At 67.7% G+C, this 57,671-nt stretch carries 46 protein-coding genes (2 of these 46 cut by a window edge); 26 read left to right on the top strand and 20 right to left on the bottom strand.

All coding sequences use genetic code 11. The features are described 5' to 3' along the window. From JS531_RS00420 to JS531_RS00400, 5 genes are all read left to right on the top strand, one after another. A protein-coding gene (locus tag JS531_RS00420; RefSeq protein ID WP_214311099.1) for a tRNA (adenine-N1)-methyltransferase crosses the window boundary here: on the top strand, positions 1 to 567 show its 3' portion. 492 nt of this gene lie to the left of the window's left edge; only the last 567 of its 1,059 coding nucleotides appear in the window; the start codon falls outside the window, past its left edge; the stop codon is at positions 565 to 567. Between the two features lie 118 nt (positions 568 to 685). Then, positions 686 to 1,243 carry a histidine phosphatase family protein gene (locus JS531_RS00415; protein WP_214311097.1) on the top strand — a complete coding sequence of 186 codons (558 nt, stop codon included), beginning with the start codon at positions 686 to 688 and terminating at the stop codon, positions 1,241 to 1,243. A gap of 237 nt (positions 1,244 to 1,480) precedes the next feature. Continuing rightward, on the top strand, positions 1,481 to 3,787 hold the full coding sequence (gene metE / locus JS531_RS00410) for a 5-methyltetrahydropteroyltriglutamate--homocysteine S-methyltransferase (RefSeq protein WP_214311095.1): 2,307 nt from the start codon (positions 1,481 to 1,483) through the stop codon (positions 3,785 to 3,787). Between the two features lie 99 nt (positions 3,788 to 3,886). Beyond that, positions 3,887 to 4,738: a methylenetetrahydrofolate reductase [NAD(P)H] gene (gene metF / locus JS531_RS00405; protein ID WP_214311093.1), complete on the top strand. Its 852-nt coding sequence runs from the start codon at positions 3,887 to 3,889 to the stop codon at positions 4,736 to 4,738. A gap of 111 nt (positions 4,739 to 4,849) precedes the next feature. Continuing rightward, entirely contained in the window at positions 4,850 to 7,969 is a 3,120-nt protein-coding gene (locus JS531_RS00400) for a bifunctional [glutamine synthetase] adenylyltransferase/[glutamine synthetase]-adenylyl-L-tyrosine phosphorylase (RefSeq protein WP_214311091.1), read from the top strand. 81 nt (positions 7,970 to 8,050) lie between these two features. Here JS531_RS00400 and JS531_RS00395 read toward each other — a convergent pair whose 3' ends face one another. Continuing rightward, the gene (locus JS531_RS00395; protein WP_214311089.1) at positions 8,051 to 9,427 is read right to left on the bottom strand and encodes a hypothetical protein; all 1,377 of its coding nucleotides are present in this window, start codon (positions 9,425 to 9,427) and stop codon (positions 8,051 to 8,053) included. 209 nt (positions 9,428 to 9,636) lie between these two features. On the opposite strand from JS531_RS00395, the gene JS531_RS00390 reads away from it, so the two are divergent. The 3 genes from JS531_RS00390 to dnaE all read left to right on the top strand — a co-directional run bounded on the left by JS531_RS00390 (position 9,637) and on the right by dnaE (position 14,884). Beyond that, a complete protein-coding gene (locus JS531_RS00390) occupies positions 9,637 to 10,479 on the top strand; it encodes an HAD family hydrolase (protein WP_214311087.1) in 843 nt (280 codons plus the stop codon). Positions 10,480 to 10,548: 69 nt separating this feature from the next. Then, the gene (locus JS531_RS00385; protein ID WP_214311085.1) at positions 10,549 to 11,262 is read left to right on the top strand and encodes a hypothetical protein; all 714 of its coding nucleotides are present in this window, start codon (positions 10,549 to 10,551) and stop codon (positions 11,260 to 11,262) included. Between the two features lie 70 nt (positions 11,263 to 11,332). After that, positions 11,333 to 14,884: a DNA polymerase III subunit alpha gene (dnaE, locus tag JS531_RS00380; RefSeq protein ID WP_214311083.1), complete on the top strand. Its 3,552-nt coding sequence runs from the start codon at positions 11,333 to 11,335 to the stop codon at positions 14,882 to 14,884. Positions 14,885 to 14,959: 75 nt separating this feature from the next. On the opposite strand, the gene JS531_RS00375 is transcribed toward dnaE, so the two are convergent. The 11 genes from JS531_RS00375 to JS531_RS00325 all read right to left on the bottom strand — a co-directional run bounded on the left by JS531_RS00375 (position 14,960) and on the right by JS531_RS00325 (position 25,955). Next, entirely contained in the window at positions 14,960 to 15,604 is a 645-nt protein-coding gene (locus JS531_RS00375; protein ID WP_240541979.1) for an ABC transporter ATP-binding protein, read from the bottom strand. A 147-nt stretch (positions 15,605 to 15,751) separates the two neighbouring features. Continuing rightward, positions 15,752 to 17,548, bottom strand: a complete 1,797-nt coding sequence (locus JS531_RS00370; protein WP_214311079.1) for an ABC transporter permease — start codon at positions 17,546 to 17,548, stop codon at positions 15,752 to 15,754. Between the two features lie 201 nt (positions 17,549 to 17,749). Then, complete coding sequence (locus tag JS531_RS00365) at positions 17,750 to 19,360, bottom strand: alpha/beta fold hydrolase (RefSeq protein WP_214311077.1); 1,611 nt, start codon at positions 19,358 to 19,360, stop codon at positions 17,750 to 17,752. A 22-nt stretch (positions 19,361 to 19,382) separates the two neighbouring features. Then, a complete protein-coding gene (locus JS531_RS00360) occupies positions 19,383 to 19,709 on the bottom strand; it encodes a hypothetical protein (RefSeq protein WP_214311075.1) in 327 nt (108 codons plus the stop codon). 224 nt (positions 19,710 to 19,933) lie between these two features. After that, a complete protein-coding gene (locus tag JS531_RS00355; RefSeq protein WP_221343560.1) occupies positions 19,934 to 20,548 on the bottom strand; it encodes a DUF6466 family protein in 615 nt (204 codons plus the stop codon). Further along, positions 20,545 to 21,573: a VWA domain-containing protein gene (locus JS531_RS00350; RefSeq protein WP_214311073.1), complete on the bottom strand. Its 1,029-nt coding sequence runs from the start codon at positions 21,571 to 21,573 to the stop codon at positions 20,545 to 20,547. The genes JS531_RS00355 and JS531_RS00350 overlap by 4 nt, the downstream gene beginning before the upstream one ends. After that, the gene (locus JS531_RS00345) at positions 21,570 to 22,634 is read right to left on the bottom strand and encodes a VWA domain-containing protein (RefSeq protein ID WP_214311071.1); all 1,065 of its coding nucleotides are present in this window, start codon (positions 22,632 to 22,634) and stop codon (positions 21,570 to 21,572) included. Before JS531_RS00345 ends, JS531_RS00350 begins: the two co-directional genes overlap by 4 nt. Next, complete coding sequence (locus tag JS531_RS00340; protein WP_214311069.1) at positions 22,631 to 23,170, bottom strand: peptidyl-prolyl cis-trans isomerase; 540 nt, start codon at positions 23,168 to 23,170, stop codon at positions 22,631 to 22,633. Before JS531_RS00340 ends, JS531_RS00345 begins: the two co-directional genes overlap by 4 nt. Continuing rightward, positions 23,167 to 24,120 carry a DUF58 domain-containing protein gene (locus JS531_RS00335; protein ID WP_214311067.1) on the bottom strand — a complete coding sequence of 318 codons (954 nt, stop codon included), beginning with the start codon at positions 24,118 to 24,120 and terminating at the stop codon, positions 23,167 to 23,169. Before JS531_RS00335 ends, JS531_RS00340 begins: the two co-directional genes overlap by 4 nt. Then, the gene (locus JS531_RS00330) at positions 24,117 to 25,187 is read right to left on the bottom strand and encodes a MoxR family ATPase (RefSeq protein ID WP_214311065.1); all 1,071 of its coding nucleotides are present in this window, start codon (positions 25,185 to 25,187) and stop codon (positions 24,117 to 24,119) included. Before JS531_RS00330 ends, JS531_RS00335 begins: the two co-directional genes overlap by 4 nt. A 66-nt stretch (positions 25,188 to 25,253) precedes the next feature. Continuing rightward, a complete protein-coding gene (locus tag JS531_RS00325; RefSeq protein WP_214311063.1) occupies positions 25,254 to 25,955 on the bottom strand; it encodes a uracil-DNA glycosylase in 702 nt (233 codons plus the stop codon). 144 nt (positions 25,956 to 26,099) lie between these two features. Between JS531_RS00325 and JS531_RS00320 the strand changes: the two genes are divergently transcribed. The 3 genes from JS531_RS00320 (at position 26,100) to groL (ending at position 29,134) form a co-directional block, all read left to right on the top strand. Next, positions 26,100 to 26,786, top strand: a complete 687-nt coding sequence (locus JS531_RS00320) for a LytR C-terminal domain-containing protein (protein ID WP_214311055.1) — start codon at positions 26,100 to 26,102, stop codon at positions 26,784 to 26,786. 211 nt (positions 26,787 to 26,997) lie between these two features. Then, positions 26,998 to 27,201: a cold-shock protein gene (locus JS531_RS00315; protein ID WP_214311053.1), complete on the top strand. Its 204-nt coding sequence runs from the start codon at positions 26,998 to 27,000 to the stop codon at positions 27,199 to 27,201. A gap of 307 nt (positions 27,202 to 27,508) precedes the next feature. Next, positions 27,509 to 29,134 carry a chaperonin GroEL gene (gene groL / locus JS531_RS00310; protein ID WP_214311051.1) on the top strand — a complete coding sequence of 542 codons (1,626 nt, stop codon included), beginning with the start codon at positions 27,509 to 27,511 and terminating at the stop codon, positions 29,132 to 29,134. A gap of 126 nt (positions 29,135 to 29,260) precedes the next feature. Here the strand turns inward: groL and JS531_RS00305 are convergent, their stop codons facing one another. Then, positions 29,261 to 29,551 (bottom strand): WXG100 family type VII secretion target, encoded by a 291-nt coding sequence (locus tag JS531_RS00305; protein ID WP_214311049.1) that lies wholly within the window; start codon positions 29,549 to 29,551, stop codon positions 29,261 to 29,263. Between the two features lie 87 nt (positions 29,552 to 29,638). On the opposite strand from JS531_RS00305, the gene JS531_RS00300 reads away from it, so the two are divergent. The 5 genes from JS531_RS00300 to JS531_RS00280 all read left to right on the top strand — a co-directional run bounded on the left by JS531_RS00300 (position 29,639) and on the right by JS531_RS00280 (position 35,349). Next, the gene (locus JS531_RS00300; protein WP_214311047.1) at positions 29,639 to 30,553 is read left to right on the top strand and encodes a TPM domain-containing protein; all 915 of its coding nucleotides are present in this window, start codon (positions 29,639 to 29,641) and stop codon (positions 30,551 to 30,553) included. A gap of 94 nt (positions 30,554 to 30,647) precedes the next feature. After that, the gene (locus tag JS531_RS00295; RefSeq protein WP_214311045.1) at positions 30,648 to 31,379 is read left to right on the top strand and encodes a response regulator transcription factor; all 732 of its coding nucleotides are present in this window, start codon (positions 30,648 to 30,650) and stop codon (positions 31,377 to 31,379) included. Beyond that, positions 31,376 to 33,466 carry a HAMP domain-containing sensor histidine kinase gene (locus JS531_RS00290; protein ID WP_214311043.1) on the top strand — a complete coding sequence of 697 codons (2,091 nt, stop codon included), beginning with the start codon at positions 31,376 to 31,378 and terminating at the stop codon, positions 33,464 to 33,466. Before JS531_RS00295 ends, JS531_RS00290 begins: the two co-directional genes overlap by 4 nt. A gap of 119 nt (positions 33,467 to 33,585) precedes the next feature. Beyond that, the gene (locus JS531_RS00285) at positions 33,586 to 33,975 is read left to right on the top strand and encodes a cold shock domain-containing protein (protein ID WP_214311035.1); all 390 of its coding nucleotides are present in this window, start codon (positions 33,586 to 33,588) and stop codon (positions 33,973 to 33,975) included. A 9-nt stretch (positions 33,976 to 33,984) separates the two neighbouring features. Further along, a complete protein-coding gene (locus tag JS531_RS00280; protein WP_214311033.1) occupies positions 33,985 to 35,349 on the top strand; it encodes a DUF3027 domain-containing protein in 1,365 nt (454 codons plus the stop codon). A 95-nt stretch (positions 35,350 to 35,444) separates the two neighbouring features. Here the strand turns inward: JS531_RS00280 and JS531_RS00275 are convergent, their stop codons facing one another. Then, positions 35,445 to 36,422 (bottom strand): universal stress protein, encoded by a 978-nt coding sequence (locus JS531_RS00275; RefSeq protein WP_214311031.1) that lies wholly within the window; start codon positions 36,420 to 36,422, stop codon positions 35,445 to 35,447. A 136-nt stretch (positions 36,423 to 36,558) separates the two neighbouring features. Between JS531_RS00275 and JS531_RS00270 the strand changes: the two genes are divergently transcribed. Then, on the top strand, positions 36,559 to 39,153 hold the full coding sequence (locus JS531_RS00270) for an ATP-dependent Clp protease ATP-binding subunit (protein WP_214311029.1): 2,595 nt from the start codon (positions 36,559 to 36,561) through the stop codon (positions 39,151 to 39,153). 101 nt (positions 39,154 to 39,254) lie between these two features. Here the strand turns inward: JS531_RS00270 and JS531_RS00265 are convergent, their stop codons facing one another. Next, positions 39,255 to 40,904: an acetolactate synthase large subunit gene (locus JS531_RS00265; RefSeq protein WP_346427743.1), complete on the bottom strand. Its 1,650-nt coding sequence runs from the start codon at positions 40,902 to 40,904 to the stop codon at positions 39,255 to 39,257. Between the two features lie 303 nt (positions 40,905 to 41,207). Here JS531_RS00265 and JS531_RS00260 point away from each other — a divergent pair, with 303 nt between their 5' ends. Next, a complete protein-coding gene (locus JS531_RS00260) occupies positions 41,208 to 42,935 on the top strand; it encodes a 5'-nucleotidase C-terminal domain-containing protein (RefSeq protein ID WP_214311025.1) in 1,728 nt (575 codons plus the stop codon). Between the two features lie 139 nt (positions 42,936 to 43,074). Here JS531_RS00260 and JS531_RS00255 read toward each other — a convergent pair whose 3' ends face one another. Next, positions 43,075 to 44,514, bottom strand: a complete 1,440-nt coding sequence (locus tag JS531_RS00255; RefSeq protein WP_214311023.1) for a DUF349 domain-containing protein — start codon at positions 44,512 to 44,514, stop codon at positions 43,075 to 43,077. A gap of 98 nt (positions 44,515 to 44,612) precedes the next feature. Here JS531_RS00255 and hisS point away from each other — a divergent pair, with 98 nt between their 5' ends. Both hisS and aspS read left to right on the top strand, forming a co-directional pair. Further along, positions 44,613 to 45,992, top strand: coding sequence for a histidine--tRNA ligase (gene hisS / locus JS531_RS00250; protein WP_214311625.1), 1,380 nt, complete (start codon positions 44,613 to 44,615; stop codon positions 45,990 to 45,992). 53 nt (positions 45,993 to 46,045) lie between these two features. Beyond that, on the top strand, positions 46,046 to 47,845 hold the full coding sequence (gene aspS, locus JS531_RS00245) for an aspartate--tRNA ligase (protein WP_214311022.1): 1,800 nt from the start codon (positions 46,046 to 46,048) through the stop codon (positions 47,843 to 47,845). A 152-nt stretch (positions 47,846 to 47,997) separates the two neighbouring features. On the opposite strand, the gene JS531_RS00240 is transcribed toward aspS, so the two are convergent. The 3 genes from JS531_RS00240 to JS531_RS00230 all read right to left on the bottom strand — a co-directional run bounded on the left by JS531_RS00240 (position 47,998) and on the right by JS531_RS00230 (position 51,970). Further along, a complete protein-coding gene (locus tag JS531_RS00240; RefSeq protein WP_214311021.1) occupies positions 47,998 to 49,695 on the bottom strand; it encodes an ATP-binding cassette domain-containing protein in 1,698 nt (565 codons plus the stop codon). 461 nt (positions 49,696 to 50,156) lie between these two features. After that, positions 50,157 to 50,915, bottom strand: coding sequence for a hypothetical protein (locus tag JS531_RS00235; protein WP_214311020.1), 759 nt, complete (start codon positions 50,913 to 50,915; stop codon positions 50,157 to 50,159). Between the two features lie 188 nt (positions 50,916 to 51,103). Next, positions 51,104 to 51,970 (bottom strand): hypothetical protein, encoded by an 867-nt coding sequence (locus JS531_RS00230; RefSeq protein ID WP_214311019.1) that lies wholly within the window; start codon positions 51,968 to 51,970, stop codon positions 51,104 to 51,106. A 99-nt stretch (positions 51,971 to 52,069) separates the two neighbouring features. Here JS531_RS00230 and JS531_RS00225 point away from each other — a divergent pair, with 99 nt between their 5' ends. After that, complete coding sequence (locus JS531_RS00225) at positions 52,070 to 52,711, top strand: response regulator transcription factor (protein ID WP_214311018.1); 642 nt, start codon at positions 52,070 to 52,072, stop codon at positions 52,709 to 52,711. Between the two features lie 65 nt (positions 52,712 to 52,776). On the opposite strand, the gene JS531_RS00220 is transcribed toward JS531_RS00225, so the two are convergent. After that, entirely contained in the window at positions 52,777 to 53,490 is a 714-nt protein-coding gene (locus JS531_RS00220; protein WP_214311017.1) for a hypothetical protein, read from the bottom strand. Positions 53,491 to 53,780: 290 nt separating this feature from the next. Between JS531_RS00220 and JS531_RS00215 the strand changes: the two genes are divergently transcribed. The 5 genes from JS531_RS00215 to JS531_RS00195 form a co-directional block, all read left to right on the top strand. After that, complete coding sequence (locus JS531_RS00215) at positions 53,781 to 54,338, top strand: YbaK/EbsC family protein (RefSeq protein WP_214311016.1); 558 nt, start codon at positions 53,781 to 53,783, stop codon at positions 54,336 to 54,338. A 237-nt stretch (positions 54,339 to 54,575) separates the two neighbouring features. Next, on the top strand, positions 54,576 to 55,373 hold the full coding sequence (locus JS531_RS00210) for an amino acid ABC transporter ATP-binding protein (RefSeq protein ID WP_236034404.1): 798 nt from the start codon (positions 54,576 to 54,578) through the stop codon (positions 55,371 to 55,373). Between the two features lie 66 nt (positions 55,374 to 55,439). Further along, positions 55,440 to 56,279, top strand: coding sequence for a glutamate ABC transporter substrate-binding protein (locus JS531_RS00205; RefSeq protein WP_214311014.1), 840 nt, complete (start codon positions 55,440 to 55,442; stop codon positions 56,277 to 56,279). Beyond that, positions 56,279 to 56,956 carry an amino acid ABC transporter permease gene (locus JS531_RS00200; RefSeq protein ID WP_214311013.1) on the top strand — a complete coding sequence of 226 codons (678 nt, stop codon included), beginning with the start codon at positions 56,279 to 56,281 and terminating at the stop codon, positions 56,954 to 56,956. The genes JS531_RS00205 and JS531_RS00200 overlap by 1 nt, the downstream gene beginning before the upstream one ends. Before the next feature lie 5 nt (positions 56,957 to 56,961). Then, a protein-coding gene (locus tag JS531_RS00195) for an amino acid ABC transporter permease (protein WP_240541964.1) crosses the window boundary here: on the top strand, positions 56,962 to 57,671 show its 5' portion. The gene runs 520 nt beyond the window's last position; only the first 710 of its 1,230 coding nucleotides appear in the window; its start codon is at positions 56,962 to 56,964; its stop codon lies off the right edge, out of view.

Raw genomic sequence — 57,671 nt, 5'->3', positions numbered from 1 at the left:
GTGGCCGAGGCGAACGCCACCGTCTACTACGGGAGCCGCCCCTCCTGGTGGGACCTCAGAACCGGCGACTTCGACTCCGTGGCGGCCGGATTGCCCGAGCACGGCTACGACCGCATCGTGCTCGACATGCTCGACCCGTGGAACCGTCTCGAACAGGCGTGGCGGGTCATCGCCCCGGGCGGCGTGCTCATCGCCTACGTCACCACCACCACGCAGATGAGCAGGCTCGTCGAGGCGCTGCGCGCCGCAGGCGTATGGACCGAGCCGGCCGTGCAGGAGACGCTGGAACGCAGCTGGAAGGCGCAGGGATTGGCCGTGCGCCCCGACCATCAGATGATCGGACACACCGGCTTCCTCGTCGTCACGCGCGCCATGGCGCCCGGATTCGAGGCGCTGAGGAAGCGCGAACGCCCCACCAAGGACACCGTCACCGACGTGGACGACCTCACGCCCGAGGAGCGTGAGGCGCAGCTCGAGGATCTCGAACTGCGCGACATCTCCGACCGCAAGCTGCGCAAGGTGCTGCGCGACCTCGACCGGATGGTCGACGCGCTGCCGGAACGGTAGTCGGCGCCGCGCGATGGCGGTACAATTGTTCAACTATCGTCGTGAACGTTCACAAGAGATCATGGGTGGACGTGATCGGCGCCGTTGCACAGACGGAACCGTCATCAGGAGGGACGACATGGGAGCCAATCCGCGCAAGGTGGCCAAACGGGCCGGAAAATACGGCCACATCCTCATCATCATGCGGCATGCGAAGGCCGAACCGTTCAGCGCCGACGGCGACTACGGGCGCGGGCTGACCTCCAAGGGCCTCAAGCAGGCGAAGAAGGTCGCCAAGGGGCTCGCCGACATGGGGCTCGTGCCGGACATGATCGTCTGCTCGGCCGCCAAACGCGCCCGCCAGACCTGCGGCAAGATGCTCAAGACCTTCGGTGACGCACCCAAGGTCGACTATCATCAAAGCCTGTACGAGGGCGGCATGCAGGCGGTGTTCGACGAGCTCACCCACGCGAAGGACAAGACCCGCGTGTTCATGGTGCTCGGACACGAACCCACCGTCTCGATCGCCAGCCAATGGCTCGCCTCGTCCGAATCGGACCCGGAGCGTCTCGACCTGCTCAACCTGGGGCTCCAGACCGCCGGCGTCGTGATGTTCGGCTCGGACACGCCCATCCAGGAATGGCAGGTGCACTCCGGAGACCTCATCGCGGTGATGGGGCCGGACGACTTCGAGTGAGGGGCTTCCAGCCGGTATATGGGCATGCCGGCGTGACGTCGGCACGGGCGGCGTATACTCGCCGCTCGTGTACTCGTCCAGATTCTTGACTCCTGTTCCTCAAGGGCGGGGAAACGGCGGTATAAAGCCGATTTATAGCGACACTTCAACGTTGCTGATGACCCTGTTCGCGGGTTGGTTTGATAGGCTGGGCGGGTTGAAAAGCCGTTTCGTTTACGACAGCAGTATGGAGGATTCATGGCTGCACTGACGTCCGTGTCCGGATTCCCGCGCATCGGTCAGAACCGAGAGCTCAAGAAGATCATCGAGGCCTACTGGAAGGGGAACGCCACCCTCGACGACGTGCACGCCACCGCCAAGGAGCTGCGCGCCAAGCACTGGAGGCTCCAGGCCGAGGCCGGCGTGGACCTCATCCCGAGCAACGACTTCAGCTACTTCGACCAGTTGCTCGACACCGCCATCCTGCTCAACGTGATTCCGGAGCGCTACCAGCGCCTCGCCTTCGCCGAGCCGGAGGAGACGCTGTTCGCGATGTCCCGCGGCTATCAGGGCGACAAGGGCGACGTCACCGCCCTGCCGATGAAGAAGTGGTTCACCACCAACTACCACTACATCGTCCCGGAGATCGAGCCGTCCACCGAGATCAAGCTCAACGGCACCAAGCCGTTCGACGAGTACCTCGAGGCCAAGGAGCTCGGCATCGAGACCAAGCCGGTCCTCATCGGTCCGTACACGTTCCTCAAGCTCGCCCGTGACGACGACGCGCAGGAGCTCACCTTCGACAAGGGCCTCGTGAACGCCGTCGCCGCCGTGTACGCCGAAGTGCTCACCCGGTTCAACGAGCTCGGCGCCAAGTGGGTGCAGATCGACGAGCCGTTCCTCGTGCTCGACAAGCAGCCGGGCGACGTCGAACTCTTCAAGAGCCTGTACGCGAAGATTCTGCCCGCACGCAAGGGCGTGGTCAAGGTGCTGCTCAACACCTACTTCGGCCACATCGCCGACGTGTACGAGACCGTCAACCTGCTCGGCTTCGACGGCATCGGCCTCGACCTCAACGAAGGCAAGGACGAGAACCTCGCCGCCGTCGCCAAGTACGGCGTGGCCGAAGGCACCGTCATCTTCGCGGGCGTCGTCAACGGCCGCAACATCTGGCGCAACGACTATGCCGCGAGCCTCGGCCTCGTCGACGCCCTGAAGCAGGTCACGCCGAACGTCGCCGTCTCCACCGCCAGCTCTCTGCTGCACGTGCCGTTCAGCACCGAAGGCGAGACCGCCCTTGACCCGGCCGTGCTCAAGCACTTCGCGTTCGCCGTCGAGAAGCTCGGCGAACTCAAGGAGATCGCCGGCCTCGCCGACGCCACCGACGAGGAGCGCAAGGCCTCCGCTGCGCTCAAGGCCAACCAGGCGCTGTTCGACGGCACCCGCGTCGCCCCCGACGCCGCCGTCGCGGCGCGCATCGCCGCCCTCACCGACGCCGACTACACGCGCCAGCCCGCCCGCGCCGAGCGCCAGAAGCTCCAGCGCGAGGCCCTCGGCCTGCCGCTGCTGCCCACCACCACCATCGGCTCCTTCCCGCAGACGCGCGAGATCCGCGCCGAGCGTGCGAAGTTCCGCAAGGGCGAGATCACCAAGGAGGCGTACGACCAGTTCATCAAGGACCAGATCGACGCCTGCATCAGGCACCAGGAGGAGATCGGCCTCGACGTGCTCGTCCACGGCGAGTTCGAGCGCAACGACATGGTCGAATACTTCGGCCAGAACCTCAACGGCTTCCTGTTCACCAAGAACGCCTGGGTCCAGTCCTACGGCACCCGCTGCGTCAAGCCCCCGATCGTCTGGGGCGACGTCTCCCGCGCCAAGCCGATCACCGTCGAGTGGTCCGCGTACGCGCAGAGCCGTACCAAGCACGTCATGAAGGGCATGCTCACCGGTCCGGTCACCATCCTCAACTGGTCCTGGCCGCGCGAGGACATCACCCACGAGCAGCAGACCCAGCAGCTCGCCCTCGCCATCCGCGACGAGGTGCTCGACCTCGAGGCCGCCGGCATCAAGGTCATCCAGATCGACGAGGCCGCCCTGCGCGAGAAGCTGCCGCTCAGGAAGACCGACTGGCACTCCAAGTACCTCGACTGGGCCGTGCCCGCGTTCCGTCTCGTGCACTCCGGCGTCAAACCCACCACGCAGATCCACACGCACATGTGCTACTCCGAGTTCAACGACATCATCCGCGACATCGACGCGATGGACGCCGACGTGATCTCCTTCGAGGCGTCCCGCGGCGACCTCGTCGTGCTCGACGCCATCCACGAGGCCAACTTCGAGACCGAGGCCGGCCCGGGCGTCTACGACATCCACTCCCCGCGCATCCCCTCCGAGCAGGAGATCGAGGAGCGCATCGGCGAGATTCTCAAGAAGATGGACGTCGAGAAGGTGTGGATCAACCCAGACTGCGGCCTGAAGACCCGCGGCAACGCGGAGACCTGGCCGAGCCTCGAGCATCTCGTGGCCGCCGCCAAGGCCGTGCGCGCGCAGCTCGGCAAGTGACGGCCCCGCAGACGGACCGGACACGGAGCCGGCCGTCGGCGTGAGGAACGAACAGGAGGCTCCCTCGCCAGAGGGAGCCTCATCCATGAAGGAGACGACATGCACAAGCCGATGTTCTCGCTCGAGGTGTTCCCGCCCAAGAGGGACGCCCCGGTCGGCACCATCTACGACACGCTGGACGGACTGCAGGGACTCGACCCGGACTTCATCTCGGTGACCTACGGGCACGGCACCCACGCCGACCGCACGGCCACCGCGCGCATCGCCAACACGATTCGTAAGGAGTACCGCATCCCCACCGTCGCGCACCTGACGGCCCTGTACTCGGACGAGGCCAAGGTCGACGAGGCGCTCGAGATGTTCGAGCACGCGGGCGTCGGCGGCGTGCTCGCCCTGCGCGGCGACTACATCGAAGGCGAGGAGCCCGTCGGCGTGTTCGAGCACGCCATCGACCTGGTGCGCTACATCCGCGAGCGCAGGCCCGACCTCAAGGTGTTCGGCGCATGCTACCCGGAGGGCCACATCCAGGCCGAATCCCTCGACAAGGACATCGAACACCTCAAGGCCAAGGTGGACGCGGGCGCCAGCCACCTGATCTCCCAGCTGTTCTACGACAACGGGGACTTCTACCGGTTCCTCGACAAGGTGCGGGCCGCCGGCATCGAAGTTCCGATCGAGGCGGGCATCATGCCGATCTCCGGCGCGAAATCCGTCCGATCCATGGCGGATAAGAACAACACGCGCATCCCCGGGCCCGTCGAGGCCCTGCTCGAACGGTGGGGGAACGACGTGCCCAGTCTGCGCGAGGCCGGCATCAACTACGCCTCGGCGCAGATCACCGATCTGGTGGCGCACGGCGTGGACGGCGTGCACCTGTACACGATGAACCGCCCCGCCACCACGCGCCGCATCTGGCGCAACGTGCGCCCCCTGTTCGCCGACGCCGAGTGAGGCCGGGGTCCCGGGATCTCCGGGATCTCCGGGACCCCGGGGACGGAGACCTCCGGGACATGGCGGGACGGTCCGGCGGGACGCGCCGCGCGCAGTGTACATTAGCTAAGTATGAACGCAAACGACGCATTCCGCCCCACCGCCATGGACCTCATCCGCGCGGGGCTCCAGGACCTCGACGAGGCACGGTCCATGCTCGGCCGGCTCAAGGCGGACGGGGTGCCCGACGAACGACTGCGGTTCGTGCTCAAGGCCCTCGGCGAGGCCTGCGATCCGGACGCCGCGCTCGCCAACCTGGTGAGCATCACCAACGCCGTGCAGAGCCAGGGCCGTGACTTCGACCACATGGTGCCCGACGAGGCGGCGTTCGAACGGCTCGTCACCGTGCTCGGCGTGTCCGACGCGCTCGGCAAGCTCATGCGGTTCAGGCCCGAACTCGTCGAGGCCGCCTCCAGGGACGCCTGCAACAGCCACCTGTACAACCACGCGCAACGACGCGCCCACATCCTCAAAGCCGTCGGCGCCGACCCGGACGAGACCGCCGCCCCCGTCGCCACCCTGACGCTCGCCGACGCCGCCACCGCGTTGCGCGGCACCTACCGGCGGCAGCTCGCCGCCATCATGGCGCAGGACGCCACCGCCGACGATCCCTGCGCGATCCAGCCGACCATCAGCCGCGAGCTGTCCGACCTGGCCGACGCGGCCCTCGAAGGCGCGCTCGCCATCGCCCGGCACGAGGTCTCCGGCGCCGAACACGTGCGGTTCGTCATCATCGGCATGGGCAAACTCGGCGCGCAGGAGCTCAACTACGTGTCCGACGTGGACCTCATCTACGCCGTCGAACCCGCCGACCAGGAGATCGGCCGTCAGGAGCTCATCCGTACCGGCACCAAGATGGCCACCACGCTGCAACGCGTATGCCAGTCCGTCATCATGGGCGTGGCCGAACCCACGCTGTGGCAGATCGACGGCGGGCTGCGCCCCGAAGGCAAGGACGGCCCGCTCGTCCGCACCATCGCGTCGCATCAGGGATACTACGAGCAGTGGGCGGAGAACTGGGAATTCCAGGCGCTGCTCAAGGCCAGGCCCGTGGCCGGCGACCCGGAACTGGGCCGACGGTACATGGATATGACCCGCCCGTTCGTCTGGAGCGCCTCCAAACGCGACAACTTCGTCTACGACTGCCAGCGCATGCGCAAACGCGTCGAGGACCTCATCCCGGCCCCGCTCAAGGACCGGGAGATCAAGCTCGGCCGCGGCGGTCTGCGCGACGTGGAATTCACCGTGCAGATGCTCCAGCTCGTCCACGGTCGCTCCGATGAGACGCTGCGCACCCGATCCACGCTCGAATCGCTGGCAAGGCTCGCCGAAGGCGGGTACGTCTCACGCAAGCAGGCCGCCAGGCTCTCCGCCGACTACCGGTTCGAACGCGTGCTCGAACACCGCCAGCAGATGTGGGCGCTCAAACGCACCCACCTGTTCCCCGACCTCGGCGCCGCGGCCAACTTGGGCGGCCTCGAACGCAAACGCGACGTGGACGTCGACAAGCTCAACCAGAACCAGGAGCTGCGCCGCGTGGCCCGCACGTTCCGCATGCACCCCGAGGAGCTCGTCGAACGCTACGATGAGACGCGCCGCGAGGTGCGCCACCTCCACCTCGACATCTACTACCGGCCCATGCTGCCTGTGTCCGCCCAGCTCGAGGACGACCAGATCGACCTGAGCAAGCAGGCGGCGCAGGAGCGCTTCAGCTCCATCGGCTTCGGCGACCCGGACGCCGCCATGCGCCACGTCACGGCCCTGACCGCCGGAATCGGCCGCGCCGCGAAAATCAACCGGATCATCCTGCCCGCCGTGCTCGAATGGCTCGGACAGGGACAGAACCCGGACATGGGACTGCTGAACTGGCGCAGGCTCGAGGAGCATTTCGGCACCGACAGCGAATACCTCGGCTTCCTGCGCGACTCCAACTCCGCGGCGCAGCGGCTCTGCCACGTGCTGTCCAACTCGCGGTTCCTCGGCGACGCGCTCAACAAATCCGTCGAATCGGTGACCTGGCTGGGCGACGACACGCAGCTCAAGGCGCGGACGCGCGAAAGCCTCGACGTGCAATGCCGCTCCTCGCTCGAACGCAACGCGCGCGACCTGCGCGACTTCGCCACGTCGATGCGCGCCATGCGTCGGCATGAGATCGAACGGATCGGCCTGGCTTGGATGAGCGGCGTGATGGACGACGCCGCATCCCTCGAAGGCATGACCGACGTCTACGACGCGATCATCGACGCCGCACTGGCATGGGCCGTCGCCAACCGCACGCGCGAGCTCGCCGGCGACGGTCCGTGCGCTGCCGACGCACCCGCCACCCTCGCCGTCATCGGCATGGGCCGGTACGGCGGCCGCGAGGTGAACTTCAGCTCCGACGCCGACGCGATCCTCGTCTACCGCCCGACCGACGGCGCCGACGACGCCGCGGCCAACCGGTTCGCCCGCAAGGTGACCGAGGACCTGCGCGCCATCCTGCAGGGGCCCTCCACGCTGGAACCGAAGATCGAACTCGACCTGGACCTGCGTCCCGAAGGCAAGAACGGCCCGCTCGTCCGCTCCTACGCCTCCTGCGAGGAGTACTACCGCGCATGGGCGAGCACCTGGGAGCACCAGGCGCTGCTGCGCGCGCGGTATGCGGCCGGTGACAGGGCCCTCGCCGGGGACTTCCTCGCCAACCTCGCCGATCCGCTGCGCTATCCACACGTGGCCCTGACGGACGCCGAGATCGCGGACATCCGCAAGCTCAAGGCGCGCATGGAGGCCGAACGCCTGCCCCGCGGCGTCCGGCGCGAACGCCATCTCAAACTCGGCAAGGGCGGCCTGTCCGACGTGGAATGGACCGTGCAGCTCATGCAGCTCATGCACGCGGGCGACGTCAAGGAGCTGCGCGTGGGCGGCACGCTCGAGGCGCTGGACGTGCTGGAACGGCGCCGGCTCATCGACACCGCCGACGCGCTCACGTTGCGCCGCGCATGGACGATGTGCACCGCGGCCCGCAACGGCAACTACCTGTGGAGCGGGCGCGTGAACCAGGCGGACATCCTGCCGGACGACATGTACTCGCTCGGCGGCATCGCCGTCTACCTCGGCTACGACGCGAACCGCGGCCAGCATTTCGAGAACGACCTGCTCGCCGTGATGCGCAAGGCCCGCGAGGTCACCGAACGGCTGTTCTACGGGCGCTGAGCGCCCCGAACCATCCGGGGGACGGCCGGAACCGGTCCGGTTCCGGCCGTCCCCCGGACGTGTGGATGTCTCGACTCGGTCTCAGCTCGCCTTGCACTGCCCGTTGTGCACCATGTCGGCCGCCTGGTCGGTCTGGGCGGTGATGGCGTACTCCGGGAACGAGGCGATGTCCTTCTGCGTGTTCGCCTTGTCCGCGCCGAGGAACTTCACCGCGTAGCTGTTGGTCAGCCCCTCCGGCTCCACGCCGAACGCGGGGCGCGTGGTGCCGCAGCGCGCGTTGATGAGCGCGTGCGAGAGCTCGTGCTTGATGATGTCCACGTAGGAGTCGTCCTTGACCATGAGGGAGAAGTCGGAACGCGTCTGGTTGATGTACACGACGTTCGGGCTGGCCGTGCAGAACGAGGCCGCGATGGTGCTCGTGTCGCCCGTGGTGCGCGTGCAGTAGGTGAAGATCTCGTCGTAGTTGTAGTTGGGCACCATGCCGGCCGCCGTGATCAGCGACTCCCCGGCCGCGAGATACGTGCCGTCCGAGCCCTTGGAGACGGACACGGCCTTGATCTTCGTCTCGAGGTCGTCCGCCGCGGTGCCCTCCGGCGCGGCGCCGTCCGATTCGTAGACGGACCCGTCCTTGCGCGTGATCTTGATCTTCACGTCGAAGTCCTCGTGCGCCTTGAACTTGCGCTCCACTTCGAGGACTTCGTTGACCTTGGCGGCGTACTGGTCGTTCACCTCGTCCATGCTGGTGGAGTTCGTGATGCATCCGAAGTTGAGCGCCGCCTTGTGGTCGGTGATGATGATCATGAAATCGTGGACGTAGTCGGCGCTGTCCTGGTTGGCGGGCAGGTTGTTGTCCGCGAAGATGGTGCCGTCCACCAGCTGCTTGTTGTACTTGTCGTACAGGCCCTTGACCGTGTCCGAGTACTTGATGTACTCCTCGGCGTCGTTGCAGTTGATGATGGTGTCGTGGCTGCCGCCGTCCGAATAGCCGTAGTCGAGTCCTCCGGCGGAGCCTGAACCGCCTCCCGATCCCGATGATCCCGTGCCGCTTCCGCCGCCCGTCTGGCTCTGCGTGGCGCCGGCGTTCTCCAACGCCGAACGCATGGCGTTGCGCGCGCCGAAGAACACGAACACGCAGAGCAGCACCACGACGAGCAGCGCGGCGCCGCCCACCGTGAGGCCCACGGCCAGACCGGCGCCGCCCCTTTTGCGCGGCGCCGGTCCGTACGGCTGCCCGGGCGCGCCGTAGGGGGAACGGTATCCCGGATGGCCTGGTCCGCCCGGCACCGGTCCGCCCGGCACCGGTCCGCCCGGCATCGCGGACGGCTGGGGCATGCCCGGCCCCGGCGTGCCGGGGGCGCCGTACGGTCCGTATGACCCGTATGGGTTCGGCTGGCCCGGGGTCGGCTGGCCCGGGTTGGGTTGATATGGGTTGGGTTGGTACGGGTTGGCGTTGCTCATCGAATCCCCCTCGCTTCGCGGCCTGTCGCTGTCGTTGCGATTCCGATTCTAGTCGAATGCGGGGAGCGGTGCCATATGTCCGGTGGGCCGGCGGGCTTCCGTCGGATGGAAGCCCGCCCTATCATGGTGCGTGAAGGCGACGCCCGCGGGCCAGCGGAAGCACGGGTTCCGCGGGGCGACGAGGACGGACGAAGACGGGAGGACAGAGCATGACGGCACGCAGACTGGTGTTCCTGGACATCGACGGCACACTGGCGGACGCGCGGCACGTGGTGCCCGCATCGGCGCGCCGGGCCTGCGTGCAGGCACGGGCGAACGGGCATCTGCTGTTCATCGCGACCGGACGGTCCCTGCCGAAGATCGAGAAGGGCATCCTCGACGTGGGCTTCGACGGCGTGGTGTCCGTGGCCGGCGCCCAGGCGAACATGGGCGACCGCGTCCTGTTCCAGCGGTTCGTGAGCCCCGAGGCTATCGACGCGGCCGACGCCTATTTCAAGGCGCACGGCATCGAGGCGTACCAGTGGCAGGGCGCGGACGGCATGGTCATCTCGGAAGGCTACGCGCGTCACCTGAAGTCGAAGGGCAAGGCGTTCGACCGCGGCGAGTTCGCGCGCTTCTGGCACCGCATCGACGACATCGACGTGCCCGAAGGGTCCACGCTGGGGCGGACCATCCACGTGTCCAAAGGCTCCTACTTCACCGGCCCGGACCCGGACGTCACGTTCGAGGAGACGAAACGCGACCTCGCCCCGTGGTTCACGCTCGTGCACGGCTCGTACGACGCGATCTCCCCGAACAACGGCGAACTGCTCATCAACGGCGTCGACAAAGGCACCGCGGTGCGTGAGGTGGCGGCACGGCTGGGCGTGCCGATCGGGGACACCATCGCGATCGGGGACTCCGACAACGACACGGCCATGCTCAAGGCCGCCGGCACGTCCGTCGCCATGGGCAACGCCATCCACGGCATCGAACGGTGGTGCGACATGCAGACCACCGACATCCACGACGACGGCATCGCGAACGCGTTCCGCACGCTCGGCCTCATCTGAGCCGGCCGGAGACGGCGCGCAGGACCTTCGGGAACGGGGACACAGACGGGACGAGAAGGGAGGTCCGCGATGGACACGGTCATCGAGGTCCTGTTCTGGCTGGCGATAGGATGCGTGCTCACAGTGCCCTTCACGGTGCTGTACGCGGCCCACGGCCGGAGGGTCATGCGCAGGGAGGGTGATTACATGTCCGCCTACGGGTGGACGCAGACGCAGTCCGGGTATTGGCCCCAGCTCAATCACAAGTTCTATGAGCAGGCGTTCGGCTGCAGCTACGAGGTCTCCGCCAACGCGCGCACGTTGGGCTGGTACGTCAAAGGGCCATGGGTGCTGTTCGAGATGATGCTGCCGCCCGATCTCGACAGCATGGCCGATGACGCCGTCGACTGGTTCGGGCTGTGGTTCCTGTCCCTGCCGGTGGCGCTGCCGCAGGAGCTCGACGCATGGTGCACGATACACGTCAGAAAAGGCATGCTGACGCATCCCATCATCGGCGGCGTGGGCGGGGACGTGACGAACATGCTGTACGCGAACCCCTGGCGTCCCAACCTGCTCATCGTCTCCGGCAGACCGTTCCTCTGGGTGCCCGGCGTCTTCGAGGACGCCCGGGGGAACCTGCGCGTGGGCGAGCTCGAAACGATGCTGTTCCCGCTGGCGCAGGAGCTGTGCCGGCGGCTTCCGTGGGACTACGCGCAGTGGGGGCCCGCGCAGTGGGAGACGGTCCGGCGCGACCGGGCGCGATGGTACGACCGGCGCTGGTGGACCAGGCGGGTGTGGCTGTGACCCTGCGCGGGGTATGGTCCCGGCGGGGCGGCCGCCGGACAGGGCGTGGGCGTGCGGTAGGGTGAATCCCATGGCAAACTCGGGAAACTTCGTGCACCTGCATAACCACACGCACTATTCGCTGCTCGACGGGGCGTCCAAGATCCCGGACCTGGCCAGGCACGCGGCCGAGCTCGGCATGCCGGCGGTGGCCATCACCGACCACGGCAACATGCACGGCGCGTACGAGATGTTCACGAACTGCGTGGCCAACGGCGTCAAGCCGATCATCGGCATCGAGGCGTACGTCACGCCGGAGACCGCCCGCCAGGACAAGTCCCGCGTGCACTGGGGCACCGAGGACCAGCGGCGCGACGATGTCTCCGGCGGCGGCCTCATCACCCACATGACCATGTGGGCGGAGAACGACGAAGGCCTCGTCAACCTCATCAAGGCGAGCTCCGTGGCGAACCTCGAAGGCCGCGTCATGCGCTACCCGCGTATGGACAAGGAGGTGCTCGCCACGTATTCCAAGGGCGTGATCGCCTCCTCCGGATGCCCGTCCGGCATCATCCAGACCAGGCTCCGCCTCGGCCAGTTCGACGAGGCGCTGCGCGCCGCCGGCGAGTTCCAGGACATCTTCGGCCGCGACAACTTCTTCATCGAGCTCATGGACCACGGCCTGAAGATCGAGAAGGAGGTCACGTCCGGGCTGCTGACGATCGCGAAGAAGCTCAACGCCCCGCTGCTCGCCACGAACGACTCCCACTACGTGGAGGCCAAGGACGCCGAAGCGCAGGACGCCATGCTGTGCATCAACTCCGGCTCGCACCTCGACGACCCGGACCGGTTCAAGTTCGACGGCACCGGCTACTACCTCAAGCCGGCCGAGGAGATGCGCGAGCTGTTCAAGGAGTTCCCGGAGGCGTGCGACAACACGCTCGAGATCGCCGAACGCTGCAACGTGATCTTCGACGACCACGAGGACGGCGCGTTCATGCCGCAGTTCGACTGCCCCGAAGGCTGGGACGAGGCGTCCCTGTTCCTCAAGAAGGTGGAGGAGGGCCTCGAGCGCCGCTACGAGGGGAACGTGCCCGAGGAGGTCTCCAAGCAGGCCGACTACGAATGCGGCGTGATCTGCCAGATGCAGTTCTGCGGCTACTTCCTCGTCGTCGCGGACTACATCCAGTGGGCGAAGGACCACGGCATCATGGTGGGACCCGGCCGAGGATCGGCCGCAGGTTCGATGGTCGCGTACGCGATGGGCATCACCGAGCTCGATCCGCTGAAGCACGGCCTCATCTTCGAACGCTTCCTCAACCCGGAACGCGTATCCCTGCCGGATATCGACGTCGACTTCGACCCGGACGGCCGTCTGCACGTCATCGACTACTGCGGCGAGAAGTACGGCCGCGACAAGGTCGCCCAATGCGTGATCTACGGCGTCATCAAGACCAAGCAGGCCCTCAAGGACTCGGCGCGCATCATGGGCTACGAGTTCGCCATGGGCGACAAGGTCACCAAGGCGCTGCCGCCGTCCAAGAACGGCAAGGACGCGAGCCTCAAGGAGATCTTCGACCCCACGTCCAAACGCTACGCGGAGGCGCGCGAGTTCCGCGAGCTGTACGAGTCCGACCATGACGCGCACCAGATCATCGACAAGGCGAAGACCATCGAGGGGCTGATCCGCCAGACCGGCGTGCACGCCTGCGCCACGATCATGGGAAGCGAGCCGATCACCGACACGTCGCCGCTGCTGGAACGCACCGACGGCACGGTGACCACCACGTTCGAATACCACACGTGCGAAACGCTGGGACTGGTCAAGATGGACTTCCTCGGCCTGTCCAACTTGACGGTCATCCAGGACACGCTCAGGAACATCGAGGCCAACGGCAAGGAGCGCATCGACTACACGAAGATCCCGCTCGACGACAAGGCCACGTACGAGCTGCTCGCCCGGGGCGACACGCTCGGCGTGTTCCAGCTCGATTCCGACGGCATGCGCTCCCTGCTCAAGATGCTCAAGCCCGACAACTTCAACGACATCTCCGCATTGATCGCCCTGTACCGTCCGGGCCCGATGTCGATGGAATCACACATCAACTACGCGAAGCGCAAGAACGGGCTGCAGAAGATCACGCCGATCCATCCCGAACTGGACGAGCCGCTGCGGCAGGTCCTCGACGAGACGTACGGCCTCATCATCTACCAGGAGCAGGTGCAGTCCGCGGCGCGCATCCTCGCCGGCTACTCGCTCGGCAAGGCAGACGTGCTGAGGCGCGCCATGGGCAAGAAGAAGCCCGAGGTGCTGGCCAAGGAGAAGGTGCCGTTCTTCGCCGGCATGAAGGAGCACGGCTACTCGGAGGAGGCCGCGCAGGCCGTGTGGGACGTGCTCGTCCCGTTCTCCGGATACGCGTTCAACAAGGCGCATTCCGCCGCGTACGGCCTGATCTCCTACTGGACCGCGTACCTCAAGACCCACTATCCGGTCGAATTCATGGCCGCGCTGCTGCAGGGTACGAAGGACAACAAGGACAAGACCGCCCTGTATCTCGGCGAGGCGCGACGCATGGGCATCCAGGTGCTCTCGCCGGACGTCAACGAGTCCCGCCTCGAATACTCCGCCGTCGGCGACGTGGTGCGCTTCGGCCTCGGCGCCATCCGCAACGTGGGCGACAAGGCCGTGGCCGACATCATCGCCGAACGTGAGGGGCCGCACGGCAAGTACGTGAACTTCATGGACTTCATCCGCCGCGTGCCCCTGACCGCGCTCAACAAGCGTCTCGTCGAGTCGCTCATCAAGGCCGGCGCGTTCGACTCCATCGAACCGAACCGACGCGCCCTGTACGAGATCCACGAGGCCGCCATCGACTCCGTCGTCGGCATCAAACGCAAGCAGGCCGAAGGCCAGTTCGACCTGTTCTCCGACGACGAGGACGGCGGCGCCGAGGCCATGGGCGACGCGTCCGTCACCGTGCCCGACATCGAGGAGTGGGACAAGAAGACCAAACTCGGTCTGGAACGCGAGATGCTCGGCCTGTACGTGTCCGACCACCCGCTCTCCGGCATGACCGCCGTGCTCGCCGGACTGCGTGAGATGTCCATCGCGCATCTCGTGGACCGGGCCAAGACCATGGGCGAGGGCCAGCAGGTCACGCTCGCCGGCATGATCACCAAGGTGGACCGGCGCGTCTCCAAGAAGGGCAACGCGTGGGCCATCGTCACCATCGAGGATCTGGAGAGCTCCATCCAGTGCCTGTTCTTCGGCAAGGTGTACGAGGCGGCCGCCCCGGAGCTCCAGCAGGACGAGGTGGTGCAGATTCGCGGCCAGGTGGAGCTGCGCGACGAGACCGTCTCCCTGCGCGCCACCGAGCTGCAGGTGCCGTCGCTCGAGGCGGAGGACAACAAGCCGGTCGTCATCACGCTGCCGGCCGCCGCGCTCGCGCGCCGGCGCATGATGCAGCTCGGTCAGGTCCTCGCCAACCATCCGGGGTATTGCGAGGTGAAGCTCGCCGTGCTCGACGACAAGGGCGCGGCGCAGGTGCTCACCTTCGGCGATCGGTTCCGCGTGAAGCGGGACACGTCGCTGTTCGCGGAGATCAAGATCCTGTTCGGCCCGAGCTGCCTGCCCGCCGCATGACGACGATGCCCGCCTCCTTCCTGCATGAAGGAGGCGGGCATCGGTTCGTCGGCGGTTGCGTCCGTCCCGGCCGGTTCAGCGGCGGCGCAGCGGCTTGAGTTCGAACACCTCGTCGGACTGGTCGGCCACCGCGGGGGAGTGCGTCACGATGATCACGCACTTGCCCTCCTCGTGGGCGAGCGTGCGGAAGATCGCCATGATGTCGTCCTGCGTGGCCATGTCCAGGTTGCCGGTGGGCTCGTCGGCCAGCACGATGTCCGGTCCGTAGCTCAGCGCGCGGGCGATGGCCACGCGCTGCTGTTCGCCGCCGGACAGGTGCAGGATCCGTTCGTTCGCGTACTCGCCGGGCAGCCGCACTTTGCGCAGCAGGTCGAGCACGAGGTCGTGCTTCGGCCTGTCGAACCGTCTTCCGGACGCCTCCATGGACAGGGTGATGTTCTCCTCGACCGTCAGGGCCGGCAGCAGGTTGAAGCTCTGGAAGATCACGCCGATGTCGTGGCTGCGGAAGCGGTACCGGTCCGATTTCGCCAGGTCGGCGCCGTTGTACAGGATGCGGCCCTCGGTGGGGCAGGTGAGTCCCGAGAGCAGCGACAGGACGGTGGTCTTGCCCGCGCCGGAGGGGCCCACGATGGAGACGACCGTGCCCGCGTGGAAGTCGCGGCTCAGGTCCTTGACGACCTTCTTGCCTCTCTTCGTGTACGAGTAGGAGACGTGGTCCATGGCGAGGATCGGCGTGGGGGAGGGGGTTCCGGCCTGCGCCGTCGCCGTGGCGCCGGCCGCGGCGGTTCCGATGGTGGTTGTGCTGGTCATGCGATGCCTGCTTTCATGCGTTGGTGCGTTGATGGTGTGCGATGGCGGCGCGGTGGGTCAGGAGCGGTCCGCGAGGATCTGGAGCGGCTCGTAGCGGACGATGGCGATGACGCCCACGAGCGCCGAGATCAGGGTGAGGCCGAGGCCGATGAGCACGAGCTGGCCCACCACCTTGAGGTTCACCGTGGCGTCGATCTCGCTGACGTAGCTGACCGCCCGGGAGAATCCGCCGGGGCCGTTGCCGCCCGGCTGGCCGGCGGGCTGCGCGTCGGAGCCGGAGCCGGTGGAGCTGGAGCCGTTGGAACCGGAATCCGTGGAGCTGGAGCCCGTGCCGGACGAAGAGGAATCGGACGAGGAGGAATCCGAATCGCCGGAGGAGGACGAGGCCGCGCCGCCGGCGCCGGGCATGTCCGCGGCACGGCCGAACTGCGCCTGACGGCTGGACGCCTCGGACTCCTGCGAGGAGACCTGCTGGGCGAGCAGCTGGTTCGAGACCGGCACCGAGGCGGCGCCGCCCGCGGCCACGCCCAGCGCGATGCCGATCATGGTGACGATGAGCAGCTCGATGACGAACTGCGCCACCACCTTCGTCTTGCGGATGCCGATGGCGGTGAGGACCCCCACCTCGTACTTGCGTTCGCGCACGTTGAACAGGTTGAGCACGACGAGCACCACGGCGCCCACGGCGAGCACGATGACGAGCAGCGTCAGGGCGAACTTCGCCAGGTTGTCGAGCGGCACGAGGCTGGATTCGTAGTTCTCCACGTCCGCGGAGGAGACCGTGTACGTGTCGTCGAGGCCGGCCTTCTCGACGTCCTTGGCGAACGTCTCGTAGTCGTCCTTGCTGCCGAGCACGTAGGTGAAGCTCAGCTGGGTGCGGGAGGCGGAGGTCGCCGTGGAGGAGTCGGACGAGTCCGACGAATCCGACGTGTCGTCGGAGGAGCTGGATTCGGTGGACAGGCCGAGCTTCTTCAGGGTGGCCACCGACGTGTAGATGGCGTTGTCCGGGTCGGAGGAGGTGCCGCCCATCGGGCCGTTCGCGCCGGTGTTCTCGGAGGTGGTGTTCTTGTAGATGCCCACGATGGTGAGCTCGTAGGTGTCGTCGTCGCCGGACAGGTCGGCCACGGTGATGGTGTCACCCACCTTGAGGCCGTTGAAGTCGGCCAGCGCCTTGGAGATGATGACGTCGCCCTCGTCGTCGGTCCCGTAGCCGAACACCTGGCCGCTGGACATGGTGAACGTGCCGTTGGACGCCGCGGCCACCGCGGCGTCGGAGGAGAACCCGACGAGCGAGAAGTCGCCGGAGTCCATGCCCATGCCGCCGCCCTGGCCGCCCATGCCGGGTCCGCCGCCGCCCTGTCCCTGCGCGTTCTGCCCGTTCTGGGAGTCGGAGGACGAGGACGACGAATCGGAGGAGTTCGCCTCGTTCGACGTGGTGGACTCCACCGGCTGGAAGTCGTCCGTGGCGTTCACCGACGTGGTCTCGGTGTAGTAGGTGCTGACGTCCACGCTGGACGCCTTGGCGTACTTCTCATAATCGGACAGCGAGAGGGAGTCCTGGTCGAGGGCGTCGCGCATCGATTCGAAATCGGGCTTGCCGTCGGACGAGCCGGACGAGTCCGACGAATCCGACGATGCCTGCGTGGCCTTGCTCATCATCGCCTCGCGGTCCACGCCGATGGTGGCGGTCACCGTGGTGGAGTCGAGGCCGTCCTCCCTGGCCGTCTGCGCCGCCGACCGGATGGCCAGGCCCACCGTGGCGGCGGCCGCGATGATCGCGACGATGATGACGATCAGGATGTTGCGTCCCTTGTTGCGCACGACCGATCGCCATGCGTTCTTCAACACGAACATTCGGGGTTCCTTCCGATTGCCGCACGACGCCCGCTGCGCCGTGCCATGGCCCCCAGCATGTGACTCCCGCTTGGGAGCGTCCTTGCCGCCCGCTGGACGTCATGGCATGCGATGCGGCAAGAAGTCCCGTATGTTTCCTGAGTGTCCGCTGGATATGCGTGTCCTTCGGCTCCGTCGCGGGGCCCGTCGCCTCGGCATGGCTCACGGGGACGACGGCGCGGTCTGTCCGGAGGTGACCGTGGTGATGCGCTCCTTCGGCCCGTAGTCGCCCCACATCCGCATGCGCCCCTCGTAGTACTGGGTCTCCTTGAGCTCGCCGGCGATGACGTCGGCGAAATGCTCCTCGTGCGCGACCACCGCCGGCGATCCGAGGTCGGAGGCGTTGCGGTAGGCGGCCTGATGGTATTTGAGCCAGTGGCTCAGCTCCTGCGTCTCCTTCGGATCGGCCACCGGGGTGCCGGCATAGGGGCTGAGTCCCCGGACGTTCGTGCCGGTCGCCGGTGTGCACGAGCCGTCGTCGTTGAGCGTGGGGTATACGGGCTCGTCCGCGGGCATGACGGTGCCCTGGATGGTCATCCACTGCTCCGTGGCGGGATTGTCCGCGCCGTCGAGCGAGGCGACGAGCTCGTCCTTGATCTCGATGGCGGTCACCCACGTCTTGGAAGGGATGGGATGGTTCGCTATCGGGGAGCCCGCCGTCACCACATGCCGGATGTCGAATCGTTCCGACTGGTCCGAGGCGATCGCGGCGGCCACGATGCCGCCCTGCGAATGGCCTACGATCGCCACCGGCTCGTCCCGTCCGATGCCGGCGCGTTCCATGGCCTCCACGACCATGCGCGCGCTGTCCGCCCTCGTCCTGCGTTCCGCGTCGTCGCTCATGAGCTCGACGTTCTGCTCCCACCCGAACGGCGAATCGAAGGAGCCGTCGGTGCCGGGGATGGTGACCAGCCACGCGTTCGTGCCATCCGCCTTCTCGTATCGCTGCACCGCGATGGTGGCGTAGGTGAGCCCCGAATCGAGGTCGATCTTGCCGAGCCGTTCCTCGCCGAGTCTGCGCAGGTTCTCCAACGATTCGGACACCGATCTCGATTCGCGCACCACGGGGGCGTTCGCCTCCACGCGCGTCAGGTGCAGCTCCACGCCCTGCAGGAGGTTCTTGAGCGGCGCGCTGAACCGGCCGATCTTCTCCGCCGCCTGGTTCACCTCGTCCGTATGCACCACGCCCTTGCCTATCTCGACGCCGGCGATCATCGAGCCGATGCCGCTCAGATACCCTTGCTGGAACGGCGCGGTGGCCCATGACGACGTGGCGAGGTTTGGAGCGCCCTCGTGCACCCAGCTGCCCACGAGCCCGCCCACCGCGAGGGCGCCCATGATGTAGGTGGCCCAGCCCGGACGCAGCTGGGTTCCGGCCTGCGTCAGCTCGGTGATGCCCCGCCGGACGGTGCGTTCCGCCTCCGCGTACAGGCTTTGCGCCCTGGTGACGAGATCGGCCATGCCCTTGAGCTTCCATCCCGAGTCCGACATCTCTTTGGCTCGGCGCTGGCATGCGGCGATGAGCCTCACGTAGGGGAGGGTGGCGTGGTCGGCCGGCGCCGTGTGCGGGATGCCCGTCTGCAGTGTGGTGCACAACGGCACGCTGTACCGTTCGGAGCCGAGGTCGAGGGCCGCCTGCGACCAGGCCTGGGCCTGTGCGATGAGTTTTCCTCCGGCGTCGTCGAGGGCGGCGGCGAGGGTCCGGTATTCCTCCATCGTCGCGGGGGAGGACTGATGTCCTCCGTGGATCTGCGAGGTGACCTGCCAGTTCATCTTGGGCTCCTTCGTATCGGGGTCATGCGATCCGCGCCGCGGCGAGGGCGTCGTCGTCGTGTTCGTCCATCAGGGCGGCGAGCGTGTTGACGGACCCGCGGAAGTATGTGGCGGCGGGACCGTCCCATGTGATGCCGCGGCAGCCGGCGAGCGTCTCGCGCACGGCTCCCGTGACGAGCGCGGTGGATGAGGCGAGCCGGGAGATCCGTTCCCGTCCGTCCGCCACGACCGTGTGGCAGCGGCAGGCCGTCTGTCCGAACATGGGCTCCGGCATGGAGCCGAACTCCTGGGGAGTGGGGGAGAGCGTGAGCCGGCGCATGACGCGCGTGCGGTGTCGTGTGGTGTCCATGCGCCCCATGGAACACCACGTGGGAGGGCGGCGTCCACCCCGGAGGGGCCTTGTGGTCGGAGCCCCGGTTATCCACATATCCGTCAAGACTCTTAACGATGACGTCTCATGGAACGGCATCCTCCGCAGGATATGCGACGGGGCGGGCGCCGGGACATGCCCGGCGCCCGCCCCGGATGCTCATCGACGGGTCCGTGGACGGACAGGCGACGCGGCTCCGCCCGTCACCACGGTTTCGCCGTCTGCGTCGTCGTGGTCGACCCCGTCGTGTCCTTGGACGAATCGCCGTCGCCGGTCGTGGAATCCTGCGACGGCGTGGACTGCTGGTTGGCCTTGAGCAGGTCCTCCACCTGCTTCTTCTGTTCGGCCGTCAGCCCGCCGCCCTTCTTCGCGTTCGTGCCGCCCTGCGATGCCGCGGCGTCCTTCGACGCGGACGTCGCCTTGCCGGAGGCCTTGGCCGCCTCCTTGACGGTGCGCTTCGTCAGCGTCGCCGAGATCCGGGCGTTCGTGTCGACCGCCTCGCGCACCTGCGGCAGCAGCAGGAAGCCCAGCGCCCCGGCGTCGGCGAACTGGGCGTCGGTCTGCCGCTGGCCGGCGCTGAGCGCCTCCCAGTCGGCGTCGTCGCCGTCCGCGGACGTGAGATTGGTGGTGAGGTTCGCCGTCGCCTGGTTGAACCGGCTGACGGCCACCAGGTTCACGGCGGCGACGCCGGTCACGGCCAGCGCGGCCACGGCCAGCACGGCCAGCAGGATGCGCACGCCCAACGGCGCACGGGCCGCCGGCCGCGTCGCGCCCCCTTGCCGGGTCTTCCTCCCGGCGTCATGCGTGTGTCCGCTCATATCAACCTCCTCGACAGTGCGATCCAGGCCCCCGCCTCCCAGGCGAGCAGGGCCAGCATGGCCATGGCGAACGGCCAGACCACCGGGGTCATGCGGGTGCGCTCCTTCGTGGTCTCGGTCACCTTCCAGCGGTCCGACGCCTTGGCGGAGCGGCCGGTGGCGAGCGTCTGCGTGGCCGAGGTCTTCAGGTACGTGCCGGACATTTCGTCGGCGATCTCCTTGAGGTTCGTCTCGTCCATCTTCGACACCCCGGGTTCGCCGGTGTCGGGGTCGGTGACCCACTCCTGGCCGTCGGTCCCGGTCTCCCCGGACACGCCGTCGGCGATCTTCGGGATGTTGCCGCCTTCGACGGACCCCACGCCCACCGTGAACGCGTCGTCCAGATAGCCGCGGAGCGTGGAGAACGAACGCCGGGCCTTCGCCGAGGTCTGCTCGCCGTCGGTGATGACGTACAGCACGACGGCGTCGTCCGGATGCTGGTCGCGGATGTCCTTGAGCGTCGTGACCAGCTGGTCGAGCGGCGCGTCGAGCGAGGATCCGGCGGACACGCTGGTCGCCTCCGGCGCCAGCGTGGAGGCCCAGCTGCGGATGGCCGGCGCGTCGGGCGTCAGCGGCACGTCCAGCGTGCCGGACGCGCCGAACCGCAGTGCGGCGAAGCTGGCGTCCCCATAGAGCTCCGTGAGGTCGTCCACGGCCTTCCTCGCCGCCTCGAGACGGGTGATCCCCTGGTCCGCGCCGTACGTGGCGTCGGCCACGGCCATGGATCCGGTGACGTCCACCGCCACCACCACGTCGGTGGCGTTCACAGCGCGCGACGTGGTGGACGAGACGACGGACGGGCACAGCGCCATCACCGCCGCCAGCAGGCAGACGAGCGTGCGGCGCACGCAGGCCGTCGCGGTCTCGTCGCCGGCCGCGCCGCGCGCATGGCGGACGACGCCGACGACGGCCGCCACGGCCATCACGGCGGCGAGCGCGCCTCCCACGGGCCATCCGAAGATGGGGGACAGTGTCATCGCGTTCATCTCCTCAACCTCCAGGCCAGAGCCAGCCAGATCAGGACGACCGCGAGCAGGGCCGCCGTCCACCATGCCGGGTCGTCCGTCACGGCCGCCTTGGACGCCGTCTCGCTCTGCGCGCGTCTGCGCGATTCGATGTCGCGCACCAGCGCCTCGACCGACGTGCCGTCCGACTGCGTGAGGAACACGCCGTCATGCGATTCGACGAGGTCCTTCATCCGGGTGGTCGTCTCGTCGCCTTCGCTCTGCCGGGGGCCGGAGAACAGGCCGTCCACCGTGATCCTCGCCTTGGCGGTGAGTTCCAGCGCCTGCTCGAGCGTGTATGTGGGCGTGCCGGACACCACGTTGTCCGTGGCGAGCACGATGGACGCGGCGCGGGAGCGTGTCGAGCCGTCGCCCCCGGCCGTCCCGTAGGCGAATCCGGGCAGCATGGCCGCGCAGGAGACCAGACCGTCGCCGATGAGCGAGGTCGTGTCCTTGCGGTTCTGCGTGCCTTCCAGCCAGTCGGACAGCCGCTGGTAGTCGGCGTCGCTCATCTTGTCGATGTCGTCCTGCGATTCGACGCCCTTGAGGGCCTTCGCCGCCGCGTCGAGCTGGCGCGTCACCAGCGAGTAGTCGTCGGTCAGCGGGAAGACGGTGCGCGAGGTCGAATTGAAGATGCTCATGCCGATGCGTTCGCCCTGGAAGTTGGCGACGATGTCGCGGTACGTCTCGATGACCTGCCGGTCATAGGGGAGCGTCGATCCGGACACGTCGAGGCACAGGACGATGTCGCGCGTGGCCGAACGCTCCTCGCCGGCATCCACCGACGACGGACGCGCCGTCAGCGCGCATGCCAGCGTCAGCGCGCACGCCAGCAGCAGCACGGCCAGCCGGTTCAGCGCGCGCCATGTGCGGAACAGCCTCGAGGCGCGCTCCGTGTTGAGGTCGTCGTCCAGATGGAACGCCCTCAACGCGTCGTCACCGCCGTGCCGGCGCCGCGAAAGCGCCACGACGAGCAGGATGACGCCGGCCGCCGCGAGCGCCCCCGCCGCCGCGGCCCACGGCCATTGCCAGGACAGGCTCATCGTCGTCCCCACCTTTCCACAAGATTGCGTACCCAGCCGGCCGCCTCCTCCACGGAGACGTCGCGGGCGTGCGCGTTCACCGCGGCGTCGGCGAACTCGGGCGGATACAGTGCGGCCACGGTCATGCGCAGCAGGTCGATGCCGCCGCGTCCGGACACGCCCTTGTCCTCGCGCCGCAGGTCGGCCAGCGTATGCGAGGCGAGGTCGCGGCCGGACGAGACGGAGGCGAAGTCGCGCGCCACCGCGGCCAGTTCCGCGAACGCGTCCTCCCGGTTCAGCGCGCCGGACGCGTGGCGCTCCACCACGTCGTCGATCCGGGCGCGCCACTGCGCCTTGCCCGTCGCGTCGGCGCTGTGCGCGCCGCGGCGGACGGGCGCGGTCCGTGCGCGCCGCGGCCGCGACAGCAGCAGGACGGCCACGGCCAACGCCACGCACGCCGCCAGCGCGACCGCCATGACGGCGATCAGCGGACCCGTCAGGTCGATGGGGCCGACCGGCGCCGCGCCGGCGGCCTTGAGCGATGCGAATGCGATCATGCGGCACCTCCCACGCCGGACGCGGCGCCCATCATGCGGGGGCCGGACGGGCCCGAGCCGGCCAGTGCGCGCGAGACCAGGCGCACGAACTCGTCGAACATCGCCTCGCTGGAATCGGCCCGGACCACATGGCCTCCCACGCGGTCCATCTCGCGGCGCAGCGCGGCCGCCATGTACGCGCGGTGCGTGTCCACCTGCGCCGCGGCGCGTGGGTCCGCCAGGAAGGCCGGCAGTCGCCGGCGTCCGGCCCCGTCCAGCACCTCGCGCGACCGTGCCGCGGCGAACGGGTTCACGGTGGCCACGTCGATGACGACGAGCGGATGCGTGCGCGCCACCGACCGCAGCGCCTTCATCCGGGAATCGTCCAGCGCATGCTCGTCCGTGGCGATGACGACGAGCGCGTCACGGTCCCTGATGCGCCGCGCGTACGCCAGCAGCGCATCGATGTTGCGCGGCTGCGACCAGTCCCGGTCCAGAGCCTCGTCGAGCACCCGCTCGAACTGGGGGAACCCGCCGTTGAACGGCACGCGCGTGATGCTCGCCGCATCGGACAGCACCAGCGAGATGTCGTCCGAGCGCCGCAGCGACAACGCGGCGAACATGCGCAGCGCGTTCGCCGCCACCTCGAAGGCGCGTTCGCCGGAAACGCACGACCCGGTCATCTCGCGGCCGACGTCGAGCATCATCCATACGCGCGACGTGACCAGGCGCTCGCGGCGGACCACCATCGGGCGGCCCTGCCGGGCGCTCGTCTTCCATTCGATGAGGCGCGCCTCATCGCCGGGCTCGTAGGCGCGCACGTCCATCAGTTCGTCCGAGCCGCCGGCGCGGCGCGAACCGTGCTCGCCCTCGATCACGCCCAGCGCCCTGCGGACGGTGGGCAGGCTCAGCCGCGTGCCCAGCGCCTCGATCCTGGCCCTGACCGGATCGTCGGAACGGGTGCCGATCATGGAACGGGAACCGCCTTGACGATGCGGTCTACCACCTGGTCCGCGGTCACGCCGTCGGCCAGCGCCTCGAACGTGAGGACGATGCGATGACGCATCACCTCATGGACGACCGCCTTCACGTCCTCGGGCACCACGTAGTCGCGCCCCTTGAGCAACGCGTTCGCCTGGCCGATGCGCACCAGCGCGATCGAGGCGCGCGGCGAGGCGCCCAGACGCACCAGCGACCCCAGGCCCTGCACCGGATGCGAACCCGCGCCGCGCGACGTGGCCGCCAGATCCACCGCATAACGCTGGATGGCGTCGGACACATGCACCCGGCGGGCGCACGCCCGCAGGAACTCCACGTCCCTGATCGACACCTGGTCGGCGGGGAGCTGAGCCGGGTCGAACACATCGGAGCCGCGACGCGTGAGCAGCGCCAGCATGCGGCGCTCCTCGTCGGCGGTCGGATACGTCATCACGGCTTTCATCATGAAACGGTCCATCTGGGCCTCGGGCAGCGCGAACGTGCCCTCCTCCTCGATGGGGTTCTGGGTGGCGATCACCATGAACGGGCGGGGCAGCGGGATGCGCTCGCCGCCGATCGTGGTCGCGCCCTCCGCCATCGCCTCGAGCATGGCGGACTGGGTCTTCGCGTTCGAACGGTTGATTTCGTCGAGCAGTACGAAGTTGGCGTGGATGGGGCCGATCTGCGTGGCGAACCGCTGCGAGGCGAAGTCGAACACCTGCGTGCCCACCAGGTCGGACGGCATGAGGTCGGGCGTGCACTGCACGCGCTTGAACGTGCCGGACACGGACGTGGCGAGCGTCTGCGCCGCCGTGGTCTTGGCCAGTCCGGGCACCGATTCGATGAGGATGTGGCCGCCTGCGACCAGCGTGAGGATTAGGGATTCACGAAGATTGTCCTGCCCGACGAGCGTGAGGGCGAAGCGGGCGCGGATGCGGTCCGCCAGGGCCGCCGCCCTGGCCACGTCGTCCGGGCTCAGCGCGGTCGCGGCCGTGGGGGCGGGCACGCGCACGGCGCCCGGTTGCGGGGGCATCTGCGGTTTCGGAGGGAAAATAGCCATGCGCCCCACTGTAACCAAGCGCGGTGACGGTTCCGCCTCCCGCGCAACCGGAACGGGGAGGGGACGTCAGGGCAGACGCCAGTCGACGGGTTCCGCGCCCATCGCCTCGAGCGCCTGGTTGGCGCGGGAGAACGGGCGCGACCCGAAGAAGCCGCGTGCGGCGGACATCGGGCTCGGATGCGGGGACTTGATGATGGCCGCATTGGTGAGGAGCGGCTCGAGCGTCTGCGCGTTGCGGCCCCACAGGATCGCCACCAGCGGGCGCGGCCTGCCGGTGGCCGGGTCCACGCGGGCGTTCAGGGCGCGGATGGCCGCCTCGGTGACCTGCTCCCACCCCTTGCCCTGATGGGAGTTCGGGTGCCCCACACCCACCGTGAGGCACCTGTTGAGCAGCAGCACGCCGCGCTCGGTCCAGGGCGTCAGATCGCCGTTGGACGGCATCGGCACGCCCAGGTCGTCCACGAGCTCCTGATAGATGTTGACGAGGCTCCTGGGCAGCGGCCGCACGTCCGGGGCCACGCAGAAGCTCAGCCCCACCGGGTGCCCCGGGGTGGGGTAGGGGTCCTGTCCGACGATGAGCACCCGTATCGAATCGAAGGGGATGGTGAACGCCCTCAGGATGTTGTGCGCGGCGGGCAGCCACGGCCGGCCGGCCCGGGTCTCCTCACGCAGGAAATCCCCCATGCGGTGCACCTGCGGCTCCACGTCCCTCAGTGCCTCGGCCCATCCCGGTTCGACGAGGTCGCGCAGCGGTTTGATCTCACTCATGCGCCCCACTGTACCCCGTGCCGGGCGGCCGCGCGCCACGGCGGCGGACGTGCGCATACGGTGCGGGCACCGCGCCGGCCATGGCGGCTGGGAAGCGCTGACGTTACACTCGGTGTAGTTTGACGTTGCGAGGAGGTCGCGAGCATGGCGAAGCGTGAGAACCGCGAGAAGGACGATTTCGACTCCTATGAGCCGGATGCGTTCGACAATCCCCCCAAGGGTCCTTCCGGGGTCCACCGCGGCAGGCGTTCGGCGGCGGCCCGGTTCATGCCGTTCGTGATCGTGGTGCTCGTCGCCGCGCTGTGCGGCTGGGGCGCCTGGGGGTACTTCTCCGGCGAGGCCGGCAACATCCGCATGCCGTGGTCCTCGTCGTCCTCCGATTCGTCCTCCTCCGACGCCGCGGCGAAGCAGGCGGCGGCGAAGAAGAAGGCGAAGGCCAAGGCGGCGAAGGAGGCCGCCGCGAAGAAGAAGGCCGAGGAGGAGGCCGCCCAGCAGGCCGCGCAGGAGCAGGCGGCCCAGGAACAGGCCCAGCAGGAGCAGGCCGCGCAGGAGCAGGCGGCCCAGCCGGACAAGACCAAGTCGGTGCGGATCATCAACGGCACCAGGACCTCCGGCTACGCGGCGTCGAAGAAGACCGTGCTCGACCAGGCCGGCTACACGAACGTGGTGGCCGCCAACCCCCAGGGCTCCCTGCCGAGCGCCACCGTGGTGTGGTACGCCGACGCGGCCGACCAGGCCACCGCGCAGGACGTGGCCAATACGCTGGGCATTTCGAACGTCCAGCAGGCGAGCGGGCTGTCGTCGTCCGTCGTGGTGGTGCTGCTGAGCTGACCGCGGCATGCGGCGACGTCCGCCCGCACCGCTTCGACGCCCCCTGTCCATGGCGAGGAGCCGTTTCGTGAACGGTTTCTTGTCGTTGGCAGGGGGCGTCGCTATACTGTCCGATTAGTCGCGAGGCGGGGGGAGCGCGGTGTGGTTGTTCTATTCCCTCCGTGTCGGGAGAGGTACAGCTAGCTCACACACAGCTCAAGGGAAGTGCAACATGGCGCAAGGAACGGTGAAATTCTTCAGCAATGGCAAGGGGTATGGCTTCATCACCCCTCAGGGTGGGGGCGATGATGTGTTCGTCCACTACTCCGTCATCCAGGGTGAGGGTTTCAAGACCCTGAATGAAGGGGACCAGGTCGAGTACGAGGCCGAGAAAGGTCCCAAGGGCATGCAGGCCACAAAGGTCACCAAGCTGTGATCTCGGCTCCGCCCAAGCCGTTTGAAGAACGTGCATCTGTTCGTGAGGTTGAGGATTCGGACACCTCAGGTCGCCCCGGTCGGTATGAAGGGGCTTTTTTCATGCCCGAAACGCCTTGTTCCCGGTCCGGGGCTTCATGCCATGAGCGCAAATCCCGGCGGATGTTGGCACTCGTGGACGCCGAGTGCTAATGTCGCAGTTAGCACTCGGAGGTCGAGAGTGATAAACCGCAGCTGACGGCGGTGCGTCACCCGCGGTCCCACGGGTGGACATCGGTTACCCACAGCCATTTGGAGGACATCAAACCATGGCAAAGATCATCGCGTATGATGAGGAAGCCCGTCAGGGAATGCTCGAAGGCCTTGACAAGCTCGCCAACACCGTCAAGGTCACCCTCGGCCCGAAGGGCCGCAACGTCGTGCTGGACAAGTCCTACGGCGCCCCGACCATCACCAACGACGGCGTCTCCATCGCCAAGGAGATCGACCTCGAGGATCCGTACGAGCGCATCGGCGCCGAGCTGGTCAAGGAAGTCGCCAAGAAGACCGACGACGTCGCCGGCGACGGCACCACCACCGCCACCGTGCTGGCCCAGTCCCTCGTGCACGAGGGCCTGAAGAACGTGGTCGCCGGCTCCAACCCGATCGCCCTGCGCCGCGGCATCGAGAAGGCCTCCGACGTCATCGTCAAGGAGCTCATCGCCGCCGCCAAGGACGTCGAGACCAAGGACCAGATCGCCGCGACCGCCACCATCTCCGCCGCCGATCCGGAAGTCGGCGAGAAGATCGCCGAGGCCCTGGACAAGGTCGGCCAGGACGGCGTCGTCACCGTCGAGGACAACAACCGCTTCGGCCTCGACCTCGAGTTCACCGAGGGCATGCGCTTCGACAAGGGCTACATCGCCCCGTACTTCGTGACCAACGCCGACGACCAGACCGCCGTGCTCGAGGACCCGTACATCCTCCTGACCTCCGGCAAGGTCTCCAGCCAGCAGGACGTCGTCCACGTGGCCGAGCTGGTCATGAAGTCCGGCAAGCCGCTGCTGATCATCGCCGAGGACGTCGACGGCGAGGCGCTGCCGACCCTCATCCTCAACAACATCCGCGGCACCTTCAAGTCCTGCGCCGTCAAGGCCCCGGGCTTCGGCGACCGCCGCAAGGCCATGCTGCAGGACATGGCCATCCTGACCGGCGCGCAGGTCGTGTCCGACGAGCTGGGCCTCAAGCTCGACTCCATCGACACCTCCGTGCTCGGCCACGCCAAGAAGGTCATCGTCTCCAAGGACGAGACCACCATCGTGCAGGGCGCCGGCTCCAAGGAGGACATCGACGCCCGCGTGGCCCAGATCCGCGCCGAGATCGAGAACACCGATTCCGACTACGACCGCGAGAAGCTGCAGGAGCGTCTCGCCAAGCTGGCCGGCGGCGTCGCCGTCATCAAGGTCGGCGCCGCCACCGAGGTGGAGGCCAAGGAGCGCAAGCACCGCATCGAGGACGCCGTGCGCAACGCCAAGGCCGCCATCGAGGAGGGCCTGCTGCCCGGCGGTGGCGTGGCCCTCGTCCAGGCCGCCAAGAAGGCCGAGTCCGATGAGGCCGTCACCTCGCTCACCGGCGAGGAGGCCACCGGCGCCGCCATCGTGTTCCGCGCCATCGAGGCCCCGATCAAGCAGATCGCCGAGAACGCCGGCGTCTCCGGCGACGTCGTGATCAGCAAGGTCCGCTCCCTGCCCGACGGCGAGGGCTTCAACGCCGCCACCGACACCTACGAGGACCTGCTGGCCGCCGGCGTCACCGACCCGGTCAAGGTGACCCGTTCCGCCCTGCAGAACGCCGCCTCCATCGCCGGCCTGTTCCTGACCACCGAGGCCGTCGTCGCCAACAAGCCGGAGCCGAAGGCCGCCGCCCCGGCCGCCGGCGCCGACATGGGCTACTGATCGGCGGGACTCCCGTCGAACCGAAGCCGATGGGCAGGACGGAAGACCCGTCCATCGGCATCCATGTGCCGTCCCGTGCATGCACGGGACGGCACATGCCGTTTCCGGACGTTCCCGTCGGGGACGTCACTGCGCGAACAGCCGTGCGGCCGCGGTCTCCGCGTCCGCATACACCGTGGACGCGTGAGACAGCGAGCGTTGTATGGATTCGAGGGATGATTCCATCTGCTGCTGCGCCGCGCGCCACTGCTCGACCACCGAGGTGAACTGCGTGGCCGCCGATCCCCTCCACGCGTCCTGCAACGCGTTGAGGTTCGCCACCATGCCGGTCACGGCCTGTCTGATCTGTCCCACGGATGACTGCACCGCGGCGCTGGATGATGCGATCCGTTCCGAATCGACCTGGTATTGAGGCATCGTCGTCTCCTTCGTTCGTCATGGATGATGGGTCCGGTCTCGCCGGACGGCGTCCGATTGGTGCAACCGGCCGCTAAGGTGGAGTGTATGAGTTTCGAATCGTTCACCAACGGAAAAACGACCGATGTGGTCAGAGCCCCCCGCATCGGCGTGTCGCATGTCGGGAAATGGCTTGTCTGCGCCGTTCTGGCGTTGCTGTGCACGATGTGGATAACTCCCGTCGCCCTCGCCGACGGCGGCACCGGACTGATGACCGACAACATCACCGACACGCAGAACCTGCTCGGCTCCAACGCCTCGGCCGTCACCGACAAGGTCAAGGAGACCTACGAGAAATCCGGCGTGTACGTCCGTCTCATCTACGTCGACAGCTTCGGCGAAGGCGCGAAGCCCACCGAATGGGCGAAGGAGGCGTTGGAGGCCACCAACCCGAAGCCCAACACCGTGCTGCTCGCGGTGGCGTCCGCGGACGGCAGCCTCGTCGTGTCGGTCTCCAGCAACTCGGATGAGTGGCTGCGCGATTCGGACACCGTCGACGCGTTGAGCAAGGCCGCCATGGAGCCGCTCTCCGACTCCTCCAAACAGGATTGGTCCGGCTCCGCGATCGCCATGATGGACGAGATCCAACAGCGCAAGCAGACCTCGACGAACTCGCGCACCGTGACCATCGGCGTCATCGGCATGGGCGCGGGTCTCGCGGTGCTCGTCATCGTCATCGTGGTGACCATCGTCGTCAGGCGGCGTCGCGAAGTCGACAAGGACGCCGGTGAGCAGGACGAGCAGGCGCAGGCCTCGACGGACGTCCCGTCCGACGATGGGACCGGTGACGCCGGGGCGGCGGCCGACGTGACGGCCGTCGAGACGCCGTCCGGCCCGGAACCGCCGGCCGTCGAGGAACAGCCGTCGGCCGCGCCGGAGGAGCCGGCCCGTCCGATGACGCGACGCGAGCTGCGCGAGGCGCGCAAGCGGCAGCGCGGCCTGTTCGGCAGGAAGCGCGGCTGACCCGTCCGGCGTCGGCCGCGTCCACGCCGGAACCGCGCGGAATGCACAGACGGCTTTCAGGAAACCGTCAGACAGCGAGTCCATGCTGGGAGGCATGAGCAAGCCTATCGAAGCATCCATCGTCGTCGTGGACGACGAACCGTCCATCCGAGAACTGCTGGTGGCCTCCCTGCATTTCGCCGGGTTCGAGGTCAGCACCGCCGCATCCGGCTCCGAGGCCATCGAAGTCATCGAGAAGGTCCGTCCGGACCTCATCGTGCTGGACGTCATGCTCCCGGACATCGACGGGTTCACGGTGACCCGCCGCATCCGCCAGGAAGGCATCGACGCGCCGGTCCTCTTCCTCACCGCCCGCGACGACACGCAGGACAAGGTCATGGGGCTGACCGTCGGCGGCGACGACTACGTCACCAAGCCGTTCAGCCTCGAGGAGGTCGTGGCCCGCATCCGCGCCATCCTGCGGCGCACCCGCGAACAGGTGGAGGACGATCCGATCATCCGCGTGGGCGACCTCGAGATCAACGAGGACTCGCACGACGTGACGCGCGCCGGACAGACCGTCGAGCTGAGCCCCACCGAATACAAGCTGCTGCGCTACCTCATGGACAACGCCGGACGCGTGCTGTCCAAGGCGCAGATCCTCGACCACGTCTGGCAGTACGACTGGGGCGGCGACGCGGCCATCGTCGAAAGCTACATCTCCTACCTGCGCAAGAAGGTCGACGGCGTCATGGTGGAAGGCGACGACGGCGAGAAGCACAAGGTCACGCCGCTCATCGAGACCAAGCGCGGCATCGGCTACATGATCCGCGAACCGAAGTCATGATCACCCATCCCCGCACCCTCCAGGACGAGACGGCGACCCCTCCGGCCGGAGCCCCGGGGAGCGCCGCGGCGGGCGCGCCGGCGGCCGCCTCGCACCCGGCCGCCGGGAAACGCCGCGGGGGATGGCACCGCTTCACGCGGTTCTTCCTCGACCGGCTCGACCGCGTCCCGCTGAGCGCCAAGCTCGTCGCCTCCACGCTCGTCGTGCTCATCATCGGCACGGTGGGCATCTCGGCCTCCATCAGACAGCTCGTCAGCGGCTACCTGCTCGAGAAGACCGACAACCAGATCATCTCGCAGAGCACCCTCATCTTCCGCAACACGGACCTGCTGCGCAGCATGGACCAGCGGAACAACGGGCTCAACACGTACTTCCTCCAGATCCGCTACGCGCAGGACGGCAAACTCACCGGACAGACCGAGACGAAGCTCTATCCGATCCTCGACGGCAACGTCGTCACCATGCCCCAGCTGCCGTCCAACTCGGCGCTCACCGACGACATGCTCGGCACGCCGTTCACCACCGGCGCGCAGATCACCACGCTCGCAAACGTCATGGGCGGCTCGTCGTCGGGCTCGGATTCCGGTCAGGATTCGGATTCAGGGGCTTCGTCGGATTCGGGGCAGGATTCCTCCGGATCCCAGGACGACGCGGGCCGATCCGCGGGCGAGGGCTCGTCCGCCGGCTCCGCCGGGATGAGGGCCTCGACGGTCCCCACGCGCAAGACCATCCAGACGGCGGGAGCCCCCTGGCGCGTGGCCGCGTTCCGGTGGGAGGACCAGGACGCCAACGGCAACAAGGTGTTCCGCGGCATCGTGTTCATCGGCCTGTCCCTGTCCGACCAGATCGACACCATCAACACGCTCACCCGTTACTGCGCCACCGTGGGGATCGCCATCGTGCTGCTCGGCGGCTCCCTGGTGGCGCTGCTCATCCAACGCACGCTGGATCCGCTCAAGCGCATCGAGAAGACCGCGGCCAAGATCGCCGCCGGAGACCTGAGCCAACGCGTGCCCTGGGCCCCGGAGAACACGGAGGTCGGCTCGCTCGCGGCGTCCCTGAACACCATGCTCGCGCGCATCGAGAAAAGCTTCCACGAGCAGGAGCAGACCACGGCGAAGATGAAGCGGTTCGTCTCCGACGCCAGCCATGAGCTCAGGACGCCGCTCGCCGCCATCCACGGCTACGCCGAGCTGTACACCATGCAGCGCGGCATGCCCGGAGCGCTCGAACGGGCCGACGAATCCATCGCCCACATCGAGAAATCCAGCCAGCGCATGACCGTCCTCGTGGAGGACCTGCTTTCGCTGGCGCGCCTCGACGAGGGGCGTGGCATCGACATGACGCAGACCGTCTCGCTCACCACCCTGGTGGCCGACGCGCTCGACGACCTGCACGCGCTCGACCCCGAGCGGGAGGTGACGCGCGGCACCGTGGCGTTCCGTCCGTCGACCGACATGGACCATCCCGCGGCCATCGACATCGCCGCCGGTCCCATGACCCCCGTCACCCTCACCGGCGACGCCTCGCGTCTGCGCCAGGTGGTCACGAACATCGTGGGCAACATCCACCGGTACACGCCGTCCGATTCGCCCGCGCGCGTGGGATTGGGCGTCATGCCCGCCTCGATCGCGCCGGAGCGCCTCGCCCAGATGCCGTCCACCGATGAGTCGATGCGGCACTTCCTCGAAGCGGCCGACGTCGGCCAGTCGATGAGCACCGGCACCAACTATGCGGTGATCAGGTTCGAGGACCACGGCCCCGGCGTGCCGGACGAGTCCCGTCCGCAGCTGTTCGAACGGTTCTACACCGCGGACCCCTCCCGTGCGCGGGAGAAGGGCGGCACCGGACTGGGACTGGCCATCGCGCAGTCGGTGGTCAAGGCCCATCGCGGGCTCATCTGCGCGACCGGCACGCCCGGCGGCGGACTCACGTTCACCATCGTGCTGCCGTTGGGACCGGTCGCCGCGCCGGCGGTCCCGTCCGCGTCCGCGGCCGACCGGCCCGCGGATACGGACAAGACGGGCAAGGCGAAAGGCAAGGACAAGGCCGGCAGGACGAAGCGCGGAGGCTGGTTCTCCCGATGAACCGACGGACGCCCCTCCGGCGCGCTACGCCCAAAGCGAGCCGGAGGGGCGTCGCGCATGATGCGGTAGAATGGACCGGCTTACAGAAATGACGCCAGTGAAGAAAGCGAGAGTGCACGATGCCCACCGGTCGAGTTCGTTGGTTCGATGCCGCCAAGGGATATGGCTTCATCACCAGTGAGGAAGGCAAGGACGTGTTCCTGCCCGCGGCCGCTCTGCCAGCCGGATCCACCACGCTGCGCAAGGGCGCCAAGGTGGAATACTCGGTCGTCGAGGGCCGCAGGGGCCCTCAGGCGATGGACGTGACCCCGGTGGCGGCCGCACCGTCGCTGGTCAAGGCCACCCGTCCGAAGCCCGACGACATGGCCGCCATCTGCGAGGACCTCATCAAGCTGCTTGATTCGGCGGGCAACACGCTGCGCCGCCACCGCTATCCCTCCGCGGCCGAAAGCCGCAAACTCGCCACGCTGCTGCGCGCCGTGGCGGACAACTTCGACGTACAGGACTGATTCACACCCATGAGCGACAACACCGCAATCAGCGAAGACGGGACGCCGTCGGTCGACCCGCGCGAACTGGCCCGCGCCACCGCGCTGTCCGTGGCCGAGGAACCCGAACAGGTCGGCGATGTGATCGACGCCATCGACCTTGGTGACGGCGTCACCGATTTCCGTCTCGCCGCGCATGTGCGCGGCTACGAGGGATGGCAATGGTCGGTCACGCTCTACCATGACGTCGAGCTCGGCGACTGGACGGTGAACGAATCCTCGCTCATCCCCACCGACGACGCGCTCATGCCTCCCGCATGGGTGCCGTGGAAGGACCGTCTGGAGCCCACCGACCTGGCCCCCACCGATTCCATCGGCACCGACCCGGACGATCCGCGGCTCGAGGACGGCTTCCGCAGGACCGAACCAGTCGCCGACGACGAAGCCCGGGATGCGGCGTCCGATGGAACCGCCTCCGAAGGCGATGGTCCCGCGACGTCCGAAACGTCCCCCGAGGACGACGGGGAGCGTGGCGCCGTCGTGACGGCGGCCGGGGACGAATCGGAGGACGAGGACGAGGCCGTCGAGGAGTTCGACCTGTCCCGCCGCCATGTGCTGTCCCAACTGGGGCGGGCGCAGACCGCCAAGCGCTGGTACGAGGGTCCACGAGGCCCCAAGGCCATGTCCACGAAGACCGCCGCCGGCAACCTGTGCTCCACCTGCGGGTTCCTCGTGCCGATCAAGGGCGAGCTCAACCGCATGTTCGGCGTGTGCGCCAACAAGTGGAGCCCCGACGACGGCCGCGTGGTCTCCCTCGACCACGGCTGTGGCGAGCATTCGGAGATCGATCCGCCGGAGCCCAGCCGCCTGTGGGTGCAGTCGAAGCCCGCCTTCGACGACCTGCACATCGACATCATCGCCCAGCAGCCGCGCGAGGAGCGCGAGCCGGTCGAACTCATCGAGCGTGCCGACGCCGAGGACGACAACGACACGGACGTCGCCACGGAACAGGACATCGAGGAGAACACCGAGATCGACGCGGACTCCAAGGACGTCGCCGAGAACACCGTGGAGCCGGACGACGAGCCGGAGCTCGAAGCGGTCGTCGATCTCGCCGCGGAAACGGACGCTGATTCGGCCGCGGAACCCGGCGAGACCGTGGAGCCGGACGACGCGGGGGAGACGGACGTCGAAGAGACCGTCGGCGTCGAGGAAACCGACGACACGGCCGACGAGGCCGAGCCGGAGACGCAACCGGCGGATGACGAAGGCGCCGACGAGGAAGGAACCGACGACGCGGCGCCGACGGATTCCGCAGACGATGCGGCGGGGGAGACCCCGGACACGGAGCCGGCCACGGACGAGCCGGACGCCGGTCCGGACGCCGTCGAATAGACGCGTCGCGCCGCAGGCGGACGAAACCGCGCGCATATGAACGGGCCCGCACGATTCGGACGAATCGTGCGGGCCCGCATCCATGGACGCCCGTGTCAGTGGACCACGGTGACCGTGCACTCGGCGAAGTTCACGATCTGACGCGACACCGAGCCGAGGAAGTGCGCGTCCAGACCGCTCAGGCCACGCGACCCCACCACCAGATGGCTCGCATACCGGGACGCGGCGACGAGCCCCTTCGACGCGGAGATGTGGAACGCATGCGACCCCACCTCGAGGCCTTCGGGAAGCGACGCCTCCGCCAGCACGCCGGCGAGCATCTCCTCCGCACGGCGCTGTCCCACCTCGATCGGGGCCACCGCACGCTCGTACCCGGGGACGCTGCCCAGATCCTTCAACTGCCAGCAGAACAGCACCTGGAGCGGCGCGTCATGCAGCCGCGCCTCCTCGGCGGCGAACGCCAACGCGCGGCGTGAGATGTCGGACCCGTCCACGCCGACCACCACCGGCCTGCGGGACTCCTCCACGACGCCCTCGCTCGGCAGGTAGTACACCTTCTCCTCCACGGGGGACAACGCGTTCGCGATGTCGTTCGTCACCGTCTCCTCCTCGCCGCCGGCCAGACGTACCACCGTGACCGGCACCTCGGCCGACTCCGCGAGCGACGCGGACAGCGAACCCAGGAACCAGCGGGCCACCGGCCCCAGCGAACGCCGACCCACCACGATCTGCCGGGCGTCCCTGCCGATCTGCAGCAGCGCCGCGGTGCCCGAGGCCTTCACCGACGTGAGCGTGAGGTCGGCGGGGTCGAAATCGACACCCTCCGACGCCTCGTCCACCCACCGGCGCAGCTGGGCCGCGATGTCATGGCGGACACGCTCCCAGCCCTCCTCGCTGTCCGGCTCCGCGCCCATGTCCCACGAGCGGGTCCAGCCGTACACCGCGTTCACCCGGCGACCGGACAGGGCCGATTCGCGCATGGCCCACCGCAGCGCCGCGAACGACTCGTCCGAACCGTCCACGCCGACGACGATGTCGGCGTCAGGCGCGGCGTTGAATGTCTGTGTGGTCATCATTGCCTCCTTGACGAACTGATACCCCCAGCATATCCTCCCGCGTACGTCCATAGCGGAATATCGGGACGCGGGGCGCCAAACGTCACCGCGAATCGCTAGAGTTAAGGGCAGTGTCAATTGAGGAAGGACAAGTATGTTCGAACGGTTCACAGACCGTGCGCGGCGCGTGATCGTGTTGGCGCAGGAAGAGGCGAGGTCTCTCCAGCACAACTACATCGGCACCGAACACCTTCTGCTCGGCCTGATCCGCGAAGGAGAGGGTGTGGCCGCGAAGGCGCTCGCCGCCAAGGGCGTCGAGTTGGACGCCACCCGCAAGCAGGTCGAGGAGATGATCGGCAAGGGCAACGCCACATCCAACGGCCACATTCCCTTCACCACGCACGCCAAGCAGGTGCTCGAACTGAGCCTGCGCGAGGCGCTGCAGCTCGGCCACAGCTACATCGGCACCGAGCACATCCTGCTCGGCCTGATCCGCGAGGGCGAGGGCGTCGGCACCCAGGTGCTCATCAAGATGGACGTCGATCTGGGCGAGCTGCGCTCCACCACCATCGACATGATCCGCGGCAACTCTGGCACCGCCGATGCCAAGGGAGACCTGGCGAACGCCGGCGGCGTGGCCGACAAGGCCAACAAGTCCGGCTCCGCCATCCTCGACCAGTTCGGCCGCAACCTCACCCAGGAGGCCGCCGAAGGCAAGCTCGACCCGGTCATCGGCCGCTCCAAGGAGATCGAGCGCGTGATGGTGGTGCTCTCCCGCCGCACCAAGAACAACCCCGTGCTCATCGGCGAACCCGGCGTCGGCAAGACCGCCGTCGTCGAGGGGCTCGCGCAGAAGATCCAGGCCGGCGACGTGCCCGAGACCCTCAAGGGCAAGCAGGTGTACTCGCTGGACCTCGGCTCCATGGTGGCCGGCTCCCGCTACCGCGGCGACTTCGAGGAACGCCTCAAGAAGGTCCTCAAGGAGATCAAGACCCGTGGCGACATCGTGCTGTTCATCGACGAGATCCACACCATCGTCGGCGCCGGCTCGGCGGACGGCGCGCTCGGCGCCTCCGACATGTTGAAGCCGATGCTCGCGCGCGGCGAGCTCCAGACCATCGGCGCCACCACCACGGACGAGTACCGCAAGTACATCGAGAAGGACGCGGCCCTCGAGCGCCGCTTCCAGCCCATCCAGGTGCACGAGCCCACCGTGGCCGAGACCATCGAAATCCTCAAGGGTCTGCGCGGCCGCTACGAGAACCACCACCACGTGACCATCACCGACGGGGCGCTCCAGTCCGCCGCCGAGCTCTCGGCGCGGTACATCCAGGACCGCAACCTGCCGGACAAGGCCATCGACCTGATCGACGAGGCCGGCGCGCGCCTCAGGATCAAGCGCCTGACCACGCCGCCCGAGCTCAAGGAGCTCGACCAGAAGATCGCCAAGGTCTCCGCCGAGAAGGAGCAGGCCGTCAAGGACCAGGACTTCGAGAAGGCGGCCTCCCTGCGCGACAGCCTCGAGACCATGCAGTCCGAGCTCAAGGAGAAGCAGAAGGCCTGGCACGAGGGTGAGTCCGACGTGAAGATGGTCGTGGACGAGGACGTGATCGCCGAGGTCATCTCCTCCACCACCGGCATCCCGGTCGTCAAGCTCACCCAGGCGGAGTCGAAGAAGCTGCTCAACATGGAGGCGGAGCTCCACAAGCGCATCATCGGCCAGGACGAGGCCGTGTCCGCGCTGTCCCGTTCCATCCGCCGCACCCGCGTGGGCCTCAAGGACCCGAAGCGTCCGTCCGGCTCGTTCATCTTCGCCGGCCCCACCGGTGTGGGCAAGACCGAGCTGGCCAAGACGCTCGCCGAGTTCCTGTTCGACGACGAGGACGCGCTCATCCGCGTCGACATGTCCGAATTCTCCGAGAAGTACGCGGCGTCCCGCCTGTTCGGTGCGCCCCCGGGATACGTCGGCTACGAGGAGGGCGGCGAGCTCACCGAGAAGGTGCGCCGCAAGCCGTTCTCCGTGGTGCTGTTCGACGAGATCGAGAAGGCCCATCCGGACATCTTCAACACGCTGCTGCAGGTGCTCGACGACGGCCATCTCACCGACGGTCAGGGTCGCAAGGTGGACTTCAAGAACACCATCATCATCCTGACCACCAACCTCGGCACGCGCGACATCGCCAAGGCCGCCAACACCGGCTTCAACCTCGGCGCGAACACCGAATCCAGCTACCAGCGCATGAAGGAGCAGGTGAGCGCCGAGCTCAAGCAGCAGTTCCGCCCCGAGTTCCTCAACCGTCTGGACGACATCATCGTGTTCAAGCAGCTCACCGAGCCGCAGGTGCGCCAGATCGTCGACCTCGACGTCAAGCGGCTCAACGACCGTCTGTTCGACCGCCACATGTCGCTCGAGCTCACCGACAAGGCGAAGGACCTGCTCGCGCAGAAGGGCTTCGACCCGCTGCTCGGCGCCCGCCCGCTGCGTCGCGTGATCCAGCGCGACATCGAGGACGCCATCTCGGAGAAGATCCTCATGGGCGACCTCAAGGACGGCCAGCGCGTGGTCGTCGATTCGGAGGGCGAGGGCATCCTCGGCGAGTTCACCTTCAAGGGTGAGACGTTCGAGGAGCCGTCCAAGGACGGCGACGCCCCGGCATCCCCGGCAGGGGACGGCAAGCCCGAGCTGGTCGGCGCGACGACCTCCGACGCGGCACCGGCCGCGGGCGACGCCTCCGGCGACGCGGAGTAGCGTTCCGGCCGAGGTTTCGGCCATAGACGAATGAAGGGCTCGATTCCAGCTTGGAACCGAGCCCTTCATTCGTATGCCATGCATCGTCGGCCGGGAGCCGGTCAGGCGGAGAAGTCCACCTCGCCGAGCTTGTCGATGAGCTTCATGTTCTCGGAGTAATCGACCGGGCAGGCGATGATGTCGATGCCCGAACCGGAGCGCAGCGCGGCGCGCAGGGTGGGGTAGAGCTGGTCGGCCGATTCGATGAGATGACCCTTCGCGCCGAAGCTCATGCCCAGCTCCACCACATCCGGGTTGTTGAAGTCCACGTATTCGTGATCGCCGTCATGCAGGTCCATCTTCCACTTGATGAGGCCGTACGCCTCATCCACCCACACGAGGATCACGATGCGCGCGCCCACGCGCACTGCCGTCTCGATCTCCTGCACGTTCATCATGAACGAGCCGTCGCCCATCACCGCGAGCACCGGGCGCCCGGGGTTCTCCAGCGAGGCCGCCACCGCTCCCGGAAGCGTCCACGCCATGGTGGAGAGCGAATTGTCGATGACGCACGTGTTCGAATAGTAGGTGGGGTAGAGGCGGGCCATCCACATCTTCAGCGCGCCGGTGTCGACCAGCGCGATGTCCGTGTCCGTCTCCATCGCGCGGCGCGTGTCCGCGACGATGCGCTGCGGCTTCATCGGGAACGAATCGTCCTGCGCATAGGACTCGTATTCGTCCGTCAGCAGCTCGTGGATCTTCGGGTGGGACACGCCGAACGACACACGCTGGCGCCGCAGCGCGTCGACCAGCGCGGACAGGGTCGCGTCGATGTTGCCCATGATGTTCAGGGCCGTCGAATAATGCGCGTCCGTGTCCTCGATGAACGTGTTGATGTGGATGATCGTCTTGTCGTCGTTCGGATTGATCTTCTTCGGATCGAACTGCTGGATCGAGAAGCCGACCGCGATGATGAGGTCCGCCTCGTCGAACGCGAAGTTCTCGTAGTCGTGGCGCATGAAGCCGACCACGCCCAACGCCAGCGGGATGCGGTCCGAGATCACGCCCTTGCCTTCGAACGTCGTGGCCACCGGCACGTTGAGCTGCTCGGCCAGGGCGAGCAGACGGTTCTCCGCATGGCCGCGCGCCACGCCGTTGCCGGCGAGGATGATCGGGTGCTTCGCGCCGCGGATGATGCTCACCGCGCGTTCGATCGTGTCCGGCGTGGGGGCGAAGCTCATCGGGTTCGGCAGGGGCAGCGGCCTCGCGCCCTCGGGCGCCGGCATCTCGGCCACGTCCTCCGGCAGAATCAGACAGGTCGCGCCCGGACGGTTTCGCTGCGCGATCGAGAACGCCTTGCGGACCATCTCCGGCACGGATGCCGGTTCCATCACCATCGACGTCCACTGCGTCAGCGGACGGAACACGGACACCAGGTCCACGATCTGATGCGATTCCTTGTACAGGCGTGTCACGTTGCCCTGCGCGCAGATCGCCACCAGCGGCACCGTGCTCGCGTTCGCCTGCGCCACCGGAAGCGTCAGGTTCAGCGCGCCCGGGCCGAGCGTCGCCAGGCACACGCCCGGCCTGCCGGTCAGATGGCCCTGCGTGGCCGCCATGAAGCCGGCGCCCTGCTCGTGGCGCGTCAGCACGAAGCGGATGCGCCCGTCGCGGGCGATGGCCTCCATCAGCGGGATGTTCTCCTCGCCGGGGATACCGTACATGATGTCGACGCCCTCGTTGACGAGGCATTCGACGAACAGGTCCGCCACCGTGCGGACGTGGGACCCGGGCCGGGACGGGGACGCCGGCGATTGCTTGGAAACGGAAGATACTGCATTCACGGAAGGGAAGTGTAACAGTCGGCATGTGCGGTTCGCGTCCATGGCATGTCACATCCGTCCGTATGACGGACTTTTCCGGAGGCGCTTGCGGTAACGGATGCCGTCGCAAGAATTCACCGATGTTCACCTGCCCGTAGGATGCCCGGACATGTCCGTTCAACCGGCGGCCATAGCGTGGCAGCCGTGAGCAGGATGAAGTCAGACCGGCGCGGTCACGCCGGCGGACGGCGGATGGCCGTCCTCACGGGCATGGCGATCCTGGCCGTCGCGGCCGTCACCGTGCCGAACGCATTCGCATCGAACGGCATGAATCCGCTGACGGGAACGGATCCGGGGAACACGGGCGTCGTCACCGTCGCGGACATCACCGATTTCCACGGGCATATCGAACGCGGCGAAGCCAACGCGGAAGGATTCGAACTCGCCGAATCCCATAATCCCGGCGGCATGGTGGCCGTGTCCGCCGGCGACCTGGTCGGCGGCAGCCCGTACGAATCGGCCTACGAGCAGGACCGCCCCACGCTCGACATGGCCAAGACGTGGGGGCTGGGCATCTCCGCCATGGGCAACCACGAGCTCGACAGGGGCGTCGCCGACTTCAACGACCGCATCGCCGACCCCGCCAACGGCATCGACTGGCTGTGCGCCAACGTCTCCGCACGCAACAAGAGCGCGCACGGCAAGCTCTCCCGGGTCAAGGACTACGTCATCCGCAAGATCGGCGGCAAACGGGTCGCCTTCATCGGCGCCATCACCGACGCGCTCGGCGCCGTCACCACGCCGCGCATCACCGCCGACGCCGACCTCGGCGAGACCGCGGTGCACGCCATCAACCGCGTCGCCGACCAGCTGAGCGACGGCGATGAGGCGAACGGCGAAGCGGACGCGGTCGTCGTCCTCCTGCACGCCGACGCATCGGCCGCCGCGGGACACGGCGACGCCGCCATCGACTCCAACGTCGACCTCGTCTACTCCGGCCACAGCCACGCCGTCAAACGGATGCGCACCGCCGCCGGCGCGCCCATCATCGAAGCGGGCAGCTTCGGACGGCAGATGGCCGTGCAGGACCTCGTCATCGAGGGGAAAGGGCGGCACGCGCGTGTGACGGTGAATGACGTGGACCTCGGCAACGGCACCACCGCATCCGCGGTCCCCGGCGTCATCGACCTCAACGGGGATGACGGCGTGGCGCGGGCGAAACAGGCCGCCTGGGAATCGGCCGGAACGCCCGCCGAACGCGTGCGTCGCGCACGCGACGTCTACCAGGCCGCCGCGGCCGGATCGCAACGCGTCGGAAACGAGGTCGTCGGCACCATCGCGAAGCACGCCTACTTCGGCAAGGCGTCCCGCAGCGGGGAGAACGCGCTCGGCACGCTCGTCGCCGACGCCGAGCGCGAGGCGGTGCAACGCGCCGCCTACGCGGGGGACCGCATCCCCGTCGTCGGATTCTCCAACGACGGCAGCCTGCGCACACGGAGCCTCGACCTTGACGGCGACGGCGTCATCACCCGACGCGAGGTGGACAGCATGATGGCCCTCCAGTTCAAGGTCGCGAAGACCACGCTCACCGGACGCGAACTCAAGGCCGTGCTCGCCCAACAGTGGAGGCGACATGACGGCAAGCTCGCCGTAGCGCATCTCGGCGTGTCCTCCAACGTGTCCTACCGGTACTCGACGGACGGGGAGGCGGACGTCGTATCCGGGGAGCCGGCGCGGGACGCCGGCGACGTGCGCATCGTCGACCTGCGCGTCGACGGCAGGCCGATCGGAGACGACGACATCGTCATCGCCGCGGCCAACTCGTTCCTGCTGCAGGGCGGTGACCGGTACACCGCCTTCCGCACGGGCAGCGACTACCACGAGTTCGACGAAGGGTACGGCGACGCGCTGGCCGCCTACCTGCGCCGGCATCCGGCCGTGCGGAACGACGCGCCGGCCACCGGGACGGAGCTCGCGTAGCGGCGCGTCATTCCGCATGCCCGTTCCGTGGGCTTACACAACACGAAGGCCCCTGTCCGGTTCAATGAACCGGACAGGGGCCTTGTCCGTCATGATGGAGGAATCCGCGCCTGTGCGGTGCGAATCCCTCCCGCGGGAATCACTTCACCGCGTTGAGCCACTGCTCCTTCGTGGCCTTCTCGGCCTCGAGCTTCGCCTTCTTCTTCGGATCGGACTCCGCCTCGATCTTCGCGGACAGCTCGGCCAGCTGGGCGTTGAGCTGCTCCTCGAAGCTGGACTTGCGGGCGTCGGCCTCGGGATCCGACTGCTTCCACGCAGCGTCCTCGACGGCCTTGATCTGCTTGTCCACGGCGTCCAGACGGCCCTCGATGCGACGCATGTCGTCACGCGGCACATAACCGATCTGGTCCCACTCCTCCTGGATCTTCGCGAGCTCCTGGCGGGCGTGCTTGGCGGCCTTCTCGTCCGAGACGGGCACCAGGGCCTCGGCCTTGACGAGCAGCGCCTCCTTGGCGGCCAGGTTCTCCTTCTCGGAGGAGCTGATCTGGTCGCGGTCCGCCTGACGCGCGTTGAAGAACGTGTCCGCGGCCTCACGGAAGCGGGCCCACAGGGCGTCGTCCTCGTTGCGGCCGGCGCGGCCCGCGTGCTTCCAACGGTCCATGAGCTCGTTGAACCTGCGGGAGGTCTCGCCCCACGCGGTGGAATCCTTCAGCTCGTTCGCCTCGGCGATGATCTGCTCCTTGGCGGCCTTCGCCTCGTTGCGCTCCACGTCGCGGGCCTGCGCCCACTTGCGGCGCGCCTGGTTGAACGTGGTGCGGGCGGCGGAGAAACGCTTCCACAGCTCGTCCGCGTCCTTCTTGTCGATGCGCACGTTGTTGCGCTGGTGGGCCTGCCACTCGTCGAACAGCTCGCGGAAACGGTCCGCGGTGGAGCGCCAGTTCGTGTTGTCGCCCAGCGAGGCGGCCAGCTCCTCGGCCTTCTCCACGATGGCGGTGCGGCCCGCGATGGCCTTGTCCATCGCGGCCTTGCGCGCCTCGGCGATCTGCGCCTTCTTCGCCTCGCCGGCGGCCTCGAGCTCCTTGAGCTGCGCCTTCAGCGCGGCGATGTCACCCACCACGGCCGGGGAGGCGGTCTCCTCGGAGAGCATCTTCAGCGATTCGTCGATCTCGCGCGGCTTGACGTTGCGGGACTTCAGACGCACGGCCAGCGCGTCCAGCTTGGCCTTGAGGTCAAGGAACCTGCGGGCGTACAGCGCCAGCGCCTCCTCCTTCGACACGTCCGGGAACTGGCCCACCTCGCGCTCGGCGTCGCCCTCGCGCACGTACACGGTGCCGTTGTCGTCCACGCGGCCGAAGGCCTCGGCCGCCTTCACGTCCGCCTCGGAGTGGCCGGACGCTGCCGGCGCGGACACGTGGGCGGCGGGAGCCTTCCTCGCGAACGCGGCCGGGGACGGCGCGTGCGGCTTCGGCATGGCGGAGGGTTTGGGAGCCGCGGGTACGGCCTTCTCCACGGCGGGCGTCGCTGCCTGCTCGGTGGTCTCGGTGGTGTTCTCGGGTTCGGTGACGTTTTCGTCGGCCATGGCCAGCTCCTTACAGCTTGGAAGTGTGTGCGATGCGTGCCGACATCCCCGGTGGAACCGTGATGTTTGACGCAACCCTCACCTATTATATTGATTCCGTGGCTAAAGGCGCATCAATTTCAGGATTTCCAGAGTGGCTCCCCTCTGAACGCGTTGTGGAGCAGCGTGTCATCGACACGCTCCGTGAAGTTTTCGAGCTCAATGGCTTCCTCGGCATCGAGACCCGTGCCGTCGAGACCGGGGCGTCCCTGCTGAAGAAGGGCGAGACCAGCAAGGAGATTTACCTGCTGTCCCGTCTGCAGGAGGTCGGACACGAGTCCGACACCCCGATCGAGGAGCGGCTCGGCCTGCACTTCGACCTCACCGTGCCGCTGAGCCGGTACGTGGTCGAGCATTCCGGCCAGCTCGCCTTCCCGTTCAAGCGGTGGCAGATCCAGAAGGTCTGGCGCGGCGAACGTCCGCAGGAGGGCCGTTACCGCGAGTTCGTCCAGGCCGACATCGACGTGATCGGGCAGGGCGACCTGCCGGACCACTACGAGGTGGAGCTGCCGCTCGTCATGGTCTCCGCGCTGGAGCGCCTGCGCGCGTTCGGCCTGCCCAAGGCCACCGTGCACGCGAACAACCGCAAGCTGTCCGAGGGCTTCTACCGCGGGCTGGGACTTACCGACATCGAGGGCGTGCTGCGCGAGATCGACAAGCTCGACAAGATCGGCGCCGATGAGGTCGCGAAGCTTCTCGTCGAGGAGTGCGGCGCATCCGAGGCGCAGGCCAGGGCCTGCCTCGAGCTCGCCGAGCTGACCGCGGCCGACGGCGCCGAGCTCGCCTCGAAGTTCGATGCGCTGTGCGCGGGCCACGGCATCGCCTCCGATTCCGAGGCGTACGCGCTGGCCCGCCAGGGTCTCGACACGCTCGCGATGATCGTCGATGAGGCCGCCGCCATCCGCCCCGGCTCCGTGATCGCCGACCTCAAGATCGCGCGCGGACTCGACTACTACACCGGTTCCGTCTACGAGACGTTCCTCGACGGCGCCGCCTCGCTCGGCTCCATCTGCTCCGGCGGACGCTACGACAACCTCGCCAGCCAGGGCAGCCGCAAGTACCCGGGCGTGGGCCTGTCCATCGGCCTGAGCCGTCTCGTGAGCTACATGCTGCACACCGCCGGAGCGCACGCCAGCCGCGTCTCCCCGGCCTCCGTGCTGGTCGCGGTGTGGAACGAGGAGGAGCGCGCGGGCGCCAACCGCATCGCGAACACGCTGCGCTCGCGCGGCATCGCGGCCGACGTGGCCCCCACCGCCGCCAAGCTCGGCAAGCAGATCAAATACGCCGACAAGCTCGGCATCCCGTACGTGTGGTTCCCCGGCCAGGACGGCGCAGGCGACGAGGTCAAGGACATCGTCACCGGCGACCAGGCCCCGGCCGACGCCACGTCGTGGGAGCCGGATACTGTTAATGCCCGGCAAACCGTTGTCATCGGCTGATTTCCGCGCCGGAACGCATGGAAACCAACGTCGTCAACAATGAAAGAGGAAGCATGAGCCAGACGGCTTACAGAACACACCACGCCACCGAGGTCACCGAGGCCCTGGTCGGCCAGAAGGTCACCCTCGCCGGTTGGGTCGACCGTCGCCGCGACCACGGCGGCGTCGCCTTCATCGATCTGCGCGACTCCACCGGTCTCGTGCAGGTCGTCATCTACGACGAGGACATGGCCCGCCCGCTGCGCAGCGAATTCGTCATCCAGGTCGTCGGCGAGGTCCGCCTGCGTCCGGAGGGCAACGAGAACGAGCACCTCGCCACCGGCAAGATCGAGGTCGTGGCGGAGAGCATCGAGATCCTCGCCAAGTCCGACGCCCTGCCGTTCCAGGTGTCCACCGCCCTGGAGAACGAGTCCGAGAACAAGCTGCCCGGCGAGGACATCCGCCTCAAGTACCGTTACCTCGACCTGCGCCGCCCGTCCATGCAGCACAACCTCAAGCTGCGCTCCGACATGGCCAAGGCCGCCCGCCACGCGCTCGAGGACATGGACTTCACCGAGGTCGAGACCCCGACCTTCATCAAGTCCACCCCGGAGGGCGCCCGCGACTTCGTCGTGCCGGCCCGCCTCGTGCCCGGTTCCTGGTACGCGCTGCCGCAGTCCCCGCAGCTGTTGAAGCAGCTGCTCATGGTCTCCGGCGTCGAACGCTACTACCAGCTGGCCCGCTGCTACCGCGACGAGGACTTCCGCGCCGACCGTCAGCCCGAGTTCACGCAGCTCGACATGGAGATGGCGTACGTCGACCAGGAGGACGTCATGGCCATGGCCGAGAAGGTCATCGCCGCCATCTGGAAGACCGCCGGCTACGAGGTCACGCTGCCGCTGCCGCGCATCACCTGGCAGGACGCCATGGACAAGTACGGCTCCGACAAGCCGGACCTGCGCTTCGGCAACCCGCTCATCGAACTCACCGAATACTTCAAGGACACGCCGTTCCGCGTGTTCCAGGCCCCGTACGTGGGCGCGGTCCTGTTCAAGGGCGGCGCCTCCACCCCGCGCCGCCAGTTCGACGCATGGCAGGAGTGGGCCAAGCAGCGCGGCGCCAAGGGCCTCGCGTACGTGTCCTTCACCGAGGACGGCGAGCTCAAGGGCCCCGTCGCCAAGAACCTGTCCGATGAGGAGCGCGCCGGCCTCATGGAGGCCGTGGGCGCCGAGCCCGGCGACGCCGTGTTCTTCGCCGCCGGCTCCCGCGAATCCTCTCAGCTGCTGCTGGGCGCCGTGCGCGTGGAGCTCGCCTCCCGCGCCGGCCTGCTGGACCCGAAGAAGTTCGCGTTCACGTGGGTCGTCGACTTCCCGTTGTTCAAGCGCACCGACGATCCGGACGACGACGACGTGGCGGTCGGCCACTCCAAGTGGACCTCCATGCACCACCCGTTCACCATGCCGTCCAAGGACTGGATCGACAAGTTCGACCAGGATCCGGAGCACGCCATGTCCGACTCCTACGACATCGTCTGCAACGGCGAGGAGATGGGCGGCGGTTCCGTGCGTATCCACCGCGACGACATCCAGGACCGCGTCCTCAACGTTCTCGGCATCAGCTCCGAGGAGGCCGCGGAGAAGTTCGGCTTCCTGCTCGAGGCGTTCAAGTACGGCGCCCCGCCGCACGCGGGCATCGCCCTCGGCTGGGACCGCACCGTGTCGATCCTCGCCGGCGCCGACACGATCCGCGACGTCATCGCCTTCCCGAAGGCGGGCGGCGGCCGTGACCCGCTGACCGGCGCCCCGGCTCCGATCTCGGCCGAGCAGCGCGCCGAGACCGGCGTCGACTACGACCCGGATGAGGACGAGGACTGATCGTCCGATCTGACGCGAGAGGGCGGAACCCATGTGGTTCCGCCCTTTTCGTCATGTGCCGGTTCCCGATTCCGGGGCCTGCGGAATAGGGAACCGGGGACCTGTTCACATGCACATGGGAATCGTTGCGGTTCCGCTGTTTCACCGATCCTTCACTGTGATGTTCCGTGCGGTTCCGGTTCCCCATTCCCAGGGGCCGAAAACTGGGAACCGAACACCCGCTCGAGGAACCACCCGTCATGGGAGGCGACGACCAGCGCCCCCGGGTAATCGGCCAATAATCTCGCCAACGCCTCCTTGGACGACAGGTCGAGATGATTCGTCGGCTCGTCCATGACGATCAGCTGCGGCCGGCCCGGCAACGACAGACACAGCAGCAGCTTGCGCAGCTCCCCGGGCGATGGCTCGCCGTCTTTGAGCAACCGGTCCGGATCTGCGTTGAGCCGCGCGTACGCGCCGAGCACGCGCGCCCGGTCCGCGGGACGCAACGCCCGCAATCGCTCCAGCGCACGGACGGCATCGTCACGGGTCGCGTCCTGCGCGACAACCAGTTTCGGCACGTCGGCGGCACGGGCGACCATCGCGCGCAGCAGCGTCGACTTGCCGGTCCCGTTCGGTCCGGTCACCGCGACGTGGTCGCGCGGCCCGATCGAGATCGTCGGGATCGCAAGTCCCACGGCAGGTGCGCCGTCGGCGGGCGGCGACAGGCTGATGCGGTCCCCGGAGACGTCGGCTCGGACCATTCCGGCCGGCGGTTCGTCGGCCTCTCTCTCCGGCCCGGGCCCGGAGCCGGCGACTTCATCCGGATGGCCGGCCCCGAACCGGGCATCCGCGAGGTGCCGCCCGCCGAACCGGATCACACCCGGTTCGAGCCGTGCGAGTTCGCGTCGGCGGCTCGGCTCGATGTCGAGCCAGATGTCGCCGTCGTAGCGTTTCGCCGCGGTCGTCAGGCCCTCGGCGCGCCGGCGCGCCGCATCGAGACGCCCGTTGAGCTGCGTGTACTGCCGGGTCGTCGCGGCGCCGATCGTGGGACGTCCGTACTTCATCGCGGCGCGCGCGTCATGGTCCTTCGGGTCGATGCGACGGCCGCCCCGTTTGGCGGCGTCGAGGCGCTGCACGTCCGCGAACCGTCGCGCCTTGACCGACTGCAATCGCGCGGTCTCGCGACGGGCGGCGTCCGACGCGGACGCGTCGGCGGCGGCGCGCGCGTCCATCAGCCGCGCGGCCCGCGTGCATCCGCCGGGATACGTGTCGGCGACGGTCACGTTGCGTGAGCCGACGTGCCGACGCGAGAGCGCCACGCACCGGTTGCACGTCGCATCGATGAGCGTCACGTCGTGCGACACGACGATGCCGATGCCGCGGAACCGGCGCATCGCGGCGATGATGTGGTCGCGCGTCCCCGCGTCGACATGGTTGGTCGGCTCGTCGAGGATCAGCATGTCCGGACGGTCGGCGAGCGCGCAGGCGATCTGCATGCGCTTGCGCTCGCCGCCGGAAAGCGTGTCGTATCGGAACGGCCAGTCGTCGCCGAGCTTGAGATCGTCGCGCAGGGCGATCGCCTCGGGCGACCAGTCGGCCGCGAAATCGTCGAGATTCGCCGGGACCGTCGCGATGTCCTGCGGGCAATAACCGACGACCAGCCGCGTCGGGTCGGGAACGACGGTCCCGCCGTCGGGCCGCAGGGTCCCGCGCGCGATGGCCATCAGGGTGGATTTGCCGATGCCGTTGTCGCCGAGCACCGCGCTCCAGCCGCGCGGGAACGACGCGGAAACGCCGGTGAACAGCGGTTCCGACGCGTCCGGATAGGTGAAGGTGACGTCGGTCAGGGTGAGGATGGATGGTTGCATGAGATCACGCCTTGTCATTCGGGCGTGCCGGGGACGAAAGGGCGATGATGACGGCAAGGAACCTATGGAATAAACGGCCGGGACCTTTCCGTGACGCGGGCGTTGCCGCGTTCGACCCGGGAAGGCATAGGACCGCTGATGGATGACGCACGGCGGCACGCTTCGGCGCGCGGTTCCGCTGCACTACCGTCATCCCTCACAGGCGCAATGCGACTTCGTTCCTTCCATCCGGACCCCTTGGCATATGGAAGGCCCCATTTTCGATCGCGAGCCATCGTACCGCGGGGGACTGACCGAGGTTTGGTTCCCGATTCCCGGCCTTTGGGAACGGGGAACCACAATCGCACGGAACCGCACGGTGAAGGACCGGTGAAACGGCGGAGCCGCAACGATTCCCGTGTGCATATGAACAGACATCCGGTTCCCGATCGCCGTGACGTGACGATCGGGAACCGGAGACCCTAGAGGATGGACCTGGCCAGATGGATCATTCGTCCCTGACGCAGCATCAGCGTCCTGATCGTCTGCACGATGGCCTTTCTGGCGACGTCGGTGGCGAGGTCGTCGGCCGTGACCAGGACGATCTCCCAACCATGCAGCTTCAATCGGTTGAACCGGCGGGCATCGGACCGCATCTGCTCCGGTCCGGCATGGTACGAACCCTGATATTCGATGCCGAATTTGATGTCCGGGTAGGCGATGTCGATGAAGGCATGGCCTCCGCCGCCGAAGTCGACCCGATGGTTGACGACCGGCTTGCCCAACTTGTTGCGCATCACCAGAACGTAGACCTGTGATTCGGGAGGCGAATCGGCGTGGTCGGACAGGAACGGCGCGATGCTCAAGCATTTGCCGCGTCCGGGGAAGTTCCTGGTGTCCGTGGCGTATCGCACGAGTTCGTCGATGGTGGCGACCCGTCGTCTGGTGTCCCGGCAGGCGAACGATCCCGCGATGACCGCCAGGCTTTCCTCGTTGCAGTGCCGTGCCATCTGCGCCCAGGCCATGGGCGGTTTGACGACGGAGAACCCTTCGGCGGGCATGTCATGGAGCAGGAATTCCCCGCTCCACGTATGGGTGACGACGTCGGCGAACCGACGGCGTCTGCGTTTTTCGGGGAAGACGATATGCGGCATGTTCGTGGACAGCGTGCAGCCGTCGGGGATGTCGGTCCCCCAGAATCTCACGGCGGAGCAATGGGAGAACACAGGGGAGATGTCCATGGCGTCGGAGGCTTCGACAAGGCGCCAATATTGGTGTTGTACAAGGCGCCGGGCGTTTTCGAGCATGAATGAGGTGTTCATGCCGCGAGCCTATGGCGTTCCGCTGGCCGGAGGCAAGTGCAAACGGGTGCTGTGGACAGAGCCCCCCGTTCCCGGTTTCCGGCCTTTGCGGATCGGGAACCGGGAACTCATCCGGCCGGCGTGAACCGCCCGTCGATGAGGTAATGGATGCGCCCGTCGGTCCCTTGGTAGTGCCGTTTCGCGTCACGCTCGACGCCGCGGCGCATCGGCGCGTTGGAGGCGTCGGAATCGTCGTGCGGCATCATCAGGAACATGCGTTGGGCGAGCGTCGTCCAGTCGGAGCCACGGATCTCCGACGACGACACGCCTCCGGCCTCGTGCAGGGCCGTCAGCCGCGTCGCGCCGTCCGTCACGTCGAGGTCGGCGGTCCACGTCGATTCGCCACCGGAGTCCAAGACGATATGGTCGCCTTCGAGCGACCGGTAGAACTCCTCGCCGAACGCGTAGACGTACGCGTGCACGACGTCGCCGTCGCGCGTCCAGTCGAGGATGCGCACGCGGGAGAACGAACGTGGGTCCTCGCCCACGCGTTCGGGGACGCACTCCCCGCCGTCGTCGGTCGAGGCGCCGCAGTCCGTCACGTAGCCGTCGTCGTCCAGCCGGGACGACATGTCCGCAAGACCTCGGCGTTCGAGTTCGCGCGTGACGGCATCGACCGCCTGAACCACGTCGAACGGCGGGTCGTCGACGTGACCCGGTCCGAGGTCGGCGTGCGCGTAGCCGCTGCCGTCGTCGAACCGGATGGCCGATGCGCGATACCACAGCCCGTGGTAGTCGGTCCGTTCGCCGCCCGCGACCGCGTGCGACGAGCGCAACGCGAGCAGCGGCGCCCGTCCGCTCATCCAGCGATGCACGTCCGCGCCGGCGCCTGCGCCGAGCGCGACGGCGAGCGTCAGCAGGGCCGCGACGATCGGCGCGGCGCGTTTCCAACTGTGGGGACGGATGGCCGTCCTGCCTTTGTTTCCATCGTTCATGTCCTTCAGTATCGGGTGTCGCATGCGGCCGGGCAACGGGACGTACAGACTTCCTGTACGGTTCCCCCGACGCCCTGTCCGGTGGACGATAATGGGGATATGACGACGATCGCGATCGTGGACAACGACCGGTTCGCGCTGCCGATGCTCGCGCGGACGATCGGCCGGGCGCTGCCCGGCGCGCGCATCCTGTGGACGGAGACGACCGGGGGCGCGGCGGTCCACCGCTGCCTCATCGCCGGCGTCGACATCCCGGACGTGCTCGTCATGGACATGTCCCTGACGGATATGGACGGCGCCGAGGCGTGCCGCCGCATCCGCGAGGCGTCCGTGAGGCCCGCGATCCTCGCGATCACCTCGTATGCTCCGAACCACTATCGACGCAAGGCCGCGGACGCCGGCGCGCAGGGTCTCGTCGGCAAGGACGTCTCGCCGCGCGAACTCGCCGACGCCGTCCGTATGGCCGCGGACGGCACGCCGATGGCGGGGTTCCGCACGGTGGAGGACGCGCACGCGGCCCTGTCGGAGGCCGCCGGACGCAATGCGACGCTGTCCGCAAGGGAACGCCAGGTGCTGGAACGGTACGCGCGCAATCTCGATACGGAGGAGATCGCCGAGGAGCTCGGCATCCGCCCGTCGACCGTGTTCGTGGTCCTGCGGCGCGCGCGGCTCAAGCTTGGCGCCTCGTCCCGCGCCGAGGCGATCCGCCTGTTTCTGGGCGAGGACCGGCGTCGGACGTAGGACACCGGGGGTTCCACGGCCTTCCCCGAGGGCCGTTTCCTCCCCATGACCTGCTATTCCGCGGATCATACGCACGTCCCGCGGAGCCCTCCTCCGGAATCATCGGATGGCTCCGGACCGTCAAGCGCGTCGATCGCCTGGTACGTGGCGGCCATCGCGTGGCGGATCATATCGCGGATGCCGCGCAGCTCCGCCGACTGGCGTTCGTCGAAGCCGAACCCGTCGGACTCGAGGTCGGCGTTGATGCGCATGACCGCGTTCGCGAGGTCGTTGGTGGCACGGTCGTGCAGCGTGGCGGCGACGTGCTCGCGCTCGCGGCGGCGTCGGGCGCGTTCCCGTGTGCGCAGCCGGTCCGACTGCCATCGCGAGACGACGGCGAGCAGGGTGGCGCACAGGAGATAGGCGAACGCGACGACCGCCGAATCGGAGACGCCGAACCCGAACAGGATCTTGCGGTCGACGAGCAGCGCGGTCGCGGCGAGGACGGACACGAGCGCGGCGGCCCAACGGCCGTCCCTCCAGATGATCGCGACGGACGGCACCATCGCGACGAGGAACGAATACGACATCGGGAACGGGGAGACGAGCCCGACGCACACGGCCATTGCGACCAGCCATGCGCCGGCGCGCGGACGAACCGCCAGCACCGCGAGCGAGACCACCGCGACCAACGGCATCAGCAGGTACGACAGGTGAAAGACCGCCGGCCAGCGCAGGACGGCCTCGACGGCGACGCACACGGCGATGACGGCGCAGACGGCGGACAGGTGGGGTCTCATGAATCCATTATCGGCCATCACGGTTCCCGGTTTTCTCCCCTAGGGAATGGGGAACCGGAATCGCACGGAACCGCACGGTGAAGGACCGGTGAAACGGCGGAACCGCAACGATTCCCCATGTGCGTATGAACAGGTCTCCGGTTCCCGATCCGTGAAGCCCGGAAACCGGGAACCGGTTATAGGGAATTCCTATGGGAGGGGCGGCGTGGCAGGGCACGGCGCCGCTATGCTGGGCGGGACGTACGGGCCCGACGCGAGCGGGTCGTGACGGACGACATGAAGGGGGACCTATGACATTGGAGATTCTCGACTGGCATGACGGCGACCTGCTCGCCAAGCCGGTGTTCGACGAGCTGAACGCGCTGGTCGCGGCCGGCGTGCCAGAATCGAAGATCCTGGGCGTGACCATCAACACGGACGAGGAATCGGACACCGACCTGTGGTGCCCGAAGTACGGCGTGCCGTTCGCCGTCACCGGCAACGTGGTCGTCGTCCACACGCACAAGACCCGCAAGGCGCCGCCCGAATTCGCCGCCGCGTTCGTCACGGCCGACACGCGCGCCGACCTCAACGGCGTGGTCAAGCACACGCTGGAGGTGTCGAAGGTGAGCTTCGCGCCGATCGCGGACGCGGTCGAGGCGACCGGCATGGAGTCGGGCGGCATGTCGCCGATCGGGTTGCCGGAGACGTGGCCGCTGCTCGTCGACCAGCACATCCTGTCTATCCCGAAGCTGTATCTGGGCAGCGGCATCCGTCCCTCGAAGCTCGTGGTGGACGGCTCCATCTTCGCGGACATCCCCGGCGTGCGGTTCGTCGCCGGACTGGGCAAGCCGCGCCCCGTGCGGTGAACGGTGCCGCCCGATATCCGCATGGTGCGGTGAAACCCGCATGGTGCGGTGGCGTAAAACGGCGTGATTCCGGGGTTGTGAAGAAGGTGTGTTGCCGCACCATGGAGAGGGGCTTCGGTGAGGAACGCAGCGGCAGCCGGTTCGTCCCGCGGCGGCGGTCGGTCCGTCCCATATAGTGAACACCTGATGTCCGTCTGGTAGTTTGCCGGTAACACGGTGCCGTTATACTGACCTCCCATGTCAGAGAAACAAGAAGAAACGCGCCCCGTGGCGCCGCTGGTCCCGGGCGACGAGCCCGGCCGTCCGCTCGTCGAGCTGACCCACGTCGAGAAGCACTTCGGCGATCTGCACGTCCTCAAGGACATCAACCTCACCGTCAACAAGGGCGAGGTGCTCGTCATCGTCGGTCCCTCCGGCTCCGGCAAGTCCACCATGTGCCGCACCATCAACCGCCTCGAGACCATCGACTCCGGCGACATCCGCATCGACGGCAAGGCCCTGCCCCAGGAAGGCAGGGAGCTCGCCAACCTCAGGGCCGAAGTGGGCATGGTGTTCCAGTCCTTCAACCTGTTCGCCAACAAGACCATCCTCGAGAACGTGACGCTCGCGCCCATCAAGGTGCGCCACATGGACAAGAAGGAGGCCGAGCGCCTCGCCATGGACCTGCTCGCCCGCGTGGGCGTCGACTCCCAGGCCAACAAGATGCCGTCCCAGCTCTCCGGCGGCCAGCAGCAGCGCGTCGCCATCGCCCGCGCGCTCGCCATGCGCCCGAAGGTCATGCTCTTCGACGAGCCGACCTCCGCACTCGACCCGGAGATGGTCAACGAGGTGCTCGACGTCATGGTCGAACTCGCACACGAAGGCATGACCATGCTCTGCGTCACCCACGAGATGGGCTTCGCGCGCAAGGCCGCGGACCGCATCGTGTTCATGGCCGACGGCCAGATCCTCGAACAGAGCACGCCCGACGAGTTCTTCGAACACCCGAAGACCGAGCGTGCCAAGGACTTCCTCTCGAAGATCCTCACCCACTGACGCCGGACCCGCTGATTCGGGCATTCCGGATATCTCGGATATGAAGGAAACGGTGGAACCAACACCATGACAGCATTGAGACCATCATTCAAACGCATGGCCGGGCGCATCATCGCCGCCGTGGCCGCGGTGGCGTGCACGATGTCGCTCGCCGCATGCGGCGCGGACGAGGAAGGCAAGATCCGCATCGGCATCAAATTCGACCAGCCCGGTCTGGGCTTCAAGAAGTCCGGCACCTACGTGGGTTTCGACGTGGACGTGGCCAAGTACATCGCCAAGAAGCTCGGCTACTCCGAGGACGAGATCGTCTGGAAGGAGGCCCCGTCCAAGCAGCGCGAGGCCATGCTCCAGAACGGCGACGTCGACATGATCCTCGCCACCTACTCGATCACCGACGAGCGCAAGAAGGCCGTGTCCTTCGCCGGCCCCTACTTCGTGGCCGGCCAGGACCTGCTCGTGCGCAAGGACGACCATTCCATCAACGGCCCGGAGGACCTCAACGGCAAGCGCCTGTGCTCCGTGACCGGCTCCACCTCCGCCGCCACCGTCAAGGAGAAGTTCGCCTCCGAGGTGCAGCTGATGGAGCAGCCGGGCTACGCCGAGTGCGCGACCGCCCTGTTCTCCGGCATCGTGGACGCGGTGACCACCGACGACATCATCCTCGCGGGCCTCGCCTCCGCGTCCCGCGGCAAGTTGCGGGTCGTGGGCAAGCCGTTCACGCAGGAATACTACGGCGTCGGCATCAAGAAGGGCGACACCAAGTTCGCCGCCCAGATCAACAACGCGATCGTCGACATGATCCAGGACGGCTCGTGGAAGCGCGCCATCGCCGACAACACCAAGGGCACCTCGTACACGCCCGACGTGCGCTACAACCCGCCGACGCCGGACGAGGGGGAGAAGTGATGAACGGATTCCTCGAACTCTTCAGCCAGTATGACGTGCCGGGCGCGTTCCTCGTCAACATCGAACTGACCCTGTGGTCCGCCTTGTTCTCGATGATCCTCGGCGTCATCCTCGTGGTGATGCGCATCTCGCCGATCTCCTCCCTGAGGGCCGTGGCCGGCGCCTACGTGGAGCTGTTCAAGAACCTGCCGCTCACCATCATCATGGTGTTCATGGTGCTCGGCGCCTACGCGCAGCTGAAGCTCACCTTCTCCGACACGTTCGCCACGAACTTCTTCTGGCTGGCCGTGACCGGACTTAGCCTGTACACCGCGGCGTTCGTATGCGAATCGCTGCGTTCGGGCATCAACACCGTGCCGCTCGGCCAGGCCGAGGCGGCGCGCGCGCTGGGCCTCGGGTTCATGCAGTCCGCCACCGAGATCATCCTGCCGCAGGCGTTCCGCGGCTCCGTGGCGCCGCTCGGCAACACGCTCATCGCGCTGCTCAAGAACTCCACCGTGGCCGCCGCCGCATCCGTGTCCACCGAGACCTCGTCCCTGATGAGCTCGATGATCGAATTCCGTCCCGACGTGATCATCCAGATCTTCCTGATTTTCGCGTTCGGCTACGTGATCCTCATCATCCCGATCGGCATGCTCACCACGTATCTGTCCAACAAGCTCGCCGTGAGGAGGTGACCGTCATGGCCGATACTTCGAATTCCGTCCTGTTCGACGCGCCCGGTCCCAAGGGCCGTCGCACCATCCGCATCGTCAACTGGATCGCCGGACTCGTCTTCGCCGTCGTGCTCGTGCTCATCCTCATGCGTCTGCACAATCCGCCGGACGGCGAGAACCAGCTGAGCTGGGAGCTGTGGAAGCCGGCGGTCGACCGCGAGGCGTGGACCGACTTCTACCTGCCCGGCCTGTGGATGACCATCCAGGCGACGGTCGTGGCCGTCGTCGGCGCCGTCCTGTTCGGCCTGGTGTTCGGCGTGGGCCGACTGCTCCCGAGCACGCTGCTGCGCGGCGTGTCCGCGGTGATCGTCGAATTCTGCCGCGCCGTGCCCGTGCTGCTGCTCATGATCTTCTTCTGGCGCTGGTTCGCGTTCGCCGGGCTGCCGAGCCCCTCCTATTGGGCCGTGGTGATCGCGCTCATCCTGTACAACGGCTCCGTGGTGGCCGAGCTGGTACGTTCCGGCGTGGGCAACCTGCCGAACGGCCAACGTGAGGCGTCGCTCGCGCTCGGCCTGACCGAAACGCAGTCGCTCATCCAGATCGAGGTGCCGCAGGCCGTGTACGCCATGCTGCCGGCGGCCGTCACCCAGCTGGTCGTCGTCCTCAAGGACACGGCGCTCGGCTCGATCATCATGTACACGGACCTGCTGCAGGAGTCGCGCCGTCTCGGCTCGAT

Source organism: Bifidobacterium sp. CP2, assembly GCF_018555635.1.
GTDB lineage: Bacteria > Actinomycetota > Actinomycetes > Actinomycetales > Bifidobacteriaceae > Bifidobacterium > Bifidobacterium saguinibicoloris.
This window is presented reverse-complemented; position numbering and strand designations above follow the sequence as displayed.

What these genes read in the sequence shown, in the direction of transcription:
- JS531_RS00360 (WP_214311075.1), bottom strand. Translation starts at nt 19,709, where the DNA reads ATGGACACCACACGACACCGCACGCGCGTCATGCGCCGGCTCACGCTC.
- JS531_RS00210 (WP_236034404.1), top strand. Translation starts at nt 54,576, where the DNA reads ATGTCAGAGAAACAAGAAGAAACGCGCCCCGTGGCGCCGCTGGTCCCG.
- JS531_RS00215 (WP_214311016.1), top strand. Translation starts at nt 53,781, where the DNA reads ATGACATTGGAGATTCTCGACTGGCATGACGGCGACCTGCTCGCCAAG.
- JS531_RS00260 (WP_214311025.1), top strand. Translation starts at nt 41,208, where the DNA reads ATGGCCGTCCTCACGGGCATGGCGATCCTGGCCGTCGCGGCCGTCACC.
- JS531_RS00390 (WP_214311087.1), top strand. Translation starts at nt 9,637, where the DNA reads ATGACGGCACGCAGACTGGTGTTCCTGGACATCGACGGCACACTGGCG.
- JS531_RS00240 (WP_214311021.1), bottom strand. Translation starts at nt 49,695, where the DNA reads ATGCAACCATCCATCCTCACCCTGACCGACGTCACCTTCACCTATCCG.
- JS531_RS00335 (WP_214311067.1), bottom strand. Translation starts at nt 24,120, where the DNA reads ATGATCGGCACCCGTTCCGACGATCCGGTCAGGGCCAGGATCGAGGCG.
- JS531_RS00325 (WP_214311063.1), bottom strand. Translation starts at nt 25,955, where the DNA reads ATGAGTGAGATCAAACCGCTGCGCGACCTCGTCGAACCGGGATGGGCC.
- JS531_RS00290 (WP_214311043.1), top strand. Translation starts at nt 31,376, where the DNA reads ATGATCACCCATCCCCGCACCCTCCAGGACGAGACGGCGACCCCTCCG.
- JS531_RS00300 (WP_214311047.1), top strand. Translation starts at nt 29,639, where the DNA reads ATGAGTTTCGAATCGTTCACCAACGGAAAAACGACCGATGTGGTCAGA.
- JS531_RS00255 (WP_214311023.1), bottom strand. Translation starts at nt 44,514, where the DNA reads ATGGCCGACGAAAACGTCACCGAACCCGAGAACACCACCGAGACCACC.
- JS531_RS00235 (WP_214311020.1), bottom strand. Translation starts at nt 50,915, where the DNA reads ATGGACATCTCCCCTGTGTTCTCCCATTGCTCCGCCGTGAGATTCTGG.
- JS531_RS00270 (WP_214311029.1), top strand. Translation starts at nt 36,559, where the DNA reads ATGTTCGAACGGTTCACAGACCGTGCGCGGCGCGTGATCGTGTTGGCG.
- JS531_RS00205 (WP_214311014.1), top strand. Translation starts at nt 55,440, where the DNA reads ATGACAGCATTGAGACCATCATTCAAACGCATGGCCGGGCGCATCATC.
- aspS (WP_214311022.1), top strand. Translation starts at nt 46,046, where the DNA reads ATGAGCCAGACGGCTTACAGAACACACCACGCCACCGAGGTCACCGAG.
- dnaE (WP_214311083.1), top strand. Translation starts at nt 11,333, where the DNA reads ATGGCAAACTCGGGAAACTTCGTGCACCTGCATAACCACACGCACTAT.
- metF (WP_214311093.1), top strand. Translation starts at nt 3,887, where the DNA reads ATGCACAAGCCGATGTTCTCGCTCGAGGTGTTCCCGCCCAAGAGGGAC.
- JS531_RS00280 (WP_214311033.1), top strand. Translation starts at nt 33,985, where the DNA reads ATGAGCGACAACACCGCAATCAGCGAAGACGGGACGCCGTCGGTCGAC.
- JS531_RS00285 (WP_214311035.1), top strand. Translation starts at nt 33,586, where the DNA reads ATGCCCACCGGTCGAGTTCGTTGGTTCGATGCCGCCAAGGGATATGGC.
- JS531_RS00395 (WP_214311089.1), bottom strand. Translation starts at nt 9,427, where the DNA reads ATGAGCAACGCCAACCCGTACCAACCCAACCCATATCAACCCAACCCG.
- JS531_RS00275 (WP_214311031.1), bottom strand. Translation starts at nt 36,422, where the DNA reads ATGACCACACAGACATTCAACGCCGCGCCTGACGCCGACATCGTCGTC.
- JS531_RS00295 (WP_214311045.1), top strand. Translation starts at nt 30,648, where the DNA reads ATGAGCAAGCCTATCGAAGCATCCATCGTCGTCGTGGACGACGAACCG.
- JS531_RS00305 (WP_214311049.1), bottom strand. Translation starts at nt 29,551, where the DNA reads ATGCCTCAATACCAGGTCGATTCGGAACGGATCGCATCATCCAGCGCC.
- JS531_RS00330 (WP_214311065.1), bottom strand. Translation starts at nt 25,187, where the DNA reads ATGGCTATTTTCCCTCCGAAACCGCAGATGCCCCCGCAACCGGGCGCC.
- JS531_RS00345 (WP_214311071.1), bottom strand. Translation starts at nt 22,634, where the DNA reads ATGAGCCTGTCCTGGCAATGGCCGTGGGCCGCGGCGGCGGGGGCGCTC.
- metE (WP_214311095.1), top strand. Translation starts at nt 1,481, where the DNA reads ATGGCTGCACTGACGTCCGTGTCCGGATTCCCGCGCATCGGTCAGAAC.
- JS531_RS00315 (WP_214311053.1), top strand. Translation starts at nt 26,998, where the DNA reads ATGGCGCAAGGAACGGTGAAATTCTTCAGCAATGGCAAGGGGTATGGC.
- JS531_RS00320 (WP_214311055.1), top strand. Translation starts at nt 26,100, where the DNA reads ATGGCGAAGCGTGAGAACCGCGAGAAGGACGATTTCGACTCCTATGAG.
- JS531_RS00355 (WP_221343560.1), bottom strand. Translation starts at nt 20,548, where the DNA reads ATGAGCGGACACACGCATGACGCCGGGAGGAAGACCCGGCAAGGGGGC.
- JS531_RS00365 (WP_214311077.1), bottom strand. Translation starts at nt 19,360, where the DNA reads ATGAACTGGCAGGTCACCTCGCAGATCCACGGAGGACATCAGTCCTCC.
- JS531_RS00200 (WP_214311013.1), top strand. Translation starts at nt 56,279, where the DNA reads ATGAACGGATTCCTCGAACTCTTCAGCCAGTATGACGTGCCGGGCGCG.
- JS531_RS00415 (WP_214311097.1), top strand. Translation starts at nt 686, where the DNA reads ATGGGAGCCAATCCGCGCAAGGTGGCCAAACGGGCCGGAAAATACGGC.
- JS531_RS00225 (WP_214311018.1), top strand. Translation starts at nt 52,070, where the DNA reads ATGACGACGATCGCGATCGTGGACAACGACCGGTTCGCGCTGCCGATG.
- JS531_RS00350 (WP_214311073.1), bottom strand. Translation starts at nt 21,573, where the DNA reads ATGAACGCGATGACACTGTCCCCCATCTTCGGATGGCCCGTGGGAGGC.
- JS531_RS00375 (WP_240541979.1), bottom strand. Translation starts at nt 15,604, where the DNA reads ATGGACCACGTCTCCTACTCGTACACGAAGAGAGGCAAGAAGGTCGTC.
- JS531_RS00400 (WP_214311091.1), top strand. Translation starts at nt 4,850, where the DNA reads ATGAACGCAAACGACGCATTCCGCCCCACCGCCATGGACCTCATCCGC.
- JS531_RS00385 (WP_214311085.1), top strand. Translation starts at nt 10,549, where the DNA reads ATGGACACGGTCATCGAGGTCCTGTTCTGGCTGGCGATAGGATGCGTG.
- JS531_RS00220 (WP_214311017.1), bottom strand. Translation starts at nt 53,490, where the DNA reads ATGAGACCCCACCTGTCCGCCGTCTGCGCCGTCATCGCCGTGTGCGTC.
- JS531_RS00340 (WP_214311069.1), bottom strand. Translation starts at nt 23,170, where the DNA reads ATGATCGCATTCGCATCGCTCAAGGCCGCCGGCGCGGCGCCGGTCGGC.
- JS531_RS00370 (WP_214311079.1), bottom strand. Translation starts at nt 17,548, where the DNA reads ATGTTCGTGTTGAAGAACGCATGGCGATCGGTCGTGCGCAACAAGGGA.
- JS531_RS00230 (WP_214311019.1), bottom strand. Translation starts at nt 51,970, where the DNA reads ATGAACGATGGAAACAAAGGCAGGACGGCCATCCGTCCCCACAGTTGG.
- groL (WP_214311051.1), top strand. Translation starts at nt 27,509, where the DNA reads ATGGCAAAGATCATCGCGTATGATGAGGAAGCCCGTCAGGGAATGCTC.